Source organism: Agarivorans sp. Alg241-V36 (assembly GCF_900537085.1).
Lineage (GTDB): Bacteria > Pseudomonadota > Gammaproteobacteria > Enterobacterales > Celerinatantimonadaceae > Agarivorans.
In genome coordinates this window covers 1-57,671 of sequence record NZ_UNRE01000010.1, presented here as the reverse complement: position 1 = coordinate 57,671, position 57,671 = coordinate 1, and the positions used below count along the sequence as shown (strand labels likewise).

The window sequence follows — 57,671 nt, the reverse complement described above, 5'->3', positions numbered from 1 at the left end:
TTAGGCTTAGACGGACAAAAGATCACGCCTCTACTTGCCTCTCGCTTAAAGCTTAACGAAACCCGCGGGGTAATTGTGAGTGGCTTAGATCCAAGCGGCCCTGCTGGTGAAGCTGGAATTCAAGCAAATGACATATTGGTGAGCATTGCCGGAACAGATATTGAGTCCATCAAGCAGGCCATGGACATAGTTGCAGAGACCCGACCCGGTTCAGAAATTATGGTGCGTTTATATAGAAACGGGGAACTACTTGAGCTCCCCGTTAAGATTACTGAACTAAAACTACCGAATAGACCTACGAGCGGTCATTAAAGCGGGTAATCTTTGCGCCAAGTTGAGCAAACTTGGTTTCAATGTTCTGATATCCACGGTCGATATGGTAAATACGGTCGACCACGGTTTCGCCTTCCGCCACCAAGGCCGCAATAACTAAGCTTGCAGAGGCGCGTAAATCGGTCGCCATTACCTGCGCGCCAGTTAAGTGCTCTGAATGCTTACATATCGCAGTATTGCCTTCCAGCTCGATCTCAGCTCCCATACGCATCAACTCAGGTACATGCATAAAGCGGTTCTCGAAGATGGTCTCGGTTACATGCCCAGTGCCTTCTGCAACGATGTTTAACACGGTAAACTGTGCTTGCATGTCGGTTGGGAATGCTGGGTGAGGAGCGGTTTTCACATTAACGGCTTTAAGCTGACAACCTTGCATATCAACTTCAATCCAATCCTTGCCACTAGCAACTTTAGCGCCCGCCTCTTCCAACTTCGAAAGTACAGATTCCATCAAGGTAGGGTCGGTATGAGTACAACGTACTTTACCGCCGGTGACCGCTGCACCCACTAGGTAAGTACCGGTTTCAATGCGATCCGGCAATACGCTGTATTCACCGCTGTGCAAGCTTTCTACACCATTAATAACTATGGTATCGCTACCCGCACCTTTAATATCGGCACCTAAAGTATTCAAGAAATCTGCTAAATCAACTACTTCTGGTTCGCGAGCGGCGTTTTCAATAATGGTTTCGCCTTCAGCAAGCGCTGCAGCCATCATTAGGTTTTCGGTGCCGGTAACACTGACCATGTCCATAAAGATACGAGCACCTTGCAGGCGACCGTTAACACGGGCTTTTACATAACCGTCTTCCACACTCATGTTGGCTTGCATAAGCTCCAAACCATGAATATGTAGGTTAACCGGACGCGCACCAATGGCGCAGCCACCTGGTAGCGACACATCGGCTTCGCCATATCGCGCCACTAAAGGACCAAGAGCCATGATAGAAGCACGCATGGTTTTTACCAGTTCGTAAGGCGCAACAAAGTCATTTGCTTTGCCCGCTTTAACGATTACGGTTTCGCCCTTTACTTCTAATTCTCGGCCAAGATGCTCAAGCATCTTGCAGGTAGTGCCAATGTCTCTCAACTGAGGCACATTGTGCAGGGTAACTTGCTCTTCACATAAAAGGGTGGCAAATAGGATCGGCAATGCCGCATTTTTTGCCCCTGAGATAGCCACTTCACCCTCTAGGCGGCAGCCACCTTCAATTCTAAACTTATCCACTAAAACTCCTAAGGACTACAATTGGCCAAACTTCTGTTGCTTTTGCCATTCATCAGGAGTGAACGCTTTGATTCCTAAAGCGTGAATTTCATTACTCGCAATGTACTCTTTCAGTGGTGCATAAACCGCTTGTTGCTTTTTAACTCGCGATAAATCCGTAAACATTGCACCAACAGCAACAACTTGAAAGTGATTACCTTCACCACTCACTTGCACATGCTCTAACTCAAGCGCTTGCGATAAGATTTCTTCGATTTGTTCTGGTTGCATAATTCGCTCCGCGTTAAGTGCGTTAATCTTCAAAGTGCAGCAAGCTGTCTAACTCGTAGAGTTTAAATAACAGCTTGGCTTGATCAGGACAGTGCTTAATTAATAAGCGCTTACTGGGTTCCGGTTTTAAGGCGGTGATAATAGCGGCTATTCCTGCAGAGTCAATCCGCTTAAGCTTGGCGAGATCTAATTCTTGAGCTTGGCAAGTCAGCAATTCGTTCCACCTAAGGGCTACTTGTTGACTGTCCCAATCTCCAGAGAGTGATAAGCACTGCTGCTCGACATTAAGTTCAGCTTGCATCACTTAGACTCATTTGCTGCAAAATTTTTGTCTTGCAGTAGCTTAATCACGCCATCGATACCGTTAGCACGAATTAAGCTATCCATCTCTGATTGCTTAGTCGACAGCAAGCTAACGCCTTCTGCGATAAGGTCATAAGCTAACCAGCGATCGGGGCTGTCGGGTGTTTTATTTTTAAGCTTGCGGAATTTAAACTCCAATTTAATCGGTGGGCGCTCGCCATCAACAAATTGAGCTTTAACCCCTACTTTGCTTTTCCCTTCAACTGAGCGCTCTGGCTCAATGTTCACTTGTTGCTGCTTATATTGGCCTAGAGCTTGGGTGTAAGTACTTACCAAATACTCTTTAAAGGCGGCGGTGAACTCTATGCGCTGTGGCTTGGTGGTTTTTTTTATCTGCTTGCCCAGCACAACAAACGAAGCATAACGGTAATCGATGTGCGGCATTAATTGCTCACGCACAATATCTTCAATTTGCTGGTCTGCATCAGCGGCTTCTCTATCTACTTCAGCCAAGCGACTAAAGGTTTGCTCCGCTACGTAGCTCATTAAACGATAAGGGTTTTCGTTTACCTGTTCAGCCATGATGCTCACACTTAACAACAGTGAACAAGCCAACATCAAGCATCTTATAAACATATTATTTCTCCGTTATCGAAAACAGGAATTGCCCGATTAGTTCTTCTAATACTAACGCCGATTTAGTGTCTTCGATCACATCACCGTCATTCAAGTCTTCAATGTCATCCAGCACAAATCCTGGGGTAAGGCCAATATACTGCTCGCCTAATAGACCCGCAGTGAGAATAGACAAAGAGCTGGTTTCTGGGTAGAAACCATATTGGCGATACATGCTTAAGGTGACTTTGGGCATGTAATCTTCGGTATCGAGATTAATCGCTTCTACTCGCCCCACCACCACGCCGCCCACTTTCACCGGCGAACGGGCTTTAAGCCCTCCAATGTTGTCGAATTTGGCATACAAGGTGTAAGTATCGGTGTTTTTACCCAGTTGGCTATCGGCAATCTTCAGCGCCAGTATGAGTAAGGCTGCAATGCCGAGCAATACAAACAAACCTACTGATAATTCTAATTTATTTACTTTCATGTTATTCCCTAAACCTAGCTGCCAAACATCAAGGCGGTTAGTACAAAATCCAAGGCTAAAACTAATAAAGAGGCATGCACTACGCTGCGAGTTGTCGCTTGGCTAATACCCTGCGCGCTCGGCATCGCATCGTAGCCATTAAACAAGGCCACCCAAACTACCGTAATAGCAAATACCGCACTTTTAATCATGCCGTTTCCAATATCTTGACCAAATTCTATGGAGGCTGCGGTAATCGACCAAAAGCTACCGTTATCAACTCCTAACCACTCTACGCCAACCAAGAACCCGCCCCAAATCCCCACTAAATTAAACATTAGCGTAAGTAGCGGCATGGCGATAAAGCCTGCCCATAAGCGCGGTGCGATAACCCGTTTAAGCGGATCCACAGCCATCATTTCCATACTCGATAGCTGTTCTGTGGTTTTCATTAAGCCAATCTCTGCCGTTAGAGCAGAGCCTGCTCTACCCGCAAACAATAATGCGGTAACCACCGGGCCAAGTTCTCGCAATAGTGACAACGCCACCATGGGACCTAGGCTGGTCTCAGCCCCAAAATCTACCAGTATATGGTAGCCCTGCAGCGCTAACACCATGCCAATAAACAAGCCAGAAACTAGAATAATAGGCAGTGACTGCACGCCTACCACATAAATTTGGCGAACAGTGTCTTTAAGTAGTTGCTTACTGGGCAAGGTTAGTAGCGCATGCCAAAGCATTAAGCTGGCTCGTCCCAGAGCACTTATTCGTAATAAAGTGTTGCGGCCTAAGGCTGCAATAGCGTCAATCATAAACTCGCCTTTAATGCTTGCGCGTAATCTTCAGCAGGATAATGAAATGCAGCTGGGCCATCGGCCTGACCTTGAAGGAACTGAGCCAAACGTGGGTTTGGATTACTAGCAATCTCCGCCACCGTTCCTTGCGCTAATACGCTGTGACCATCAATCACAAACACATAGTCAGCAATGCTCAATACTTCATTCACATCGTGGGAAACAATTACTGAGGTAAGCTGCAAGCTTTGATTCAAACCCTGAATTAGCTTAATCAATACGCCCATAGAGATCGGGTCTTGGCCAACAAAAGGTTCATCATAAAGAATAATCTCTGGCTCTAAGGCAATTGCTCGAGCCAGTGCTACTCGGCGTGCCATGCCGCCAGACAAATCACCCGGCATTAGTTGAGCAGTACCGCGTAGCCCCACCGCTTGTAGCTTCATCAGCACTAAGTTACGTAATACTGGTTCTGGTAATTGAGTATGTTCGCGCAGCGGGAAGGCAACATTCTCAAACACGTTAAGGTCGCTAAACAAAGCCCCGCTTTGGAACAGCATGCCAATTCGCTTACGCAGTTTAAACAATTCGCTACGACTAAGTTGATGAACGTTTTGCTGATCGATAAGCACTTCGCCGCCAGTTGGCTTTAACTGACCGCCAATTAATTTGAGTAAGGTGGTTTTACCAATACCACTAGGCCCCATTATGGCAGTAATTTTGCCTGTGGGAATATGCAGGTCTAAGCCTTCAAAGATGACTTTGTCGCCGCGCTGAAACGCCAGTTGTTTTACTTCAATCAAACTATCTGCCACTCCGTGAGCAATCTTGATTGGCCAAGGCAGACATATTATTGAGATAATTGCTTACACTCAAGGCTAAACTCTTCCCTTTTACTGGGAAAATGCCGACAATGCTTCGATTTTTTTGCATCGCGGATATTTTTAAATTTAAGGACTTACATGCTAGTTGAAATTTTGTTGTTGGTTGTAGGCTTAGCATTGTTGGTATGGAGTGCCGACCGTTTTGTTTATGGCGCAGCGGCCATCGCCAACAATTTTGGTTTATCGCCAATGATTATTGGTTTAACCATTGTGGCCTTAGGCTCCTCGGCGCCAGAGATCATGGTATCCGCCACGGCCGCTTTAGAGGGCAAAATGAATACCGCGGTAGGAAACGTGATTGGTTCCAATATCACCAACATTACTTTGGTGTTGGGTTTAACCGCCCTGCTTAAGCCGCTCATGGTTTCGTCTTCTACTTTATTTAGAGAGCTACCAATGGTACTCGGGGCAACAGCAGTTGCTGGTTGGGTACTTCACGATCAGCAACTCGGTTACCTTGAAGGTGTAATATTGCTCAGCTTATTTGTAGCAATGATGGCCTACTTAATTATCAATTCGCTACGTCAACGCAGCAGCAATAAAGTTGATCCAATGGTTGAGGAAGCAGAATCTGAAGTGCCTAACGATGTGCCAACCAGCAAAGCCTTATTGTGGCTAGTGGTGGGAATTATCGTGCTGCCGCTTAGCGCCGACTTGTTAGTAGGCTCCGCCTCAGAAATTGCGCGCTACTTTGGCATGAGTGACTTGGTGATTGGCTTAACCATTATCGCTATCGGCACTAGCTTGCCGGAGTTAGCAGCGTGTATTGCTGGGGTGATTAAAAAAGAAGACGACTTGGTGCTAGGTAATATTATTGGCTCCAACCTTTTCAATATTCTCGCCGTATTGGCGGTGCCAGCCATGTTGGCTCCGGGAGCGGTTGATGCCAACGCAGCCGGTCGTGACTTTTATGTCATGATGGGTGTTACCGTGCTGTTATTTATCATGGCCATGGGCTTTGGTAGAAGCCGCAAAATCACCCGCTGGGAAGGTGGCTTATTGTTAAGCGGCTTCATAGGCTACCAAATGCTATTATTCTTAGCATAAGTCGCTGTTGTTACTAATTTATAAATACAAGGGGAAGTGAGTGTCATTTGATTACGTCGCGGTTGCTAAGCGTGTATTAGAGATAGAAAGCCTAGGTATTGATAACCTTCATCAGTATATCAACCAAGATTTTACCGCTTCTTGCGAAATGATTTTAGCCTGTAAAGGTAAGGTTATTCTTACTGGCATGGGTAAATCGGGTCATATCGCCAATAAAATTGCTGCTACTTTGGCCTCTACTGGTACCCCTGCCTTTTTTGTTCACCCAGGCGAAGCCTGTCATGGCGACTTAGGTATGATAGCCGCCGACGACATTGTATTAGCCTTGTCTAATTCGGGTGAATCTGAAGAAATTTTATCGCTTTACCCGGTATTTAATCGAATTGGTGTGCGCTCTATTGCCATGACCAGCAACCCTAGCTCGTCAATGGCTAAACTGGCTAATTATCACTTGTGCATCTCGGTTCCTCGCGAAGCTTGCCCGCTAGGTTTAGCACCAACGGCAAGTTCTACCGCCACCTTAGTTATGGGTGATGCACTAGCAGTAGCGCTGTTAGAAGCTCGCGGTTTTACCGCCGATGATTTTGCCCTATCTCACCCTGGCGGTACTTTAGGTAAAAAACTGCTATTGAGTGTGAGCGACTTAATGCTAACTGGGGAACAAATCCCACTGGTAACAGTCGAACAAACTATTCGCGAAGCCTTATTTGAAATTACCGCCAAAGGCTTAGGCATGGTGGGCGTACTTAACGCCGAACAACAATTAGCCGGTATTTTTACCGATGGAGATTTACGCCGTATCCTTGATCAACGCATCGACATTCACGACACCCCAATTGGCCAAGTGATGACCGAGAACCCCAAGGTGATTGAAGATACTTGGCTAGCTTTTGATGCCTTAAAACTGATGAAGGCTAAATCAATCAATGGCTTGTTTGTGCTCAAAGACAATACCGTTGTTGGTGCGTTTAATATGCATACCTTGTTGCAAGCTGGAGTGTATTAGTGAGCATTAACACGCCTTATGGCGAAGTAAGCCAAAGCAACTTTGATGCGGCCTCGAAGATTAAGCTGTTAGTGTGCGATGTCGATGGCGTGTTCTCCGATGGTCGCATTTACATGGGTAACGATGGCGAAGAACTAAAAGCATTTCATACTCACGATGGCTTTGGCATTAAAGCTTTGCTTAATATTGGTATCGAAGTGGCCATTATTACCGGCCGCCAATCTAATATTGTGCAACAGCGTATGCAGGCTTTAGGCATTACTCGTATTTATCAAGGCCAACAAAACAAACTAGTGGCCTACCAACAAATGCTCGAAGAGCTGTCATTAAGCCCTGAAGAAGTCGCTTATATTGGCGATGACGTGGTAGACACTCCAGTGATGCGCGCCTGTGGTTTAGGCGTGGCAGTACAAGACGCTCACCCCTTATGTAAACAAAGTGCCCACTTTATTACCCAAACCCGTGGCGGTTTTGGCGCAGTACGAGAGCTTTGTGATTTACTCTTACAGACCAAAGGCGAGTTGGATAACGCTCAAGGTATGAGCGTATGAATCGCCCAACCTGGTTTTTCGCGGGTTTATTTGTATTGGCCTTAGTGCTCTGGCAACTAAGCCCTTCAGAAACAGAGCAGTTTAGTGCCAAACGTGAAGCGAGCAAACCAAACTTTGTTGCCGAAAAGCTCTACAGCGTAAGCTTTGGCGAAGACGGTAGTCCACGCTATCGAATCTATGCTGAGGAAATGGAGTTTTTTGAACAACTTAAGCACACTACTTTCGCGCAACCTAAGATTTTAGTGTACCCAGATCCTAGCCAACCTGTATGGCAAATTGTAGCCGATCACGCTACAGTACAGCAGCAGCAAAATGTCATTTTAAATGACAATGTAGTAATTAAAAATTTGAGTCGAGGCGAGTACGTTCGCGACTTAATAACCGAAAGATTGGAGATCGATCTGCAAACAGAAACCATGAGCAGCGATCAACCTGTTACCGTTTATGGCCCTTCATACGAACTGTATGGCGTTGGCATGGACGGTGATTTAGCCAACGAAATAGTGACTTTATTAGATGATATCGAAGCGGTTTACCACAACCCACAAGAGTAAGTTAGCCCTTGCTGCTAGCTTGTTTATGCTTTCTTGGGGTTCACAAGCACTAGAAGACGACTTCAACAAACAAATTATTGTTGATGCCGACCGTCAACAGGTCAACATCAAAGAAAACCGAGTAACTTTTTATCATAATGTGGTGGTGACTCAAGGTTCGATAAAAATGCATGCCGAAGAACTTAGCGTTATTGGCAGTGAAGAAAAAGGCAGTGAAGTGATGATCGCCAAAGGCGAGCCTGCTACTTTTTATCAGTTACTTGATAGCGGTAAACCGATTGAAGCCGAGGCTAACGAAGTACGTTACGACTTAAAAAGCCAAACGCTAACGTTAACCACCAACGCTCAACTCAAACAAGAAGAGAGTTTGGTAAAAGGTAAAATGATCAAATACAGCATCAATAAACAAGAAATGGTGGCACAAGGCGACGAAAACAGCCGTGTAACTACAATTTTCCTGCCTCAGCAGATTGAAGACTTAACGCCTAAGGAAGACCAGCAATAATGAGTACCCTAATTGCTGAAAACTTAGCCAAGGCCTACAAAGGCCGCAAGGTAGTCAAAAACGTTAGTTTAAATGTAGAAACAGGAAAAATTGTCGGTCTACTGGGACCAAATGGTGCCGGTAAAACAACCACTTTCTACATGGTTGTTGGCCTAGTGCCACGCGACCAGGGCCGAATACTGATCGACGACGATGATATTTCCAGTACAGCCATGCACACTCGCGCACGCAAAGGCATTGGCTACCTTCCGCAAGAAGCCTCTATTTTCCGCCGTTTATCGGTTGAGAAAAACATTCTTGCAGTATTAGAAACTCGTAAAGACCTCGATAAAGAACAACAAATCGGTGCGTTAGACGATCTGCTGGAAGAATTTCATATTGGTCATATTCGCAAAAACCTCGGCATGAGCTTGTCGGGTGGCGAACGCCGAAGAGTCGAGATTGCCCGAGCGCTTGCGGCCGCCCCTAAGTTTATTTTGCTTGACGAACCCTTTGCAGGGGTAGATCCTATTTCTGTTATCGATATTAAAAAGATTATTGAACACCTGCGTGATCGCGGTCTAGGTGTACTCATTACCGACCACAATGTGAGAGAAACTCTCGATGTTTGTGAGCATGCCTATATCGTTAGCCAAGGCGAATTGATAGCCTCAGGAAAACCAGAAGAAATTCTTGAAAACGAGCATGTGAAACGAGTTTATCTCGGCGAACAATTCAAGCTATAGTTAAAGTGTAAGTTTTCAAAAACACAATAAGAAGAAGGAACAGCGGTAGTTAATGAAAGCATCTTTGCAGTTGCGTCTTGGTCAGCAGTTAACCATGACTCCCCAGTTACAACAGGCCATTCGCTTACTCCAGCTTTCAACACTGGATTTACAGCAAGAGATTCAAGAGGCTCTGGAAAGTAACCCTCTACTTGAGGCGGATGAGTCTCACGCGAGTGATGGTGACACAACTGACGCTAAATCAGCCAATGAGAAATCTACCGAAGCTGAATCCACCGCCGATATAGACAATAGTCAAATTGAAGCTGGCGATGCCATTAACCAAGAAACCGTCTCCGATGACTTACCGGTTGATTCCACTTGGGATGATATCTACAGCGCCAGTTCAGCCCCTGCTAGTTCTTCAAGCGGTGCGGCGAGTGATGACAACGACATGGTGTTTCAAGGCGAAACTGTCGATTCCCTGCAAGATCACTTGTTATGGCAAATGCAACTCACTCCTTTTAGCGAAGTGGACCAAGCCATTGCCTTAGCGATTATTGATGCGGTAGATGAATCCGGTTATCTCACCCAAGATTGCGAGCAACTGCTCGAAGGCCTGCGTTCTAGTGACAATAACGACTTAGACGTAGAATTAGATGAAGTAGAAGCGGTACTAAAACGCATTCAACACTTTGACCCTGTTGGCATTGCTGCCAGATCCTTGCAAGAATGTTTACTCATTCAACTAAGCCGTTTTGTCGAAGACACGCCATGGCTAGCAGAAGCCAAAGATGTAGTGTCCAACCACATTGATGTCTTGGCCAATCGTGATTTTCGTTTACTGGCACGCAAAACCAAACTTAAAGAAGATCAACTGCGCGAAGTTATGCGCTTGATTCACACACTTGAGCCGCGCCCAGGTAATGCCGTAGAGCCAAATCAAGCACAATATGTGATTCCAGACGTCTCGGTCATAAAGCGTCAAGGCCGTTGGGTTGTTGAACTCAACCCAGATGCAATGCCTAAACTACGCGTAAACTCTCACTATGCTTCGTTAAGTAAAACCTCTAATGCCACCGATACCCAGTTTATCCGTAGCCATTTACAAGAAGCTAAGTGGTTTATTAAAAGTATTGAAAGCCGTAACGAAACCCTATTAAAAGTATCCAACTGCATTGTTCATCATCAACAGGCATTTTTTGAATATGGCGAAGAAGCCATGAAGCCAATGGTACTGAACGATGTAGCCGAAGCCGTTGAAATGCATGAATCAACCATTTCCCGGGTTACCACCCAAAAATTCATGCATACACCTCGCGGTATCTTCGAGCTTAAATATTTCTTTTCTAGCCATGTGGCTACCGATGGTGGTGGTGAATGCTCATCAACTGCCATTCGTGCATTAATTAAGAAACTGGTAGCTGCCGAAAATACCAGTAAACCACTCAGCGATAGCAAAATTGCTGATATTTTGGCAGATCAGGGGATCAAGGTGGCAAGACGTACGATTGCTAAATATCGTGAGTCTTTAGCAATTCCACCTTCTAACCAACGTAAGAGCCTTATCTAAGGACAATAAAAGGGGAAGATATCTATGCAAATTAACCTTACTGGACACCACGTAGAAATAACTGAATCTTTGAAAGAATATGTCCACACCAAGTTTGCCAAACTCACCCGACGATTCGATCAGATTAACAATGTTCACGTCATCTTAAACGTAGAAAAACTAAACCAAATAGCTGAAGCGACATTGCACCTTAACGGCGGCGAAGTATTTGCAACCTCTGAGCATTCTGACATGTATGCCGCCATCGACAGTCTGATTGACAAGCTTGATCGCCAAGTCATCAAACATAAAGAAAAACTCAACAAACGTTAGTCACCCCAATGCAACTAAATAAAGTACTTAGCTTGGACTGCACTCAAAGTGCAGTTCAATGCTCTTCCAAAAAGCGCGCCCTAGAAATCGTTAGCGAACTAGCTGCCAAACAGCTTGATACCACTACCCAATGCATTTTCGAGAGCTTATTAAGTCGAGAAAAAATGGGCAGTACAGGTATTGGCCAAGGCATCGCTATTCCTCATGGCCGTATCGACAACCAACATCAAGCCACCGCGGTTTTCTTGCGTTGTGATCCACCCATTTCATTTGATGCTATTGATAATAAACCGGTAGATTTAGTTTTTGCACTATTGGTACCCGAAGATCAATGTAAGCAACATCTTAATACTCTTGCTCAAGTAGCTGAAAAACTTAACGATAAGCAAGTATGTAAACAACTTCGTTGTGCACAAAGTGATGACGAATTGTACGACATCATGGTAGCCTAATACTCTAATCAGCCTTAGGGATAATCATGGAACTGATCATCGTTAGTGGGCGCTCGGGTTCAGGAAAAACCGTCGCCTTAAGAGTATTAGAAGATCTTGGCTACTACTGCGTCGATAATTTGCCAGTAGTACTGTGGCAATCGCTTATCGATAACTTAATAAAGACCTATAGCAAAGTTGCCATCAGTATCGATATTCGTAACCTCCCTGATGAACTTTCTCCGGTTGGCCAACTCATTCGAGATGCCGGCCCCAAGGTAAATTTACTGAGTATCTTTTTAGATGCCAAAGACGAAGCGCTGATTCGCCGCTACAGTGAAACGCGCCGAGTTCACCCACTAAGTCGAAGCGACTTATCCTTGGCTGAAGCTATAGAATCTGAAACCGAGCTATTAGCGCCAATTTCTAGAAATGCTGATTTACGCATCGATACCTCACGTTTATCGGTGCATGAACTAAGCGGCTTGATTCGCTCGCGGGTTACTGGCGATCAACAGCAACAGCTGATTTTAGTATTCGAATCCTTTGGTTTTAAAAATGGCGTACCTAATGATGCAGACTACATGTTTGATGCGCGTTTTTTGCCTAACCCCCATTGGCAAGAGGAGCTGCGTCCACTTACCGGCTTAGACAAAGCCGTGCAAGAGTATTTGTCTGCGCAGCCTTTAGTTAACCAATACGTCGAGCAAATCAGCCAGCTATTAGAATCTTGGTTACCGCATTTGGAAGCCAATAACCGCGCCTACTTAACCATTGCCATTGGTTGTACCGGTGGTCAACATCGCTCGGTGTATGTCGCTGAGCAGCTGGCTAGCCACTTTAGCGCCCAGCGAAAAGTGCAACGACGTCACCGCACCCTGGAGCATCGCCTTGAAGCTCACTAGACAAATGGTTGTTAAAAACAAACTAGGCTTGCATGCACGCCCAGCAACAAAGTTAGTAGAACTAGCGCAACAGTTTGACGCTGAACTCACCATCATTGATGGCGAGAAAACCGCATCTGCCGCCAGTGTCATGGGCTTATTAGTGTTAGCCAGCGCCCAAGGAAGTACCTTAACCATTGAGTCGGAGGGAGCCGACGCAGAAGCCGCGTTGGATGCGGTACAAGCCTTGGTGGAAGCCAACTTCAACGAAGAATAAATCAATACGCAACAAAGCCGAGCTACAATTAGCAAGCGGTACATGCCAACAAAACAATAGGGATCGCTTATGCCTGAAGAGATGGAGTTAAACCCTAATCAGCACAAACGCTTACAGGAGCTAAATCAAGCTCTAGACAGTGGAATGTTCGTGCATGTTAGGCGCATGCTTCATCAAATGCCTCCCTGTGACGTAGCGCTATTGCTTGAATCCAGTCCACCAGCAGGGCGTAAAGTACTTTGGCAACTTACCGATCCAGAGCAACACGGTGAAATCCTCGAAGAGCTCAACGAAGATGTGATGGAAGGGCTACTTCAGTTAATGGCGCCAGAAACCTTGGCGGCAGCAACTGAAGGCATGGACACCGACGACATTGCTTACGTACTACGAAGCCTGCCAGACAGTGTTTACCAAGAAGTACTTGAGCAAATGGATGGCCAAGACCGGCATCGGGTAGAAGCAGCTCTAGCCTACCCTGAAGATACTGCTGGCAGTATTATGAATACCGATACCATTACCTTACGCGCCGACGTAAGCATAGATGTGGTATTACGCTATTTACGCTTGCGTGGCGAACTTCCCGAAGCGACCGACGCCTTGTATGTTGTCGATGAAGATGACTTGCTACTTGGCGATATTCCCTTATCTACCCTGCTTACCGTAAACCCTAACGTAAACGTGCGTGAAGTGATGGACGGCAACGCCGAAACCATTCACGTTGCCATGGATGAGGATGACGTAGCAGCATTATTTGAACGACATGATTGGATCTCTGCGCCGGTAGTAGATGAACAAGGTCGGTTGTTAGGGCGAATAACCATCGATGATGTAGTCGATATCATTAGAGAGAATGCCGAACACAGCATGATGGGTATGGCCGGCATGGACGACGATGAAGATACCTTTGCACCGGTAGTAAAAAGTACCCAACGCCGCACTTTTTGGCTGGCGGTCAATCTGTGTGCGGCACTGGTCGCAGCATCCATCAGCAATATGTTTGAAGCGACTCTTGAGCAATTAGCCACTTTAGCGATTTTAATGACCATTGTACCCAGCATGGGCGGTATTGCCGGCAATCAAACCCTTGCTTTGGTGATTCGAGGCTTAGCGGTAGGCCATATTGGTGAAGGGAACTCGCGCTGGCTAATTGGTAAAGAAGCCGCGATTGGCATGCTCAATGGGGTTATTTGGGCAACGGTAATAGCCTTGGTCGTCACCTTATGGAAAGGTGATTGGACCCTAGGTGTGATAATCGCAGGCGCGATGTTTATTAACATGTCCTTAGCGGGTTTAGCCGGGGTAACCATTCCACTGCTAATGAAGAAGTTTAAAATAGACCCCGCGCTAGCTGGCGGGATGGCTCTGACAACAGTAACCGACGTGATGGGTTTATTTTCGTTCTTAGGCATGGCGACGCTTGTGCTTGCCTAAGAATAGGGTCTCTATTTCAAACTGAGCGAATAAAGCTTAGCCCGAGAACTTGCTCGGGCTATAGGTTGAACAACTAAGTCCTTAGCTGCCGGCAACTTTCATCGATGAAATAAGCACCGAGCCCGATTGAATCGCACTCTCTTTGTCAAAGTCATCGGCAATCGCCACTATATTGCTAAACATCTCTTGCAAGGTACTAGCTACCGTTATCTCGTGCACCGGGAAGGCAATTTCACCATTTTCTACCCAGTAACCCGCAGCACCGCGAGAGTAATCACCAGTAACGGTATTTACCCCTTGTCCCATCATTTCAGTCACTAACAAGCCAGTGCCCATTTGCTTGAGTAGCTCTGCGCGACTTATTCCACTGTGCTTAACCTTCCAATTATGGATACCGCCTGCATGACCGGTACTTTGCATACCTAACTTACGAGCCGAATAGCTGGTCAGCAAATAGGTCTCTAACTTACCATCTGCGATGATATGTTTAGCGGTTGGTGCAACCCCTTCGCTATCAAATGGGGTGCTCGATAGACCCTTTTTAATAAACGGGTCTTCGTAAATCGACAGCCAACTAGGGAACAATTGCTTACCTAAGCTATCTAACAAGAACGATGAACGACGGTACAAGTTGCCACCACTAATCGCCCCGACTAAATGGCCAAACAGTCCACTGGCCACATCTTGGTCAAATACCACCGGTACTTCACAGGTTGATATTTTTTGGCTGTTTAAACGACCTAAAGTCTTTTGCTGAGCCTTGGCTGCAATGGTTTCAATACTATCGAGATCGGCGAAGTCACGTGCCACGCTATAGGCATAGTCACGTTGCATCTCTTTTTCACCGGCAATTAGCATGCAACTAATGCTGTGACGACTGGTAGGATAACCAGCAACAAAACCATGACTATTGCCGTAAACCTTCACACCGTAATGGCTGTTGATATTGGCGCCGTCACTGGCTTTAATTTGTGGATTACGCAAAGCAATATCTTCACACTGCTTGGCCACATCAATAAAGTAGTCAGGCTCTAAAGGATGAGGGTGAAAAAGCTCTAGATCAGGAATATCGCTAGCCAAAAGCGCTTTATCTGCGATGCCCGCCGCAGAGTCCTTAGAAGTATATTGAGAAATATCGTAGGCGGCTTTTACGGCGTTTTTAATTGCTTCTGGGCTTAAATCAGAGGTAGAAGCACTGCCCTTACAATTAGCAGAGTAAACCGCGATGCCTAAGGCGCCATCGTGATTAAACTCCAGAGTCTCCACTTGTTGGTCTCGGGTAGCCACACAAATTCCGGTTTGCTTTGAAATCGACACTTCAGACTCATCAGCACCAAATTGTTTGGCTTGCTCTAAGGCGAATTCCACCGCCTGCTTCAATTGACTTAACTCTTGGCTAACTTGTTTTTCAGGGCTCATTGTTATTCTTCATCTCCATGCATCTCACTAGCATAACAAAACTCATCGAGCGACCATATGCAAGAACTGGTAAGATATGAAAAAAAGTACTACGAGAGTTAAAAATGAAGAATCAACAGCCCCATGAAGATGATGACGATTGGATCAGTAAGTCTGAAATCAAGCGTGAAGCAGATCGGCTGAAAAAGATTGGTGCAGAGTTAGTTGGCTTAACCAACCCACAGTTAGCTACCATTGAGATGAGTCCAACACTGCGCGAAGCCATAGCATTAGCTAAACGCTTAAAAGACAAACGCGAAGCTGCTCGTCGTCATATGAACTATATTGGCAAAGTGATGCGCACCGAAGATGAAGAAGCGATTGCTGCGGGCCTAGATAAGATTCGCAACAAGCATATTTATCAAGCCCAAGCCCAGCTGGCCTTAGAAAAACAGCGTGATTTGTTGGTTGCTGAAGGCGACGATGCAATCAATCAACTACTTGAGCAAAATACTAAATTAGAGCGTCAGAAACTACGTCAATTAGTTCGCCAAGCCAAAAAAGAAGCGGCTCAAGAACAGCCCGCCAAAGCCCACCAAGAGTTGGCTAAGTACCTAAAAGAAAACGCTTAATACTTATAGATCAAAAAAGGGGCCTAGGCCCCTTTTGTTTTTGCGTATGTACCGTCCTACATAAGGTTTACGCAGTACCACCCACCGTTAACTCATCGAGTTTAACACTAGGTTGGCCCACACCAACGGGTACGCTTTGTCCTTCTTTACCACACACTCCAACACCTTGATCAAGTGCTAGGTCGTTACCTACCATCGACACCTGTTGCATTGCTTCAGGGCCACAACCAATCAGAGTTGCACCTTTAATAGGGGCGGTAATTTTTCCGTCTTCAATTAAATAAGCCTCTGAGGCAGAAAACACAAACTTACCCGAAGTAATGTCTACTTGCCCACCACCAAAGTTAGGCGCATAAATACCCTGTTTTACTGAGGCGATAATCTCTTCGGGCTCACTTTCTCCTGGCAACATATAGGTATTGGTCATACGTGGTAAAGGCAAGTGCGCATAAGACTCACGACGACCATTACCGGTTGAGCGAGTATTCATTAGCTGGGCATTATGCTTATCTTGCATGTAACCAGTTAAAATGCCCTTCTCTATCAGTACATTGTATTGGCCAGGAGTACCTTCATCATCGATATTCACAGAGCCGCGACGCTGCCCTAAGGTGCCATCATCAACAATGGTACAAAGGCTAGAAGCAACTTGTTTGCCCATGCAGCCACTAAAGGCCGAAGAGCCCTTACGGTTAAAGTCACCTTCCAAGCCATGGCCAACCGCTTCGTGCAGCAATACGCCTGGCCAACCGGCGCCTAATACTACCGGCATTAAACCTGCGGGAGCATCTACAGCCTCTAAGTTAACTAAGGCTTGGCGAACCGCTTCATCAACAAAACTCATGGCGCGCTCACGGCCATTCACTTCTTCTAAGAAGTAGCTGTAGTTGCGACGTCCACCGCCACCAGCAGAGCCACGCTCTCGGCGTTGGTTACGTTCAACCAATACACTACAGTTAAAACGAATTAAGGGGCGAATATCCGCCGCTAAGGTACCATCACTGGCAGCAACTAATACTTCTTCATAAACGCCACTTAAGCTCACAATCACTTGAGTAACGGCAGGATCTAAGCTGCGCGCATATTTGTCAGCCCGCTCTAATAAGGCAATCTTTTGCTGATTAGACAAGCTAACTAAGGGGTTATCGGCTTGATAAAACTGTTCGGCAGTAACCTTACTAAAAGGCTTTATACGGGCATTTACGCCCTTTGGGCTAATGCCTCGAGCCGCTTGGCAAGTTTGTAACAAGGCGCTGTTGTTAATCACATCGGAATAGGCAAAGCCGGTTTGTTCGCCGCTTATTGCGCGAACCCCCACGCCTTGCTCAATGTTATAGCTGCCTTCTTTTACAATTCCGTCTTCCAGTACCCACGATTCGTGGCGGCTATGCTGGAAGAACAGATCTGCATAATCAATTTGGTGTTTTGCCACTTCGGTCAGCGCCATGCTTAGCTCTTGTTCGCCGATGCCTCCCGGCACCAGTAATGACTGACTGACTTTTTCAAACGACATAGTGTTTATTCTCTCCACCCTAGTTGTAATTGACCATGCAACGGCACGGGCATCCGGTCCCTAACTTGCTGTAATAGCTGCGGATTAAAATCGGCTCTTGCTGGCACTATTCCGCTTGGCTGTAGATCTAAACAACGCCCCCAGGGATCAATAATCATTGAATGCCCCCAAGTTTGGCGTTGATTTTCATGTGTTCCTGTTTGATTGGCGGCCACTAAATAGAGTTGATTTTCTATGGCTCTGGCTTGCAGTAGTGCTTGCCAGTGGGCTTCCCCAGTTAATGCAGTAAATGCAGCAGGAAGTAATACAATATCACAGCCCTGTTGGCGCAGCAGCTGAAATAAGTAAGGAAAACGTAAATCAAAACAAATCGCCATTCCTACTCTAATTCCACCCATATCGAACCAAGCCAGCTGTTCACCAGCAACAAAACTGTCTGATTCTCGATAGCTACCTACGTTGTCGGCCACCTCAACATCAAACAAGTGCAGCTTATGATAATGCTGCAACAGTTCTCCAGTGGGTGAAAACGCCAAGCTCGTGGTGTAGCAGCGGTGCTGCTCTTGAGACTGAGTAGGCACACTGCCTGCCACCAAGTAAATTCCGTATAACTTAGCTTGTTGGCTTAGCCATGTTTGAATAGGCCCCCTGCCCAACTGCTCGGCGATAGAGATATAGGCCTTATCGCCACCACCATAACAAGCAAAGTTCTCCGGTAATAAGACTAAATCACCAGCCGCTGGATCAGCTTGTTGCAGCAAACGTTCGGCTTCCAAAAGATTGTCTTTAACCACACCGTTTGAGGTCATTTGTAGGGCGATTAGTTTCATTGGCGAGACTCGCTGGCTCTAAATTCATCGGGTACTTTGATTTCTTGTTTCACCCGTTCTAGCTCGATAAGTTCTGGCTCTGCGAGATTACCAGTAAGGGCGAAGTCAATTTGAGTAACCACTTCCACCACCGGCTCCAAGAGTTTAGACAGAGCCAACACAGCAACTCCGGTAGCGGGTGTTACCAAAAAGGCTGCTAACACTGGTAAGCTGGAGGTTACTTTAGGCGAGTAACTCACTCGATAATCGATTTGGCCATCACGGAAGTCGACTTCACCTTTACCTCGCATTGCACCGGCTACGCCATCTAGGTAAAAGTCTTGGTTGTTACCTACACCCTTATCAAAATTAATACTGCCGCTCATTGAATCGAAGTGCAGACCCTTTTCAAATACATCACTAAAATCAAGCTGCAGGCGACGACGAATAGTGTCTAGGCTGGCTAAGGTAAGCAAGCGTGTGCCCTTGTCACTCATTTCGGTCACTACGCCTTTATCGGTCTTCACCGATATAGAGCCATCCAAGCTGTTCATCTGTGGCTTAAGTAAACTGTCTTGCCAACTTACATCAAAGGTAAAGCGCGCTGGGGTGCCCTTTAAGGGGCTATCTTTACCTAAGTCTTCGATCAGCTGCTCCATACTAGAACTGTCAAAGCTACCAGCAAATCCAGCTTGTTCTTGCGCGTCGATTTTATTCCAAAACAAGGCAGCAGTTAGTTGGCTGTGGCCCCAATCAACCCACAAACGGCCATTCTCCATGGCCTGATTTTCTATCGGTAAATCCAGTTTAACGTTGCCTATACGATAGTCACCAAACTGACAGTCGTTACAGCTAATAGCTATTGGCGGTAAAACCTCAAGTAAAGAGCCGCTTGGCTGCTCAGCCGCTGACTCACTTTTCTCAGCTTCACTATTTAGTTGGGAAAAGTCCAGCTCGTTTAACTGGGCTTTCTCAATAGTTACTTTCACTGCTTCTTCTATACTTGGCGCCTCAGGCACTGCAACGCTTGCGATCAATTGCTCAGATTCAATTTGCAGCTGAGTTTTACTGCGCGGCAAATAAGCTATATTGAGGTTATTTAGTTTCTGGCCGAGTAACTGTGCTTCGTCAACTGAACCGCGAATAAACATCAGAGGTGGCACAGTTAAACTCACGTTGGTGTAATTGGTCTTTGGCTTTTCTGGAGTAAATTTGATTTGTTGCTTTGACCACTTTAGCCAAGGCTCTAGATCTAGCTGAGCGAAATCAAAAGACATCGCCAGGCCTTCTCCCTGCCACAATAAATCGTTATCAGCCCCTAAATTAAGCAACGCATACTTAAGCTGTTTCTGATCATCGACAAAATCAACTTGAGCAGCTGCAGAAATCAACTGATTAGACTCTAGCTGCAACTTACCACTTAAGCCATCGCCACTAATGCTCAGTGCTGTGGGCCAAGTTTCAGCAGGACGTTTTTGCATAGGTTCGGGGAGTGTTAAGGCTAGCCCTAGCAAATCGCTGCGAAAGTCGCCTTTATAATCGAACTGGCCTTGCGGTAGTAAGCGAATATCTAAGTCACCCTGCCAATTAAGGCTACCAGAGCTATATTCACGAAGCGGAATACCAAAGGCGCGCTGCACATCATTTAACGGCCAACGACCCACCAAATCGAAATCAAGCAGATAATTGTCTTCTGAGGCTTGAGTATTAAACTTAATATCCAGCGGCATACCGCGCCAAAGCGCGCTCAAATTGTTAGTGCGTAGTTTATCGTTTTGAAAATATAGCCGACCGTTTACTTGGCTCAAATCCATCCCGGCTGGTTTTACTTTAATGCTGTTGCCATTAAAGTCGACATGACCATTTACCTCTACTTGACCATCGTAAAGCGGAATATTTAGGTAAATCTCACCGGCAACGTCACCACTCCCCAAAGGTAGCTGAGCTAAGCTATCGCTGAGCGCATCAATTGGCGATTGTAATAAGTAATCCTGCACGCCAGCCGCAGATCCGGCGATTTCACCGGTTATGAACAGCTCCGAGCGGCTTTGAAATTTGGGAATACTGGCACTAATACGTTGGGCAGGCACTTCGCCCAAACGAGCGCGGTTACTTTCCATAAACAAGCCATCGTTTTGGAACAGCAAATCTAGCTGCAACTCTTTCAATGCTGGCCAATCGGGGTCAAATTTAAAGGTAGCATTATCTAAAGGAACAAAGGCTTGGAAGATGCCGTTCTTCGCATCATAGGGATAGTTATTGAGTTGGCCGTACCATAATACTTGGCTATGCTTTGCCTGCCCTTCCACTAAGGCATCTTTTAAGTAAGAGAAGACCTTGCCCGGCATCACTTCTGGGTAATACCAATAAGCCTTACCTGCATCTTTAATTTCGGCGTTTGCCATCAAACTCAATACTGGCCATGCACCATCTTTTGGCCAAGTTAGCGACCACTTGCCAGCAAAATCTAATTCGGGGGTGACTAAGTGAGTATGTTGACTACGTAAACTCAATCCGGGATCAGCAAAACGAATGGCAATATCAGAATCGAGTTTTTCGATTTTCCAAGTCTCTTCAAATTGCACACCTAGGTGAAAACCACCTTGTTGCTGCAACTTCACATTTGCCTGCTGTTTATCGCCAACCACCTGGGCATTTAAACCATTAAGGCTAGGAATAAACGCTTGACCTTGAGTGCTTACATCTAGCAACTCTGCTTGATAAGTTAATTGCTTAGTGGCCTGCTGGTATTCAAGCTCCAGTTGACTGAGTTGGCCGCCTTTTAGCAATTGAGACCAAGCTATGCTCGATTCAGCGTTTTCGAGCACTGCCAACACCGGTGACCAAGTCGCTAAATCAAGCTCGGCCAAACGCCACGCTTGTTGCTCTTTACTCACCAAAGCTTGTAATGAGAAATCGGTGTTTTGCTCGTTAACACTAAGTTGCCAAGGTAGCTTATCAATTCGCCACTTATCGGCCACTTTAAGCCCTTGGATAAGGCCCTTGTCTATACGGAGAACTTGCTTGTTCTGTTCGCCCCACGATAATTGGCTAGGCTGCCACTGACTTAACCAACGTTGCTGCTGCTCTGCGCCAAATTCTGCCCATAGCGAAAGGTTTACATCACTCTCAAAGTGCTTGGCCGAAGCACCTAATAGTCGGCGCATCGCTTTTAAATTTAGATGCTCAACTTTAGCAAACAACTTGCCCGTTAAGCTCTCTACATTAGCCGCATCACCCAATAAGTCGACTCGAAAACTTACTCGCCCATTTTGTAAATCTTGGCCAATTAAAATCTCACCATTACCTTGGTGCAAATCGCCTTTGTTCACCCAGTCCAAACTAGCAATATCAAAATTCATGCTATGTTCTGGAAAACTCAGTTCAATTAAACTGTTGGTTAAACTAAACTGCGTCAGCTGCCCCAAAAACACATTACTAATGGCTTGATAGCTTTGACTAAAATCGCGGGAAGTTCTGCTGTTATTAGGGTCAACTCTCAGCTCTAAATGAAATTCATCAAGCACTAAATCTTTGAAAACTACTTGGCGCTGCTCAAGTGTTTCCCAAAGATCAAGTTCTAGCATTAATGCTCCAACGCTGAAACGCGTATTGCGGTCTTCGCCAATCGCAACCTCGGTATCTTCAAACACCAACATTGGCCTAAAATTACGCAGCCGTGCACTCAGCTGGCCAATCCGTAACTGGGCGTCTTGATCGGCCACTAGCCACTGTGCAAGATCGTCTTTATAGTTGCTAGCAAATGATAAAATGCCGCGTGCAATACTTAAGCACACGGCAATAATCACTAATACTATTGCAAGGCCGTACCAGCACTTTCTGGCGCCACGGCGTAAAGGAGTTGCCATAAACCTACATTAATACCACGTCAAATTGCTCTTGACTGTACATCGGTTCGGTTTGAACTCTAACTTGCTTTCCAATAAATACCTCTAATTCTGCCAGGCTGTGTGACTCTTCTCCCATCAGCATTTCGGCGACTTTGGTCGATGCATACACGATGAAATTGTCGGCATCGTAAGCGCGATTAACTCGAATAATTTCACGCAGCACTTCGTAACATACGGTCTCGACGGTTTTTACCGTGCCGCGACCACGACAGGTTGGACACTCGCCACACAGAATATGTTCAATACTTTCGCGGGTTCGTTTACGAGTCATCTCAACTAAACCCAACTGAGAGAAGCCACTTATATTGGTTTTGGCCCTATCTTTGGCTAAAGCCAGTTCTAAACTATGCAATACACGGCGCTGGTGTTCAGAGTCAGCCATATCGATGAAATCAATAATCACTATGCCACCCAAATTACGCAAGCGTAGCTGGCGAGCAATCGACTGAGTTGCTTCGATATTGGTGTTGAAAATTGTTTCTTCTAGGTTTCGATGACCAACAAAAGCACCGGTATTGATATCGATGGTGGTCATTGCTTCGGTTTGATCGATAATCAGGTAGCCACCAGATTTTAGATCCACGCGTCGTTTTAGAGCGCGCTGAATTTCATTCTCTACGTCAAACAAGTCAAAGATTGGTCTGTCGCCAGCATAGTACTCAAGAATTTCGGTAAACTCGGGGACAAACTCAGCACTAAAAGAAACCAATTGTTCATAAGTTTCCCGTGAATCTACTCGAATGCGATCTAGATGAGTGCCCACAAAATCACGAATAATTCGCAGCGCTAAATTCAGCTCTGCATACAGTTTGCTTTTACTTGGTGAGCTCTCTTTACGCTGCAAAACCTTGCGCCATACCCGTTTTAAAAACGCAGCATCTTGTTCAAGTTCATCAGCGCCAACGCCTTCAGCTGCAGTGCGAATAATGAAACCACCCAGCTCATCAACAAAATCGCCACAAATCTCTTTTAAGCGCTCTCGCTCTTCTTCACTTTCAATTCGTTGCGACACCCCAACATGACTACTGCCAGGCATAAACACCAAGTAGCGTGAAGGCAACGTAATGTCGGTAGTTAAACGGGCTCCTTTGGTACCTAGGGGGTCTTTAACCACCTGCACCATAATGTCTTGGCCTTGCCTAACTAGCTCAGCGATGTTCCCCGCTTGGAAATGTTCTTGCTCGGTAATATCGACACATTCGGTATGCGGAACAATATCGGAGGCGTGCAAAAACGCCGCTTTCTCTAGGCCAATATCCACAAAGGCCGCTTGCATGCCTGGTAATACTCGACTGACACGGCCCTTATACATGTTACCAACAATACCACGTCGCGCATCGCGCTCTACGTGGGTTTCTTGCAAGATCCCGCTATCCACTAATGCAACACGAGTCTCGGTAGGGGTAACGTTGATCAATAATTCTGCTGACATAGTAACCTAGCGAGTTAAATGTAAATGGAGTAAACGATCAGTCTCTACTAATGGCAGACCAACCACCGAACTATAACTACCTTCAATACGTTCGACAAACCTACCGCCAAGCCCTTGAATGGCATAACTACCGGCTTTATCTACCGGTTCACCGCTGGCCCAATACTCTGCTATTTGGCTTTCTGAAACTTGGCAGAAGTAAACCTCTGTAGTCACTAACTGAGTATGAGCTCGACCTTGATAATACAGGCAAATTGCCGTCATTACTTGATGCTGCTTAGCACTTAATAAACTCAACATTGCTTTGCTGTCGGCGGCGTCTTTCGGTTTACCCAATACTTGGCCTTCACAGACAACAATCGTATCCGAGCCCAGCACGGCAAGCGACTCACCCAGATGCAAGCTAGATACCGCCGCTGCTTTCTCTTCAGCTAAGCGACACACTAGATCTGCTGCCGCTTCATTCTGTTTTGGTGATTCGTCAATATCCGCAGCTTGGCAAGTAAAAACCCAGCCTAACTGTCCAAGCAGTTCCTGCCGTCTTGGCGAGGCAGAAGCGAGGATTAAAGGGCTGGATTGCTTCATGATATTTTCCACTGGCGGCGCAGCTTACGCAGCAGTAAAAATATCCACGGCCAAGCAACCGTAGTGGTAATAACCGGATAAAAGTAACCTGAAGGCAACTGAATATCTTGAACCAAGTATTCCGCCCAAAAAACCACAATTTTTGCCAAGCCGGTTAAGCCACCAACAACTAAGGCTTGTTGCCAAACCGAAAAGTTACGCAAGCGGGTAAAGTTGGTGGCGGCAATATACGCCACTATCGACATAGCCAACGCTCGAACGCCTAGGGTTGAACCAAGTAGGAGGTCTAGAATAAAACCCACTACGAAGGCGATGCCCACATTAGTACGATGAGGCAAGGCTATCGTCCAATAGAATACACACACCAACACCCAGTCTGGGCGAAAGGCATCTGCAATCAAAGGCAAAGGAATAATTGCCAATATCAGTGCTATGAATAAACTGCCAATAATGGCGCCACGGCCATTAATTTTTTCAATCATGCTGTGCCTTTACCAAGCCAATATCTAAGGCCAAATTAATAATAAATAACGTAAGCGGTCTAACTCCACCACTGGCGTGGCCATTACGTCGGCATAGGGTTTACCTTCCTGATAGTCAAAGCGATTAACTACCGCCACTGGGTAGCCTTCAGGAAAAACGCCGCCTAAACCAGAAGTCACTAATACATCACCTTCACCAATATCGGTACTGCGCGGAATATGCGGAAGCTGCAAGCGGTTTAGCTCGCCGGTGCCGGTAGCTACAGCGCGAATATCATTTCGCGCGATACGCACCGGTATGCCATGGCTCGCATCGGTGATAAGCAATACTCGACTAGTGGTAGTGCCTACATGCAAAACTTGACCAATGACACCAATATCGTTGATGACAGGCTGCCCTTCAAACACCCCGTCTAGCTTACCTTTATCGATAACCACTTGATGCGAAAATGGGTCTGAATCCACAGCCATAATTTCAGCCACCAGCTTACGGCTGTCGTTACGAACAGGCGAGCCCAATAGCGCACGTAAACGGGTATTTTCTTTGGCTAAGCTTTCCATTAACAGCTGATCAGCACGGTTAAGCAGAAGCTGTTCTCGCAAGCTACTGTTTTGCTTTTTAAGCTGTTCACGCGTAATCACTTGGTTGGACATCGAGTCCATAACTTGACCCGGCATATTGGCAATGTATTGCAAAGGGCTGACAGCAGAGTGCAAATACACACGCACTTGCTTAAAGGCAATCAGTTTACTGTCGATGAAAATCAAAGAGATGGACAACAAAATAGCGAGCACAAGGCGAAGCTCTAAAGATGGACCTGGGCCGAAGATAGGTTTCATCGGTCGTTACCTAAGTAGTTGTCTGTTTGGAACAAAGTAAAATAAAACGAAGAACACAAGGCGTGTTCTTCGTTAGGTGTAGCTTATTCGTAATGGAACAAGTCACCGCCATGCATGTCGATCATTTCAATGGCTTTACCGCCACCTCGCGCCACACATGTTAGAGGGTCATCAGCAACCACTACAGGTATACCGGTTTCTTCCATCAGTAAGCGATCTAAATCGCGCACCAAGGCGCCACCGCCAGTTAGCACCATGCCGCGCTCTGAAATATCAGACGCTAGCTCTGGAGGACTTTGCTCAAGTGCTACCATAACTGCACTCACAATGCCTGAAAGTGGCTCTTGCAAGGCTTCTAGAATTTCGTTGCTGTTTAAAGTAAAGCTTCTTGGCACACCTTCAGCAAGGTTGCGACCGCGTACTTCAATTTCACGAACTTCATCACCGGGGTAGGCAGAACCAATAACGTGCTTGATGCGCTCGGCAGTTGCTTCACCAATTAAGCTACCGTAGTTGCGGCGCACGTAGTTGATAATCGCGTCGTCAAACTTGTCGCCACCAATACGTACTGAAGAAGAGTAAACAACGCCGTTTAGCGAGATAATCGCTACTTCGGTAGTACCACCACCAATATCTACCACCATTGAACCGGTTGCTTCTGATACTGGTAAACCCGCACCAATTGCCGCAGCCATAGGCTCGTCAATTAGATAGACCTCACGGGCACCCGCTCCCATTGCTGATTCGCGAATAGCGCGGCGCTCAACTTGGGTAGAACCACAAGGAACACAAACCAGTACCCGAGGGCTTGGACGCAAGAAGTTATTGTCGTGCACCTGTTTGATAAAGTGCTGAAGCATTTTTTCGGTTACATAGAAGTCAGCAATTACGCCATCTTTCATTGGGCGAATAGCTAAAATGTTACCAGGAGTACGACCTAGCATTTGCTTAGCGGCATGACCTACCGCGGCGACACTTTTGGGGCTGCCAGCGCGCTCTTGGCGAATCGCCACTACTGAAGGCTCGTTAAGAACGATCCCCTGATCTTTTACGTAAATAAGTGTATTGGCTGTTCCTAAGTCGATAGACAAATCGTTAGAAAACAAGCCTCGGAGCTTTTTAAACATAGCTGGGCGAATCCTGAGAAATAGTGTCGATGATAAGCGATTAAAACTTGGCTCACTTTACCAATGCAGACCGCGACTAGCAAGCATACTCTAGAGAGAAGCCAAGGATAGTGAAGGCTATCACCTGCCTTTCACTCTTTCCTTGCTTTAGATTGCATATTTTTCAATCAACCAGCCTTTAATTAGAGCATTCTACGATCAATAACCCGGTCGCTTTGACGAAATATGCCAAAGGTCACTTGACCACTTCCCGCGGCATCATCCGCGTTCTCAAAACTGCCGTTACCGTTCCAATCCTCACGTAGCCAGTTAAGATTGCTTTCCAAGTCGAACCAATAATCCACTTGGCCGGTATTTCCCTCGCCCGGAGCACTAAAATCTACCCAAATAATGCCTTGATTAGCCACGCCCGGCGAGCGAAGCGATACCGTTGAACTTCCGCCGCCAACTTGTGCGGTGGTAGCGTCAATTTTTGGTACAAACTCCAAGTTAGCGAGATTCAGATTACTGCAAGTATCATCAACGTTTCGAATGTACTGACTACCATCGTAATACTGCAGTTCACCATTCACCGAGATGGCTTGTAGTTCTGAACCAAAACCATTGTTGAGCTTGATACGACCGTGGCGAAGCGATGGAGCTGTGCCTAGTACACAGCTATAGGCTGTATCATCGTCACCCGCACAGACATAGATGCCATTTGTCGATTGGATGCCCGCATCGTCATACTGATAAAATAAACTAATAGCGCCATCCACTACAGGAGCTTGCGCTGTCACTGGTTTTTCGACGCCAGAGAGTAAATCAGTCTCGGTAAACACGCCATCAACCCATGTACTGGTCGATTCTTCGATGTTGAAATCGTCGTCAAAGCCTGCAATGGGAGAACTACTAACAAAGCGCCAATCATTGGCTGGTTCTCTGCCAACTTCGGTAACAGGGAAATTTTTATCTGTAGAGTAATTTTGGGTAGTAACACCGAAGGCATTCTCAGCAATAAGGGTCCAACTAATTAGCTGCTCTTGCTGGCCAATGTAAGTAAAATCTCCCACTAAACAGGCTGCTTGAATGCTCGCCACCGTCAATTCAAAGTGATGGGGATAAAAACTACCGACCACTTCATTGGCCTCGGCCACATCATGGTCTACTAAGGTATAACCTAGATACTCTGCTACTCCCCCAGTGTAATTAATGCTTCCCACTTCTGAATAGTTAGTATCGATGATTAGCACCACGCCGGCTGATTGACTATCTACACTGCCTTTACTAAGTGTCCCCTCCTCTCCATCCGCAGGGCTTTCTAAGCTAGCTTCCTGTAGCAAGTTCTCAGGGTTATTAGCAAAGTCAGCAACAAAATTCAGCGCATGGCACTCTTGACCTTGAGTGCTGATATCACAGTTATCAATAACTGCGACCAAAGAAGAAACAAATGGGTCGCCAGCTTTAGTAAAGTAGGAGCTTGGATTGACTCTGGTTTCATCAGTTTGATTTTTTATATCTTGCCATACAAAGCCAGCAGGAATTAACTCTGCGGTTGTGCTTCCTAGCAAGGTTGTGGTTGAGCCATCGATTACCGAGCCTACCTCATCCCAAAAATTAATGCTTAAGCGCCCAACATCGGGATAACGCAAGTTAAGCTGAGCCTCACCGCCGGAAAATACTGTTTTGATTTTGGTATTGGCACTTTGACTAGCACTTACATCTACAAATACATTGCTAACTTGGTCTTGCACTGCCAGTTGCCGCGATCCCGAAGCTGGTTGGCTATAATCAGTCCAAAAGCTTAAGTCTTTGGTGCCTTCATAATTGGCGATTTGACTACAACCAACTCCACCATCGGGGTCTTTACCTACTGCGGTGAGCTTAAGCGCAAACTCGGTATTGGCTTTATGAGGGTTCTCACCCCATGTTCCAATAAGTTCGTCCTTAAAACCATAAGCATTAAAGGTAACAATGGTTGTCGCACTCACTGTACCATCGGCTACGGTAAGCGTTACTGCGCCTTCTAGGGGATGCAATAAGCCCAAAGTAACCTGGCCCAGGTCATTTGGAACAAAGGTATAGCTGGCCTGGCCGTTATCAGCCCCCGCTTGCAAGCTGCCTTGGCCATTACCTTGTGACCAGGTGCCACGGTTAGTTGAAGTGCTTAATCCAACGGTTCCTTGAAAGTTTTGGTCAATCTCATCGCCAGACTCATCACGTAAAACAGCTTGAATTGTCACCTCATGGATATCACAGGTAAGCCCTGGGCTATCGGCAAAAATATTAAGGCCAGGCACCTGCACCGAAGAATTTGAGGCAAAAGCCATATAGCTATATTCCTCTGCCAAGTGAGTTCGCTCGTTATCTAGGTATTGATCTTCTTCAGTGATCATCGAAAAGTCAGCAGTGTTATGCTGGCATCGCCTTAACCAGCCACCGTTGTTGCCTCGTCGTTCATTTTTGCTACCCACCAAAATAGGAGGCACAGAAAACAGATTAGTTTGATAACTAGTGGTGTAGTTACAGGTAGCCGCTGGAGTAAGGGTGCTGCCGCCACTGCCATGAGTAACAGAGTTGCCAAACTGATAGTTAACCACCTGATTATCCACAGTAATAGCGCCAACGGTTGCTTCTGTAGCTAGGTAGGCGACGGTTTCATCTTGCAAATCTTCATAATAGATTGAATCATTATCCGACACGCAATAACGCGAGAAAAATCTAAAATCATAGGCTTCGCTGCTATCTATCGCTAAGCGAATACCATTGTTGTTATATTCTGAATTTGAGGTTAGCCAGCAATTGTTGCTACGCGATTGCATTTGATGCAATACCACCGAGAGGTTGCTCGGCATAGCTACATTAAAATAGCCTCTATCTGGGAATGGAAACGCTGCATTAGTATCTATGGTGCCTGCTCTTAACTCGGTACCATCTTCCAGAAAATGCTCACCTTCATTCACCGCAATCCAGTCTATCGCTTGAATATTCTTCGAAGGCGTTGAATTTCCCGGTGGCTCTTGCCTAGCCCAAGTAAAACCCGTCCACTCGCCGTTGTTTTGAATAACACTGGTTAAAATCGCCGCCACCGGGCCATCATTATTTGGGTCACTGGCATCCATTGGCGTCATCAAGAAAACTAAAGGTTTAGACTGGTAAGCTTGGTCAAAAGTGACAGTTCCACCGTTTTGGCCAGCGCCTGAATTGCCAAATTGCAGCAACAAGGGTTCGGCAGCAGTGCCGCAATCCGGCACAACGTTTATTTGATCAGCTCTATCTTGAAACAAAACCTCACTTTGCCCGTTTAATAAGACTCCATCGCCTGTAATTGCGCCATTTAACGTAGAGTTACCATCAAGTGATGCGGACTGCTCACTAAAGGCATAGGCATTTAGAGTCGTACCACCGTTTTGAACAAAATCTCCGTAAGAATAAAAAACCAATCTCTCTGGGTTACTAGCATCACCAACCACATTGCCGGTGTGGAGATAATTTTGTTCGATAAAAAATACTACTGAGCCAGAAGATGGCAAAATAATGTTTGTACCATAGTTGAGTGTTAACCTTTCAACCCAGTACTGACCAGCAGCAAATTCAACAGTTCCATTATTAACATTCAAATGTTTAATCCGATACACACCACCATCATCGGCAAACTTAAAGTTACCACTTACATTGATAGTAACGTCGCCATACTCACCTGCAGGCAACGAAACATTTTCATTCCAACCTGGAGCGATATTGTCATTGCTGGTCGTTCTGCACTCCTCGAATAAAGGGATGCCTTCCGGTTTTACAGCCAAAGGAGGGTTGCTATCTCTAGCCCGACAAGTACCTCGGCCATTGTTTGAGTCACACGCTGTAGCTGGGTCATTGACTATATTTGCTGGTAACTTTCTATTTGAAGGGGCATTCGACAAAGTAGAAGAACTAACAAACGTCAACTCTCCGGAAGCAGTATAGGAGTTCACCCCCTCAACAAAGCTATCACTCCAATCTGCTAGAGTTCCCATTGAAAAATAAGCCAGCAAGGAGCAAAGGAGGCGAGGGATAAATTTCATATGCCACTCCTTGCTTGAATGCTTTGGCTACGTTGCACCAATATTTCTCCCGTACCACATTGACCAGTAGCTTGTAGCTCAAAGAAACGCGCACTTAACTCGCTGATGTCTTTTTGCTGGCAGCTCACGGTAACGCTGCATGTTGCTAAGCCTTGGCCATTAAGTGCGGGCTCTTCAATCACATTGTCGCACTGGCCTGGCGTGGTGACAGGAACATCTAAGGGAAACAGGGCTGACAATGCTTGCTCTAAGCCTGAATAGGCTGCCAGTTCGGCGCGAGTGCCGAGAACATCCCATGCCGCATTGCGTGAGGTATCTTGAATCATAAGCGTTAAACCCGCACTAATTAGTGCCATTACTACAATAACAAAAATAGCCACCACTAAGGCACTACCACCTTGGCGGGTAGGAAGCGCTTTACAGGCCTGTTTGTTAGGGCTGATTAAGAACAACGATGTCATGATTAAATTCCACTACTTCTCTATTCTCAATAAAACGCAGACGAAGGTTCACTAAACCATTTCGAGTTAAACTGGCTGGGGTAACTTGAAATGGCTGAATAGCACTATCGGCTTCAAGCTTACTGGCCATTAATACCCCATTGCCACTATCTGCCGGCTGAAAGCGTAGTAAGTTACTGCCTTCCACACAATAACGAATCGGTTCGTCTAATATAAATGCCCGCTGCGAAGGTGAATCAGTACTCACGCTAACCGAACTAGCAAAACTAATAGTGCTCACTCCAGAACTTGCGTCAGCGCTAATATTACTCAAGCAAAACACCTTACCCGCGCTGGCGGTACAAGCGGCATCCAATAATGCACCGTTTGCATCCAACACTTCGTTACTATTAAGTACATATACACCTAACCAAGCATTGCCGGTTCCAGTGACAGCAGGTTGATTGAGTGAAGTTACCACAGAGCCTGAGGCTGCACTGCTGGGAGCCATAGGCAAATTTATATAGGTATGGCTAGAGAAAGTAGGCACAAAGGTTAAGCAATGGTTGGCATCTTCGTTACTGTTTGGACTAAGCATGGCGCTATTTGGCAAGCTATTGTGTAGCTCGCGATTTAAGCGCTCAATGGCAAAGCGCGCTTCACCTAGCAGAACTTGGCGATCTGCGCCTTGGCGATAAATCAAACTGCCGGTGCGCAAAAAATCACTGGTAGCAATCGCCAAAATCGCCAATAACACCATGGTGATAACCAGTTCAATTAGCGTGAATCCCTGCAAGCGGCGCATTAGTAATTCCACCTATAGGCACTAAAGACGTAATCGATGTCATTAGGTGCTCTTATTATTACGTCAATACGTTTGGCTGCACTGATGCCATTTTCGCTGCTGTCTACATTGACTCGGTAAGAAAAGTTGCGATAAATGTCCGACAGATCAACGCCTAAACTATCATCAATACTAATGAAATTGCCATTGGTGTGATAGTCATCTACATCATTATATTGACCACGATCTTCCCCTTCGGGGCCATAATCACTAGCGGCGGTGCAACTTGGCTGCCCAGTTTCGCCACAGCGCCATAACCCTCCTCCAGTGTGATCAGAATTTTCATCAAAGGACTTGGCAAGTATTTCATTCATTAAACTCGAACCCAGTTCGGCCGAGCGCACTTCATAAATAGGGTCAATGCTTTGGCGTGCTTGTGGCACCAAAAAAGAAGTAATCACCACCAGCGATATGGCCAACACCACAATGCCAACAATTAATTCAATAAGGGTGAAACCAGAACTTAGCGGTAACTTATAAGGGCGCATGAATATAGCCCTCTGATTCTATAATAATAGTGTGAGTATCATCGCCTTCGACACTAATCACACAAGGGAATTGACTACACAAGCTTGAGTCAGCAAGTCGCACTCGTCCCAATCCATCAAAACGAATCGTCCCTTGGCTCACTAACAATTCATCAGAATAGGAAACAGCCTCCGAAGGCGGAGAGGAGTTAACACAGTTGCCATTAGTAGATAGCTCACCAGAAAAATAGCTATCAGAATCGATTTGCAGAAAAAAGCAATCTTGATAATGGTTCATGGCTTGAGTTTGCACCAAATGCAAACGGCTTAACAATTGTTCTCGCAGACTAATTTCAGCAAAGCCACCGCGAAAGAATTTAGGAAGAACGGTGATGGCAAGAATGCCAATTAAGATGAGCGTAATCACCAGCTCAATAATAGTAAAGCCGGAGTGTTTAGAATGAGGTATTCGAGGAAGTTCCAATTTAAGTGTTAGCAAATAAAAGGCTAGCCGAAGCTAGCCTTTTTAAACGATTAACAGCCAGTTTTATCAACAACGTAAGTTGGTAGTTGGTTGTTATCTGTACCAGTTGCCTGATTATATGTAACTGTACAGGCCGAGCCTGAAGCAGCAGAGCTTGGGCGGAAAACGATGTTAGAATTTAAAGAAACTGTAGCATCCCAGTCACTAGCGTTGGCATCTACCCAGTTCAAGTAATCAGTATTAGCTTGTGGGTAACCAAAAACGGTTGAAATTGTAGTACCGGCATCTGACACTGAATCAGAAGGTTGGCGCTCAACACCAGCAATAGCAGCTTTGCTATATACTAAGTTTGCACCGCCTTTCAGCGCTGCCTCTAAACCACTTAAGGTTGAAGCACGAGCATCAGTTTGTAAGTTTAAGAACTTAGGTGCTGCCGTTACTGCCAAAATACCTAGGATGATAATCACAATCACCAATTCGATTAGCGTAAAGCCTTGCTGTTTAATTGCCTTCATTTCTATATCCTTAGAAAATTATTGATTTATAAATCGTTAGTTAGGAATGTTAGTAAAAACCCGCCCAGCGGCTGGTTGATACGTGAAATTGTTATAGGAACCTTCATCGTTACCAGGGTCAACGTAGGAACCGTCACTGTTTTTAGCCAAAGAGTTTACTTGATAGAAAATACATCGCGTTTCCTCTGCGGCTCCTGTTACCGTGGTGTAATACTTGAAATAATCACCTTGGTTAGCCACCTCCGAGAAGGTAGCCGTAGCGCGGGCAGGATTTTGTAAAATTGCGTCCCACACTTTCAAGCACTTTTCTCCGGATAGCGTTCCGGGGTCCACGTCCTCATCATCGCTGGTCATTGGATAACCAGGAGCAACACTGCCGTTGCTAATTTGCGCTGCAGTAGGCGTGGTTAAATAGACTTTTTGAGTATCGTAAATTACAGCATTTTTGCCATTTTCACTGGGGCGACCTTCTGCCTCCCACTGTGCTCGAGCTAAAGACACGCCAGTGGCAAAGCCGCCTGCTACGCCCTCTAAGCTCGCGACTTTAGCTTCTTCTGTAACATCTAAAAAACGCGGCAAGGCGGTAGCGGCTAAAATGCCCAAAATAACAATTACAATCACCAACTCAATCAGCGAGAAACCGGCTTGTCTCATTGTAGATCTTGATACCCTAGAAATTGTTGTCACTGTTAGACTACCTCTTAAATCGGCTTTACAGCCATTCCTTTGTCATCAAACCTTGTTGCGGGTCATATATCAGTATGGCCACATCAGCAAATTCATAATGGCACTGCTGGTTTTTATAGGCCGCTATTACTGCATTACCTTGCCCACTTAACTCAGCGCCAACCATGTCACGCCATAAACCTTGGCATTGTTGGGCTGATGCAACCTTTGGCCAACCCGCTTGGCTCATCGCTAAGCGTATTACCTCTAATGGCTTTTGCTCACCCGTTAACGCATCACGCTGGTATAAATTAACCTCCAGCTGTTCAGGGCGAAATCTCGCAATCCATAAGCCGTGAACTTGCGCGAGCTGCCTCACCCAAGTTTGAGTATATTCCTCTACAACTTGCCGCTCCGCCTGAGCAATTGTCCTAATAAAGCTAATTAAAAGCAATAATACAACTAATAGAACTATGCAGAATGTCACAAGCCAACTAAAGCGTGAGCGATTGTTATCCAATAACTCATGCTGGTTCACCTAGCCACCCCTTACCGCGCTCATCATGTCCCACATAGGCGTAAAGATACCAAGCGCAAGGATAAGCACCATACCTGCGACCACCGTAATCAAGATTGGTTCAATACGTGCGGTTAAGCTCTTTAAATCATAGTCTACTTCACGCTCATAAAACTCGGCCGCTTCGGTAAGCAATTCATCAACTTGCCCGGTTTCTTCGCCTACCGAGATCATCTGTAGCACTAAAGGTGTAAATAACTCACTGGAAATCGCATTACGAAGCAAGCTTTCACCCCGCTCAATACCACGGCGCATCTCTACAATCCTCTCAGCCATGAACGCATTATCTACCGCGCTGGCCACCAAAGATAAGGCCTGGTTAAGCGGTACCCCTGCCCCCACCATCATCGCAAAACTGCGTGAAAAACGAGCCAGCAAAGAGCGTTCTATCACCGAGCCTACAACCGGTAGGCGCAATCGCGTTTTGTCCCACAGCATTCGGCCTTTTGGCGTAGACAAATACCAGCGCACCAAAAACACCGAGCCTATACACAACACCAACAACAGCGGCCAATAGTTAACAAAAAAGTTGGAGGTACCAATTAGTATCCGAGTAGCCAACGGGAGCTCCACGTTAAAGCGGCCAAAAATTTCGGCAAACTGTGGGATTACAAAAATATTTAAAATCACCATGGCGATAACAATCGCTAAAATCACAAATGTCGGATAACGCATCGCCGTTTTGATTCGCTTACGGGTATCCATTTCTAGCTCAAGGTACTGAGATAGCTGCAAAAATGCTTGTTCTAGCTGACCTGTGTTTTCACCCACATGAACAATGCTCACAAACAACTGAGAAAATACTTTAGGGTACTCCGCCATCGCAGTAGATAAGGTTCGCCCGCTACTCAAAGCATCTGATACACCCGCCAGAGAGCGGCGCAACAACTTACTGTGAGCAGTTTCAGCTAAGCCATTAATGGCACGCATTATTGGAATACCAGCCTTAGTGAGTGAATACATTTGCCGAGTAAACACCACTAACTCATCAAGCTTTATTCGCCCTTCCCACAAAGTACTTACATCTAAAGAACCTAAGCTTTCGCCTTTGCTTTTACCTTCAGCAATCTTAATGGGAGTAAGACCACGGCGCAGCAAGCTTTCTGCCGCCGCATTTTGATTGGCAGCTTCAATGTCACCATTGATCAGGCGACCAGTGCTATCGCGAACTTGATAGCGAAAAAAAGCCATTATTGAGACTCATCCTGTTCGGCAGTAACACTGCCATAAACGTCAATCTCTTCTACCAATCGCAGTACCTCTTCAATCGCAGTTACCCCTTGCTTGGCATAATCTAAAGCGGCTAAGGACAAAGGCCGATAATTTTTCGAGGCTTTAGCCGCTTTGGAGAACTCATCTGGATCGTCGCGACGTAAACCTTCCATCATTGCGTCATTAAGCTCTAACATCTCAAACACACCAATACGGCCTTTGTAGCCGGTGTAGTTGCAGCTTTGACAACCATGGCCCTTGTAAAAAACTTGCTGGCTTAAATCTTCATTACTGATGTGCTCTAGCCATACCTTTTCTTCGAGCGAGCTACTATGTTCTTGTTTACAGTTTTCGCATAGTCGGCGCACCAATCGCTGGGCGATGACCGCTCTTAAGGAACTTGCAACTAAGTAACCCGCAGCTCCCATGTCTATTAAACGTAAGGCGCTGGTAATAGCATCGTTAGTGTGCAAAGTGGTTAAAACTAAGTGACCCGTTAATGCGCCTCGCAAACCAATTTCCACAGTTTCTTGGTCACGCATCTCCCCCACCAGCAAAATGTCGGGGTCTTGACGCAAAGTAGTACGTAAAATATTGGAGAAATCGAGGCCAATTTTGGTATTTACTTGTACTTGGTTGATACGTGGCAGTCGATATTCAACCGGATCTTCCACGGTAATAATTTTTGACTCTGGCTGATTCAACTCACTTAATGAGCCATACAAGGTAGTGGTTTTACCGCTACCGGTTGGGCCGGTAACTACAATCATTCCATGCGGGCGATGCAGTTGGCGGCGAAAGCGCTCCATAATGTCAGCAGGCATACCGGTTTGCTCTAGCGACAATATGCCTGCCGATTGGTCTAACAAACGCATTACTACCGACTCACCCGCTTGAATAGGCATGGTAGATAAACGCACGTCGATGGAGTGTCCACGGACTTTAATGTTGAAACGGCCATCTTGGGGTAAGCGCTTTTCAGAGATGTCTAAGCCAGACATTAGTTTTAAGCGCAGCACCATGGCAGAGGCAATCTGCACCTCATTAAGCACGCTTTCTTGCAACACGCCGTCTACCCGTTGGCGTATACGCAGTACATTTTCGTCGGGTTCAATATGAATATCAGACGCGCCTACTTGCACTGCATCTTCAAACAGCGACTGAAGCAGCTTAACAACGGTGGTTTCATTACTCTCATCGTCAGCGGTGGCTAGGCCAATGTCGAATTCATCGCTACTGGCGTATTCTTCTTTCAGTTCTTGAGCAAAACCTTCAATCTCTCGGGTTCTGCGGTAAAAACGGTCGAAGGCTTCGACAACCTGCGACTCTCTAGCCACCACATATTTAAGCTGATGTGGGGCTAACAGCGATGCCAAGGTATCAATTGCCGATAGATCAGCTGGGTCAGAAATGGCTACGGTTAGCACGTCGCCATCTTTATGAATAACGATAGCGCGCAAGCGGCGAGCGTGTACTTCGCCCAACAATACCACTGCATTTGCATCTACTGAGATTTGCGCTAAATCGACAAAAGGAATGCCAAGCTGGCGAGCCAAAAACTCTAGCAATTGAACTTCGGCAATTACCCCTAACTCAATTAAGGTTGCACCTAGCTTTCGCCCGGATTGCTTTTGCTGCGCTAAGGCGCTCATCAAATCGGCTTCACTGATCACCTGCTCACTAACCAGCAAGTCACCCAAGCGCATTCGTAGTTTTGGCTGTGCCATTGTTTATTGCTCCAACTGTCGAATGCGATTAACAACAAAATCGCGAGAATTACTAGAAAGCTGCCCCATGAGTTCGGCTTGCTGATACGCAGCTAAGGCTTCTTGATAACTACCAAGCTTATCGTTGGCAATGGCGTAACCCAGCCACCAGCGAGCTCGAGAAGGTTCATGTTGCACTAATTTTTGATAGCTAGTTAAGGCCAGTTCTTGTTTGTCTAAGCGCTGGGCTAAACCCGCTAACATCGCGTAATAATCTACATTGCCGGTTATGCTAGGTTCGGCACTTTCTAAATAGTAAATAGCCTGAGGCAGGTTGTCTTGTTGCACAAAAATTCGCGCTAGCATCACCCTAAACGAGCCGCGCGTTGGGCTTAGTTGTAAGCCTTCTTCAAGCAAGTCAACGGCAGCGCGCAATTCGCCACGACCAAACATAAGCGCGGCAAGTTGTTCTCGAACTTCATGTGCTTGATGATCAAGCTGCAAGGCTTTTTGGAACTCCTTGCGAGCTTCATCCGGTAGGTTTTTATCTAAAGCCTCAAAACCACGGCGAGTATATAAGGCCACTTGCTGCTCGCGGGTAAGCTTTAAAGGTTTAATCTCTAGTGTTGAGTCTTGCTCGGCTTGGGGCTTTTCTTGTTTTTTGGCAGATGGCTGTTTAGCCTTAGCCTGCTCGACTTTTTTTGGTTCTGGAGTTGTGGCCTTTACAGGCTCTTTTACTTCAGGCTCGGTAGTAACTTGAGTTGTCGTTTCTGCCGCTACTGGTTCTGCTTTAGGCTTCGTTACAGCTATTGCAGGCTGAACGGCCTGCTTATTCGGGTCGACTTCAAGGATAGTTTGTTCAGATACACTGGCATCTTCACTAGGCAAAGTTTGCGGGGTAGCTGCCTGGCTAATTGGCTCGGCCAGCTCAACATCAATGGCTTCTGCCACTGCTTGCAGCTGTTCTGTTTCCGGTGAAATGGCCAATGGATTAGCATTTTGAGTGGTTTCGGCAACCACTTCTACATCGCTGCCTACTTCAATATTTTTAAAATAGCGCAGTGCTAACCAAGCCGAAATGGCTAAAGCAATTAATACCAAGGCCATCAGAACATAGGCTCTAGCACTTTTGCCGCTATCTTCAACTAGGGGAGACATGCTTTGCGGATTACTATTTTGCCGCTTGTCCAAATCTTTAAGCATCTGGTTGATTACGCTCATAGTGACAAGCTCCACCATGCGGCTGCGGCCACTGCAACACAAGCGCTAGCGGCAAGCACTAACCAGCTTGTTTGGCTTTGTGGCCTTACTGCATCTTCTGTATCAGCCACTGCTTGCTTGACCATCTTCACACTAACCTGTTGAGCGCCCTGACCATAACAAAGCATTAATACTTTATGGGCGAGTATATTAATTAAACGAGGGATCCCGCGGCTAGCGCGAGTGAGCATTTTTAAGGAAGCAGCAGTAAACAATGGGCCACCTCTGTAACCGCTTAAGTGCAAACGATGCTGAATGTAGCTGGCTACTTCATCCTTTTCTAAAGCGCGTAAGCGATAGGAAAAAGTAATACGCTGGCGTAGTTGTCTAAGCTGCTGAGTAGCTAATCGCTCATCCAGTTCAGGTTGGCCAAATAACACCACGTGCAATAACTTGCGTTGCTCGGTTTCTAAATTTCCTAACAGGCGAATCACTTCTAGGGCTTCATCACTTAAAGCTTGGGCTTCATCAATCAGCAGCACTACCGGGCGCTGCTGGGTGGCGAGTTCAATTAAGTGGTGATGAATGCTTTCTAATAAACTATGAGAAGAAGCACTGGCTTCAACTTGCAGACCGAGCTCGCTAGCTAAAGCTGCATGAATTTGCTCTGCCGATAAGCAGGGATTTGGCAAATACGCAAACTGGTAATCGTCGGCCATTTCGTTAAGTAACTTGCGACATAGCAAGGTTTTACCGGTGCCCACCTCACCACTCACTTTTATGAAGCCTTCACCTGACTTAAGTGCCGTTTGCAATACTTGAATCGCTTCATCATGAGGCAACAAGGCTTGGTACAAGCCAGTATTTGGCGTTAAACCAAATGGAGCTTGTGAAAGGCCAAAATGTTCGAGATATACCGCCACCAATGTCCGCCTAGTTATCTTCTGGATACCAAGTGTTTAACAACTCTTGTGATTTTTGCAGCTCGTTTTGCCAAGTGTCCTGGGTAACCACTGTTGGTTGAATCAAAATCACTAACTCGGTTTTTTGATTAGATACGGCGCGGTTGGTGAACAACTCACCCAAACCCGGAATAGAACCGATGAACGGCACTTTAGAGACGATTTCTTCCTGCTTAGAGCTCATCAGGCCGCCAATCACCACCACATCACCAGAGCTGGCTTTAATCACTGTGTCGGTTTCACGAATGTCACTTTGCGCCAATGGCAAATCTAAACTGTCGGCATCACTACCAAAGCTAATAACTTTTCGCTGCTCTTTCACATCGGTAACCGAAGGGTGCACGTGCAATAAAACTTCACCTTGGTCATTAATTTGCGGGGTAACATCTAAGGCAACCCCAGAGAAGAACGGCGTAAGCTCTACACTTGGGTTGGTAACTGGGTTAGTACCGGTGATCGTGGTATTGGATACGTCGGTAACAAAATACTCGTCGGTACCTACTTTTATCACCGCTTTTTGGTTGTTAGATGCGGTAATTCGCGGACTAGACAGTACGTTCACATCACCCTGTGTTTGTAACAGTTTAACCACCGCTTGAAAATTCCCGTCGGTAACGGTTAACGCACCGCCGCCGCCCAATACACTGCTAATTGCATCGCCTGGAATTTGCGACACACTGTTAAACAATACTTCGGTTGAACCAAATACGTCACCTGCGTTGGTCCAATCAATACCTTGTTGATAGCCATCACTCAAGGTTACTTCAATAATTTTGGCCTCTAACACCACTTGGCGTTGCAGGTTCTTCTCAGATTTACTTAAGAAGGTTTTAATTGTACGAATTTCGTCTGGGAAGGCGCGCACGGTCACTAAGCCGGCTTGCGGGCTAACCACCACCATACGCCCGTCGTTAGCATAAGAAGTATCATTGCCGCGATCACGACGCATGTTAATGCCAATCATGCCGCGCAGGGTTTCTTCTAATTCATACCAAAAGCGAGTTTCTGTGGCAGACTCAATTTTAGTGCCGTTAAAGCTATCACTACGATTAGAGCTACGGTTATTATTGTTGTTATTCGAATAATTGTTAGACGAGTTATTGTTTGATGAGTTATTCGAATTATTGTTGCTCGAGCTATTGTTGTCGCTATCACTGCCAGTGATACCGCCAGAGTTAATCCGCGTACGGGTGTAACCGTAACGCTCTAACATTAGGTAGTTTAATGGAATGGTTTCGATACGCATGCCAGCCGGGTAAACGTGCAAGATTTTGCCGCGACGTTTAATGTCATAACCATACATATCAGCCACTACATCAATGGCTTCTTTTAGCGTCACTTCTTTAAGCTTTAAGGTGATGTGGCCTTCCACACCTGGGTGTAAAGCAACACTAAGAGGTGAGCCTTTTACAAGGGCAGGGAAAAACGCTTTAGCATCAACGTTGCGAGCATTTACATCAAAACGATGTTCAACTTGTAATAAATTACCGGGCTGCAAAGCCAATTCAGGCATCAGCTCTGCTTCAACTTCTGCAGGAAGCTCAGGAGCGCCAATGGCATTGTCCGTTGGTACTTGCGCCTCGGAAATCGCTTGCTTAGCTTCTACAGGATCGGGGCGATTAGTGCTTTGACAAGCACTCACCAATACCACCATACAACCTATAAAAATCCGTTTGATATACATGTATTACTGCCCCTGCACAGTGATGCGTTTTACCGACACCTTGTCCAATTTGATTTTATATTGCTTACCCGCTCGGGCTAACACCACATAATCTTGGTGAAGCCGGCTTAAAGTAAAGCCGGAAATATTTTGATTTACCGCCACAAAGCGTTGATTAAGAATAGCGCCTGGTTGCTCACCACCTACAATAATGGCCTGTAAACTCGGCAAAGCTGCTCGCTTGGTGGTGTTATTATGCGTTCTGCTGTTTGGTGGCGCAGTAGGATCGCTCAATGAGCTAGCGTAACCATTGCTGGTCATTAGCAAACACCCAAGCAATACCCAAAAAAACGATTTAGCCACTAATAAAATCCTTATTGGTACTTAAGGTATATATATCGATAGTGATATCAGCTTTTGGATACTCGTCTACCTGATAATCAATTAACTGCCACAAGAATCGCTGCGGTAACTCTTCAACAATCTGCAAATACTTTAATAGTGGGAAATAGCCGCCAGTCAGCTTTAAACGAATCCCATGACGATAGAAGTTCAAACTATCGGGGCTACTTTCTTCAACGCTTAGCACTGGCTTTGGCGCTAAGGAATCCATGGAGGCTAATACCAAACCAGGACTTTTTTGTAATAACTGCTCCAGCACTTCAGCCATTTGCTCAACCGGAATCAAACCTGCTTGCTGTTGCTCTAAAGACTCATCAATTTGCGCCAACTGCGTTTTTAATTGTTTTAACTGTCGGCTGATATCCTGATTTGGATCTTCGCGTAACTTGTTTTTACTAAACTCGATAAGACTTATATTTTCGTTGTACTTAGCATTTGCTTGTACCAGCTCTTTTTCTGCTCGCGCTTGCTTTAAGCTTGCAGGCTCTATCCACAGGTAATAGCTAGGGAGCACAACAATCACCAATCCGGTAATCAGAATAAGTACCCGCTCACGCAGGCTTAAAGCAGCAAATCGTAACTGCCATTGTTGCCATTGTTCACTCACTGGCACCTCCCAGCATAAGCTCGTTATGACTAGAACCACTTAAGCTAAAGTGCAATTGTTGTTGCTCATCGCGATAAATTTTTAAACCAGCAAACTGCTGCTGCGACAAATCGGGATAGTGTTTAAATTGCTTCAGCCATTTGGGCACGGCATCGCTGCTGGTAGATTGCCCTGCCAAGGCCATTTTGCCTCGCTGAATACTAATTTGGGTTAGCCAAATCTGCTGGTCTTGAATGGATGCCAAGGCAGATAATGATGAAGAGAAGCCGGTATTCGCATAGCCTTGACCTTGCAAGCGTTGCTCAAGCAAGCGTTTTAGTTTCAACTCTTGTTCAGCTAAGCCCAGTTGTTGTTGCAGTTTAGGGTCTACCGCGCGTTGCTCTATCGCAGCTTTTAGCTGAGTAAGCTGCTGTTCTTGCGAGTTAACTAGTTTACGTTGGGCGGCCGCCTTAACCACCGCTGAACTGGTTTGTTGCTGCTGCCAAAAGCCCCACGCTAAGGCAATCACACCAAGCACTAACCATAGACCTACAGCTTGCCTTAAGGAGCCACGCTCTGGTTTGGGCCTGAATTCTTCGGTATAGAGGTTAATCCGTGTTTTCACGACAGCACCCCGTCTTGTAAGCCAGCAAGTGCAGGGATTTTATAATACTGGTCGCTAGACTCGATTGTCGACATATCCAAAAGCGCAACGTTAGGCGTCAGGTTTTGCTGTAATTGCTGGGCTATTTCATCGCAAAAACGGCTAGGAATAGCCAATTGAATATGACTTACATCGGGCAATTTTAAAGTGGCACTAATGTAGTCGATAGAACGCTGTAGTTCTAAACTTAAGCTGTCGAAGAAGGTTTGGGTAAACTCAATCTCCTGCATTTGACCTAAGCCAGAAAATGCCCGCAGTTGTCGAGAAAAGCAAACTTGCCCTTGGCGCACAACTATTAGCTCTAAGTCTCCACCTTTAGGCTGCCAAAGTAACATTTGGCAGCGGTCATTAATTTCCAACAGATTAACCGCAGCCAATGTTTCGATGGTAATGCCTTCAAGCTGAATATCTTGCTGCTGCGCTATTTGCACTAACTGTTGGATAATTTGTTTACGTACACAAACAACATTTAGCTTTTCGCTGGCCATGGGTGTGGTAGGAGCTTGGTAATAATCAATAGCTAAATCGGGGATTTGTTCTGCGACCATATCTTTGATGGTCCAAGGTACTGCACCTGCGAGTTCTTCATCTGGAACACTGGGCTTTTCTACCTGAAATTGCTGGTAATGTTGGCTACCCAATACAAATACAATTTGATGGTCACTAGATAGTTGGGCTTCCTTACACAAACTAGCAAAAGCAGCAGGCCATTGTTCAATAGAATCAATAGCTTGCTCAAAGGTTTGCTCATTTTGATTAGCCAAAACCAAAAAATCAGGGCGCAAATAAGCACTACAACGAGTTTTTGCGGTATTCCTACGCCAAAACGCTAAGCCCATCCAATCATTATCCTTTGATGATATCCATCTCATACACTAGTCGACCAGTGTAAACTTTTCTTTTATTTTTTAAAGCATTGGCCGACAAATATGTGCTAATTCTCAAGATTAAAAGCGGTATATCTAGTAACTGTAGAATAGCCATACAAATACCACACTTAATCATCAAATAAATATAAGCGAAGTGTGAGTTAAATGGGCTCTGGTTTACTGAATAAAAAGCCTTGTGCGTGATGCACCCCTAAACGCTGTAAAACTCGCCATTCTTCATTACGCTCAACGCCTACCGCCATTACTTGCACCCGACCAGCGCAACTGGCCACCAGGGAACTCACAGCTAGCTGGTTAACCTGGCGCACTTGAATATCTCTCACCAAGCTGGTGTGCAGCTTCAAATATTCCAACTTAAGTTCGCTAATGTACTGAGTACTCACAACACGTTGGCCAGCGCGTTCCACCGCCAGCTTAATGCCTTTTTTATTTAACGCTTTTAAGCGCAACATCTCGGTATCGTTAAGTTGCGATAGCTGTGTTTCTGGAAACTCTAATACCAGCTTTTGGCATTCTTTAAATGGAACAGAGAATACCCATTGTAATAGGTCACGCATTACCGACTGCTTAATCACTGTCGCTATGTTTAAGTTAATACTAATTGGCTGGCGCGAGTACTTAACCTGTTGCATCGCAAATTTTAAAGCGTGTTTGTCAAAATCGGCCTGCAGACCACTTTTCTCAGCCCAAGGCAAAAAGACCCCGGCGTTAATCACTTCACCTTGGTAATCAGTGATACGGGCCAGTAGTTCCTTGTAACAAACTCGGCCGTCTTCATCGAAAACTTCCTGTTGGTAGTAGTGCAGAGCATCATTGCTAAGAACATGCTGCAATAAAGTTCGCCAGCGCACCGAACCTTTACCGGTTTGGCTTGAACTTAGCTCGCGAGGGATCGCATACCAACCATTATGGCGCTGCATTTGCGCGACTCTCAAAGCATCTTCAGCCTGTTCGATAACCAGTTGAGCATTGTCACCATATTCGTAGCCAGCAATACCGATGTAGAAGAAGTCGTCGGCCTCGGCCACTTCCGGCAAGGGAATCCGCTCAAGTAATTTAAGGAGGCCTGCTGCGGTATCCTCTGCTTCATCCAAGGTTGATAGTGGCAGTAGCAAGGCAAACGCATCGCCACTATAGCGCGCTAAATTCACATCAATATTACGGCGGGTATACTGCTTTAAAGCTTCTGAGCTTTGCTGCAAAATGGCATCGCCTTCGTTACGTGCATATTGGTAGTTAACATCGTCCATGCCACGCAGGTAAACCAATAGAACAGCACCGGTATGCGCATCCGCATCACCAATTTCGGCTTCCAGCTGGTTTAAAAAGTGAGTCCGATTAGAAAGCTGGGTAAGCTCATCCACAAAAGCATTGTTGCGGATAATACAGTCAAATCGGCTGCGCTCTTGGCGAGCTTCAATAAGTTGGGTGATCAACTGCTCAATGGCTTTGCTGGCGGCATTGGGCCACTCTTTGGGGCTGCCTTGCTGCACATCTCGTAGTCGACCAGCCAGAATTTGATTGCCGCGAGTTTGCAATAACTCTGCACCATGCATAATGCTTTTCATCCAGCGAAATACGGCAATTAGCCCCAGTGCCACGATCAATACACCACCACCGATACCAAGCATTGCTTCAGGTTCATAGGTGAGCTGTTTAAAGGGTCGTTCTACCCAAATTTGAATGAAAAAATCAGGATGAGCCGCTAATGGGTAGCGATAAGGAATAAGATTTTTACTGCTGCCGGTGTAATTGAGCTCACGAAAGGTATAAATAACCCCACCGCGATTAGAGACTTCTAACACTTGAATATTGTGCGCGCGTAACCAGCTAGGTAGCCATTGGGCGAACTCGGGCGTTTCCGGTTGAACACTTAACTGGCCATCGATTACTTCAACTACTGAACGCAACTGATGTTGTTGCTGATTAAATGCCAACTGACGGAAGGTAAGCGCGCCCCCAAGCAATACCAATAGCACGGCACCCACTACGCAGCTAATGGTAAATACTATGATCCGACTGGAAAATTTCATTAAGGGTGTTCCTCACCTTCAAGCACTTAGTCGCACCATCCTTTGGTATGACCATCGCTTGAGTATATCAGTAAATTGCAAATAGCTTGGTAATCACAAACAAAAAGACCAGCCGAGGCTGGTCTTTAACTCATAAGTGACCAGATATTATGGTCGCAGCATTCTCTCGCCACGGCTCATGCCACACACACCACTGCGCACAACTTCTAAAATCTCAGTTGACTGAGATAGCGTCTTTAAGCAGGCATCTAGCTTGGCGCTGTCACCACTTAACTGCATCACGTACATGCTTGGTGTAACGTCGACGATTTGACCGCGAAAAATGTCACAAGTTCGCATCACTTCTTCACGGGTAGCACCCGCTGCACGCACTTTAACCAACATAATTTCACGCTCTACGTGCTCAGCTTCGGTGAGTTCCGACACTTTTAGCACATCGACTAGCTTATTCAGCTGCTTAGTGATTTGCTCGATGGTGTTTTCATCACCAAAAGTACAAATCGTCATACGTGACAAAGTTGGGTCTTCAGTGGTTGATACAGTTAGTGAATCAATGTTGAAACCACGCTGCGAAAACAATCCGGTAACGCGAGACAAAGCGCCGGCTTCGTTTTCTAATAATACTGAAATAATTCGGCGCATTATGTTCTCTCCGTTTTGCTTAACCACATATCTTTCATCGACTCGGTTTTAATCTGCATTGGGTAAACATGCTCTTCAGGATCAACCATGATATCCATAAATACCACGCGATCTTTCATCGAGAAGGCTTTCTCCATGGCTTCGTCTAACTCATCAGGATGATTAACCTGCATACCAACATGGCCATAAGCCTCTGCTAGTTTGACAAAGTCAGGCACCGAATCCATGTAAGAGTGTGATTGACGGCCATCGTAGAACATTTTCTGCCACTGCTTAACCATGCCCAGCGAGCGGTTGTTTAGCGACACTATCACTACCGGCACGTTGTATTGCAAACATGTGGAAAGCTCTTGAATGTTCATTTGAATCGAGCCATCGCCGGTTACACAAGCAACGGTTGCGTCTGGGTAGGCAAATTTCACCCCCATAGCTGCTGGGAAACCAAAGCCCATGGTGCCTAGGCCACCAGAGTTAATCCAGCGACGCGGCTTATCAAAGGGGTAATACAAGGCCGCAAACATTTGGTGCTGACCTACATCAGAGGTTACGTAAGCATCACCTTTGGTAGCGCGATACATAGATTCAATCACCTGCTGAGGTTTAATTAAGGTATCGCTTTTGGCGTAGTTTAAGCACTCACGGCTGCGCCATTCTTCAACTTGTGCCCACCAATCTTTAAGACTATCGGCATTGCTTTTAGCGCCAGTTTCTTTAATGCATTCGAGCATTTGATCGAGAACCGAATCAACCGAACCAACAATAGGAATGTCTGCGCGAATCGTTTTCGAAATAGACGTTGGGTCGATGTCGATATGCAAAATAGTGGCATTAGGACAGAACTTTTTCACGTTGTTGGTTACGCGATCATCAAAGCGCGCACCTACTGCAAATATAACGTCTGCACTGTGCATCGACATATTAGCTTCGTAGGTACCATGCATACCCAACATGCCCACAAAGCGTGAGTCTGTAGAGGGAAACGCCCCTAAACCCATTAAGGTTGAAGTAACCGGCATGTTGAATAATTCAACTAGCTTGCTAATTTGCTCGCCAGCTTCAGCCATAATTGCGCCGCCACCAATGTATAACACCGGCTTTTCCGCTTCGGCTAGGGCTTTAACGGCTTTCTTAATCTGCCCTTTGTGGCCCGTTAGCGTTGGGTTGTAAGAACGCATGCTAACTGACTTTGGATACTCATAAGGGAACTTAAGCAGAGGATTTTGAACATCTTTAGGCAAGTCGATAACTACCGGACCAGGACGACCTGTAGATGCTATGTAATAGGCTTTTTTGATGGCCGCAGGGATTTCTTCGGCCTTTTTAACTAAAAAGCTATGTTTTACTACGGGGCGCGAAACGCCGATCATGTCGGTTTCTTGGAAGGCATCTTGACCAATCAAGCCAGTGGGTACCTGACCCGATAGCACTACCAAGGGAACTGAGTCCATGTAAGCTGTAGCAATACCAGTAATGGTATTTGTAGCGCCAGGTCCTGAGGTAACAAGTACTGTACCTACTTCGCCAGTTGCTCGTGCATAACCATCGGCCATGTGCACAGCAGCTTGCTCGTGCCTAACCAAGACATGCTCGATATCGCTACTATCAAACAATGCATCGTATACATCTAATACTGAGCCACCAGGGTAGCCAAAAATGTGTTTAACACCCTGATCTTGCAAACAGCGGACGACCATTTCGGCGCCGGATAACTTCTCCATGTTCAAGCCTCCAGGCTTAATTTATTGTAATTGTGGGGATAACTCTATTATGTTGCGGGAAATGGGACTTAATATCCTGTCTTCCAAGGCTAGCACTTTAACGTTTCTTGCCCCCCAGCGTCTACGCTTTTGTCTTCTCTTTCTATTCTTTTCAGCAGCTAATCATATAAAACTGCTCAAGCTTCTGGCAGCCACTTAAGGTTTATCTTCTAAGCAAGGCACAAAAAACCGGATGATAAACAAGTTAACACCCGGTGATTCAGCACTACCATAAAGCACTTAACTACTTAATAGTATCATGCTCTTCTGTTAGCCAAATTTGCTGTTCAGGATCCGAATCTTCACTCAAGGAGATACTTACTCCCATGTCGTATAGTTCTGCTATGGTCATGTTGTTTGCTAACTCCATCACCTCACCGTCTTCATTAGTAAAACGCATGTTCCCTCCTAATCGTTTACCCAGACACTTTTATTTTAGTCAAGGATTCAGCACTTACCGTGCTATCGCTCATGATATTGGCCATCAACAATTGGCTAGCTGCGGGGTAACTCACCTGTTGCCACATACTTCGCGCCATGGCATCTAAATCTTGCCAAGTATTGTTGCGAATATGCCCGGCCAGCAATTCGGCTACATCTGGATAATACACCGGCTCGCTCTGATCTAACTGTAGCCACGAATCTAAGATGTAAGGCTCTAAGCTTTCGGCAATATGCGCCAGCCCTAGGCTTTGCAAGGTATAGGCATTGGTGACTTGCTCAAACTGGCCAAACAGTGGCTTCACCAATAACTTTTTACCGGCAGCCATGGCTTCTGAAGGTAATTCAAAACCGGCGTTACAAAACACTCCCGCACAGCTACGCAGGATCTCCAGAAAATTTTCTCGATGAATAGGCTGTAGTTCCAAGTTTTCATCAATGGCAGCTTGCTTAATCTCTGGATGAAAACAAACAAACTGATGGCCAGTAAAGCGGGTTAGCAAGGGGCGAATTTGCTCTAGAGACTCAAAAGGCAAATACACCAAAATTTTGCCGTTGTTGCTTAGCTCATCCAGCTTTTCAACTAAAGGGGGCACAATAGTTTGTTTAAAGTCGCACCAGTGAACCCCTAGGTTATGTTCACATGGTGCAAAATTGCGCACTAATAATCGATTCCATAAACCCATCTCTTTAGTGGGAATGTCATGGAGAAACGCTGCTTGGTGAGAGATAGAGATACTAGTTAACCCCTGCTTTTTAGCCGCCCAAGCGCTCACTGGTTCAAAGTCATTAATCAGTAGGTCGTAGCCAGACAAATCGAGTTCGGCAATATCTTTACGAAACTGTTTTAAAGAAAGATCCTTGAAAGTCGCCCATTTATCTACTTTACCGCCCTGGTGATGAAAACTAATTCCCTTAAGGCTTTTATATTCACCAAACTCTTCAACTTTGGGCGCTTGACCAACTCGCCCAGACATTAATACATCTACGTCGATGCCTTGCTTTTTTAAGGCACTACATAGCAAACGAGCCCGTGTAATGTGGCCGTTTCCTGTTCCTTGTACACCATAAAGAATTCGCATTATTGGGCTTACCTAATTTATACCGTAAACAATTAACAAACCTAAGCTTGCACCCGCGATAACGTCGCTAATAAAGTGCACCCCAAGCAATACTCGAGAGCAGGCCACTAGGCTGGCCCAAGTAAAGGCAACGCCCGCCCAAGAAGGAAAAATTTGAGCAATGCTGCCAGCCATAACAAAGGCACCAGCACTATGGCCGGAGGGGAAACTAAATCGGTCGGAAGGGCGAATAAACACCGGCAAAGCTTGTGGCCGGTCGCGTCGGAATATTTGCTTAAGCAGCAAATAACACATCAGCTCGATAACAAATGCAGGTAAGGCTAGGCTCCAAAACGCACCTGCGAACGGGGTAAAGGCAATAATTCCACCAAACAATGCATAGTAGTAACCATCGCCTGAGTGCGATACCACTCTGGCTAGGCGGGCCACCTGCGCATTAAAGCGGTGTCCCAAACAAGTTGCTGAAATTGCATAATCCCACTGGCTCAATCGTTGTAACATACCAAGCTCCTTCTCGTGCTTTTCCACAGACTGGATAAAATGCTTTACCGAGAAATGAAACTAATTTTACAAATCCATGACAAAGACCAGCTTGGTGACAAATAACACAAGTAGAACTGGGTGTTTTCACTGCAGAAATAAAATAGGGCGAAGCCTTTTAATAAGGCTAGCTGGAGAGTTTTTTTTTGACTTAGCCAGCTTTAAAAAGCGCTTCTCCTCGAATAACTAGACTCGCTTCAGTCGGCGGTTTGTTAGCGTAGCGGAGCATGGTTGCAGCTAATTGGGCTGCCTCAATACCGCGCCAGCGCTGCAAAGGTGACCAGCTAGCGGCGAATATAGGTTGCATCGCTGCCACCACTTGCTCGGAGAAGCGCGCCTGTTTGCGCCCTCCTAATAATGGTCCTGGGCGAAACATCATTAGATGTTTAAAACCAAGACAAGCTAGCTGGTTTTCTAACTGCCCTTTTATGCGCAAGTAATGGGAAGGAGACTTGGCATTAGCGAACAAAGAGGAGATAAGTAAACAATCTTCAACTTGATTGCGTCTAGCATAATTGGCAAAACCTAGCGGCAGATCTAAATCAATCGCCCGCATAGCAGCTTTACTTCCAGCCTGGCTGAGCGTGGTACCAATGCAGATAAATAAGCTGGCACCTTGAATAAGCTGCTGCCAGTCTTCTATGTTGGCAAAATCAACAATATGTTCTTCCAGTTTAGCGGCCTGCAAGCCAGTGCGTTTACGGCCAAACACCCGCACTTTAAGCCAACTTTCATCTGCTAAAAGTTGCTCTAACAAGGCGCTTCCTACTAAGCCAGTAGCACCAATGACAACGGCCGTTTTACTCAATATTTTTCTCCTCATTTATGGTTTATTTTTAGCACTGCATTTGCTGTTAGCCAGTTTGCCGAGAGCTTGTTAAACTAGCCGAAAACTTGTGCACAGTATGGCCTAAAATAATAATAAGCCTAATCGTAAACTTGTGCAGTGAAGCAAACACAAATAACAATAGACAAGGATTAATGAATGTCTGACCTAGTCAAGATTTTTGATACCACCCTACGCGACGGTGAACAAGCGCTGGCGGCCAGTTTAACAGTAAAAGAAAAGCTGCAAATTGCCTTTGCCTTAGAGCGTTTAGGTGTAGACATTATGGAAGTGGGTTTCCCTATTTCGTCTCCAGGTGATTTTGACTCGGTGCAAACCATCGCTCGAGAAATCAAGGACTCAACGGTTTGTGCACTATCACGCGCCTTGCCCAAAGATATTGACGTAGCAGCCGAAGCCTTAAAAGTGGCTGATGCTTTTCGTATTCATACCTTTATTTCCACCTCAACCGTGCACGTTGAAAGCAAACTAAAGCGTAGTTTTGATGACGTGCTTGAGATGGCGGTAAATGCGGTAAAACACGCGCGCAATTACACCAATGACGTTGAATTTTCTTGTGAAGATGCCGGTCGAACTCCAATTGATAATTTATGCCGTATGGTTGAGGCCGCGATTAAAGCCGGTGCAACTACCGTAAACATTCCAGATACCGTGGGCTATACCGTACCTAGCGAGTTTGGCGGCATTATCTCAACCCTATTCAACCGCGTACCTAATATTGACCAAGCAGTAATATCAGTTCACTGCCACGACGACCTAGGTTTATCGGTAGCCAACTCTATTTCTGCGGTGCAACAGGGCGCACGCCAAATTGAATGTACCTTGAACGGGATTGGTGAGCGCGCGGGCAACTGCTCGCTAGAAGAAGTGGCGATGATCATCAATACCCGCAAAGACCAGCTTGGCGGCTTAACAACTAATGTTAAATCGCAGGAAATTTACCGTGCTAGCCAGTTAGTAAGCCACTTGTGCAATATGCCAGTGCAAGCTAACAAAGCCATTGTGGGCAGCAACGCCTTTTCTCATTCTTCAGGTATTCACCAAGATGGCATGCTGAAGAACGAAAATACCTACGAGATCATGACGCCCGAGAGCATAGGTTTAAACAAAAACAGCTTAAACCTTACCTCACGCTCAGGTCGCCACGTGATCAAGCATCGTATGCAAGAGCTAGGCTATAGCGAAGATGACTACAAGTTAGATGAGTTATACGCAAGCTTCCTAGAGTTGGCCGACCGCAAAGGGCAGGTTTTTGACTACGACCTGGAAGCACTGGTGTTCTTCAACAACTTGCAGGATGAGTCAGAACATTACCGCTTGGAATACTTAAGCGCACAAAGCGGCTCAGATGTTGTTTCCACCGCCACTGTTAAGCTAATTGCTGGCGAGCAAACCATACTAGAAGCATCTACCGGCAACGGACCTATTGATGCAGCCTACCGCTGTTTGCGCAAAATTACCGGTTACGATATCAAGATTGATGATTACACCATCGAGGCAGCCGGTGGCGGCACCGCTACCGCCGAGAAAACTGATATTAAAGACGCTCTAGGTAAAGCCGATATTGTGGCGAATTATCAGGGCCGTAAATACCACGGTATGGGTTTGGCAACCGACATTGTTGAAGCATCAGCCAAAGCTTTTGTTCACGTGCTTAATCATATTCATCGCGCCGAGCAAGTGGCCAAACAAAAGCAATCTAAATTAGGCTAGCGTGTAAACAACCGGAGTCATCATGAAAAGATTATTACTGTGCTTTATCATGATCTCCGGTTGCCTTTCATTGTCCGCCCAAGCGGAACAGCTTCGCTTTGAAAGAAATGGCGGGAATTACAATTACCTTTGGAAAGACTCGAAAAACAATACTCAGGCGCTTAGTTTTAGCCTATTAAACTACCCCCATAAACTCACCAAATTTACTCAATATCGCCCCGAGCAAGCTCAGCAATATGTTCTAACTAAGCTCAAGCCTAGCCTGAGAAAAATAGACCCTAAGCAAGCTAAAGTGAGCTTCAATACTCAACATGGGCAGCTAAGTTACCAACTGCAAGGAAATGACCAAGCGTTTATTCAAGAGCTATCAGAAAAGCTCAGTAAAGAAGTTGAACAGCATTATCAAGACTACTTAACTAAACACTATTTTATAGAAAAACAAGCGGCCGATGGCGCGATGGGAATAATGCCAGACCATAACAGGCTAGCCCAAGAAAGCGCCGAGTACTTGTTTAGCTGGCTTAATAACAGTTTGAATCAACTCGATGAGCAAGCTAAGCAACGGCAAGTAAGCAACTACCTGCTAAATTTTGTTCAATCCATCCCTTACAGTGAATTACGTTCGAGGGATCGTTTGCGGGGAGCAGGCTTTCTCACGCCTATTCAGGTCATTAGAAATAACGTCGGTGATTGTGACAGCAAAACCACCTTGCTAGCCAGTGCCTTGAAGACTCTTTATCCGCGCTTAGATGTGGCCATTGTATATGTGCCTAATCATGCTCTACTTGCAGTAAGCATGGCACCAAAAGCGGGCGATGAAACGGTTACGATAAAGGGGAAGCAGTATGTGTTGTTAGAGCCTACAGGACCAGCCTTGTTCGAGCTTGGAAAAGTGGCAAAAGAAAGCGCCCAGTACATTCATTCAGGTTTATATACCTATCAACAAATGGACTGGGTTCCACCAGAATTTAAGAGAGAGAAGTAAACTCTACTGCGTAGTCAATGTCGCCGTCTCCGGCACAACGAACAACTTTACCTTTAGCGCTAAAAGGCGCAACACCTTCACCACTCAAGGCCACTTCAACTTCATCGCCAATCGCGAGCTTTACGTCTTTAACACTAATGCCCATACCAGTTGCACTTAAGTCTTTGCATAAACCAGCATAACGCTGTTGACCCACAACAATTCGCAACTCTGCATTAATTAGCATACGGTGAAATGCACGCTTGTTTGCTTCTCCAATCATGTTCTACCTTCTATAATTTTTCTTCTGCAAATGAGGCTAAACGGCTCCTTACCACCCCATTTAAATACACATTTGCACTGCCATCAAAATCTTTAAAACGCTCTACTATATAAGTTAAGCCAGAGGTAACGGCCGACAAGTAATTACTGTCAATTTGCGCTAAGTTACCACAGCATACCAATTTGGTTCCTTCACCGCAGCGAGTAATAATGGTTTTAAGCTGGGAAGCTGTTAAATTTTGACATTCATCTAAAAACACAAATGCGTTCTGAATACTGCGCCCACGCATAAAGTTTACCGATTTAAACTGAATATTGGCTTTCTCCATAATGTAATTCATAGAGCCAGACATCGATTCATCGTGTTTGTGTAACACTTCTAAAGTATCGGTAATAGCGGCCAACCAAGGGGCCATTTTTTCTTCTTCGGTTCCTGGTAAAAAGCCAATAGATTCAGCGATTTCAGGGGTATTTCTAGTAACAATAATTTTGTCGTAAATACCTTTTTCCACCACCATCTCCAGTGCTGCAGCCATAGCAAGTAAAGTTTTACCACAACCTGCTGGGCCGGTAAGAATCACCAAGTCAATATTAGGATCGAGCAGTGCATCAAAGGCCATACCTTGATAGATGTTTTTTGGATGAACTCCCCAAGCATGTTTCGCCATCAAGCGCTCATAACCTAAGTCGAGCAACTCTACATTTTGTTCGTCCTTTTTTACCACTCGCGCCGCAAAGCTTTCGGTATCATCGATGATGTATTGGTTCACATAACAAGGGCCGAGGATTTCTGCATCAATAACATGGTGGGTATCGCGACCTTCAGAGCTACTCTCACACTCTTTTACTCTTCCCCAAAAGCTACCTTCTAACTCAGTAAAGCCTTTTGCTAACAAACGAATATCGTCTATTAATTGGTCGGTGCGGTAATCTTCAACACGCTCTAGCCCAGCTCCTTTTGCTTTTAAGCGCATATTAATGTCTTTAGTCACCAGCACTACCTGACGAGACGCATGTTTTTCTTGCAGATGAATTGCTGCGTTGATAATCCGATTATCAGGTTCATCTGCGGTGAAGTTTTGCTGGTTCTTTTCTAGTGTATGATCCGCGAAGATGGATAACTTACCACTTACTTGATTATCAGCATCATTCTTCAGCTCTACACCATTAACAATCTGCTCAGGTGAAGCTGAAGCAAACACGTCTTCTAAGGAACGGATCGCGACTCTTGCATCCCTACTTACATCTTTTTGCCTGTCCTTAATTCTGTCTAATTCTTCTAGGACGGTCATTGGAATAACGACGTCATGTTCTTGAAAAGAGTATATTGCGAGGGGTTCGTGCAGCAGCACGTTAGTGTCGAGTATGAACAGTTTACTTGGAGCGTTATTTTCCATATTTGCCCTCCATAGGCCAACAGGCGATGTGAGAAGTATTGCAAACGTTCAATCTCAGGCTAATTCATCCAGATCGGCATTACAAACTTTTCATCTAATAGAGATGTTGACTGCTCAGATTTCAAACAACTGAGTCTTTTGTCACGATTTGGTAATAACGACTAATCTTCATTTAATCAGCGATGGTATATTTAAAGCACGTTAACTCATGGACAATCTAATTTGGATCAGGCTCAACAAGCACAATACGACTCCTTAACTACGGGAAAAATGCTATCAGCTCTATTTTGTATCATCATAGGCATAGTAATGCTTATGTCTAAAGATGAAGCAATAAGCTATTTAGCGATAGAATCTAATCTTGAAAGCACAACAGGAAAGATAGACCACTTAGATAGCCATAAGCACGGTGTCGATATCAGAGTAAGTTATATTTTCGCAACAACTAGCGGCGATGAAATTAAAGGAGAAAGCAAAATCCTAAAAACCGGCGCCATTTCATACATCCAAGGTGATGAGGTGAATATCGTATACTCTACGTGGTTTCCAACATTTAACGAAGCAGTCACCGCTCATGGTCAAAATCAGGGAAATGTTTACATTTTTCTATTTAGTCTTCTAGGGATAGTTACCAGTGGTTTCCACTTCTTCAAATGTTCACTCATCCAATTAAAAATCACACGGGAATCTGATCTCCAGCGGTACCAAAAAAGTTAGCTTTTTGTCTTCAAAGCGATTTTGATTTAATGCTTTTCTAAGTATCAAAAGGCTAATTTGCGTTCAACTAGTGTACCTGTATTGCTTAACCCTAGCTGTAACGTCTTACACTTTATGGTGCCAAGCGTCCTACAGCTAAATCCGCATTTTAACAATGCTAAATAAACATTGGAGAGTACAAAACCGCAGGCAATAAAAAAGCCCTCGTCATAAGACGAGGGCTTAGTATGAGAGCCTGGCAGTGACCTACTTTCACATGGGGAAACCCCACACTATCATCGGCGCAGTTGCGTTTCACTTCTGAGTTCGGCATGGAATCAGGTGGGTCCACAACGCTATTGCCACCAGGCAAAAACTGTTGTCTTTAACATTCGAAAAAGCTGAAACATCTCATGAGTACTAACAAGTATTCATGGTTTCTAAATAAGGTATCTATAAGCAACACCCTTTAGGTGTTGTATGGTTAAGCCTCACGGGTAATTAGTACAAGTTAGCTCAATGCCTCACAGCACTTACACACCTTGCCTATCAACGTTGTAGTCTCCAACGGCCCTTCAGAGGACTTAAAGTCCTAGTGAGAATTAATCTCGAGGCCTGCTTCCCGCTTAGATGCTTTCAGCGGTTATCAGTTCCGAACGTAGCTACTGGGCAATGCTATTGGCATAACAACCCAAACACCAGCGGTTCGTCCACTCCGGTCCTCTCGTACTAGGAGCAGCTCCCCTCAATTCTCAAACGCCCACGGCAGATAGGGACCGAACTGTCTCACGACGTTCTAAACCCAGCTCGCGTACCACTTTAAATGGCGAACAGCCATACCCTTGGGACCGACTTCAGCCCCAGGATGTGATGAGCCGACATCGAGGTGCCAAACACCGCCGTCGATATGAACTCTTGGGCGGTATCAGCCTGTTATCCCCGGAGTACCTTTTATCCGTTGAGCGATGGCCCTTCCATACAGAACCACCGGATCACTATGACCTACTTTCGTACCTGCTCGACGTGTCTGTCTCGCAGTTAAGCTGGCTTATGCCATTG

The 57,671-nt window shown here is 45.7% G+C and carries 59 protein-coding genes and 2 rRNA genes (1 of these 61 running past the window's edge); 17 read left to right on the top strand and 44 right to left on the bottom strand.

The window, feature by feature from the left end:
- On the top strand, window positions 1-312 hold the final stretch of the coding sequence (gene degS, locus G6R11_RS19600; protein ID WP_163134728.1) for an outer membrane-stress sensor serine endopeptidase DegS. The gene continues 783 nt to the left of window position 1, outside the view; 312 of the gene's 1,095 nt are visible here — the last part of the coding sequence; its start codon lies off the left edge, out of view; the stop codon is at window positions 310-312.
- Here the strand turns inward: degS and murA are convergent.
- Genes murA through G6R11_RS19565 form a run of 7 tightly spaced genes read right to left on the bottom strand, consistent with a single transcriptional unit; the run spans window position 296 to window position 4,827 of the window.
- Entirely contained in the window at window positions 296-1,561 is a 1,266-nt protein-coding gene (murA, locus tag G6R11_RS19595) for a UDP-N-acetylglucosamine 1-carboxyvinyltransferase (protein WP_163134727.1), read from the bottom strand. The genes degS and murA overlap by 17 nt on opposite strands.
- A 15-nt stretch (window positions 1,562-1,576) precedes the next feature.
- Window positions 1,577-1,831 carry a BolA family protein gene (locus G6R11_RS19590; protein WP_016400755.1) on the bottom strand — a complete coding sequence of 85 codons (255 nt, stop codon included), beginning with the start codon at window positions 1,829-1,831 and terminating at the stop codon, window positions 1,577-1,579.
- Window positions 1,832-1,853: 22 nt separating this feature from the next.
- Window positions 1,854-2,132: a lipid asymmetry maintenance protein MlaB gene (locus G6R11_RS19585; protein WP_240352511.1), complete on the bottom strand. Its 279-nt coding sequence runs from the start codon at window positions 2,130-2,132 to the stop codon at window positions 1,854-1,856.
- Window positions 2,132-2,770: a phospholipid-binding protein MlaC gene (locus tag G6R11_RS19580; RefSeq protein ID WP_163134725.1), complete on the bottom strand. Its 639-nt coding sequence runs from the start codon at window positions 2,768-2,770 to the stop codon at window positions 2,132-2,134. Before G6R11_RS19580 ends, G6R11_RS19585 begins: the two co-directional genes overlap by 1 nt.
- 1 nt (window position 2,771) lies before the next feature.
- Entirely contained in the window at window positions 2,772-3,239 is a 468-nt protein-coding gene (mlaD, locus tag G6R11_RS19575) for an outer membrane lipid asymmetry maintenance protein MlaD (RefSeq protein ID WP_163134724.1), read from the bottom strand.
- 14 nt (window positions 3,240-3,253) lie between these two features.
- Complete coding sequence (gene mlaE, locus G6R11_RS19570; protein WP_163134723.1) at window positions 3,254-4,030, bottom strand: lipid asymmetry maintenance ABC transporter permease subunit MlaE; 777 nt, start codon at window positions 4,028-4,030, stop codon at window positions 3,254-3,256.
- On the bottom strand, window positions 4,027-4,827 hold the full coding sequence (locus G6R11_RS19565; protein ID WP_163134722.1) for an ATP-binding cassette domain-containing protein: 801 nt from the start codon (window positions 4,825-4,827) through the stop codon (window positions 4,027-4,029). The genes mlaE and G6R11_RS19565 overlap by 4 nt, the downstream gene beginning before the upstream one ends.
- Window positions 4,828-4,974: 147 nt before the next feature.
- Here G6R11_RS19565 and G6R11_RS19560 point away from each other — a divergent pair, with 147 nt between their 5' ends.
- The 12 genes from G6R11_RS19560 (at window position 4,975) to mgtE (ending at window position 14,171) form a co-directional block, all read left to right on the top strand.
- Window positions 4,975-5,943 carry a calcium/sodium antiporter gene (locus G6R11_RS19560; protein ID WP_163134721.1) on the top strand — a complete coding sequence of 323 codons (969 nt, stop codon included), beginning with the start codon at window positions 4,975-4,977 and terminating at the stop codon, window positions 5,941-5,943.
- Between the two features lie 40 nt (window positions 5,944-5,983).
- Complete coding sequence (locus tag G6R11_RS19555) at window positions 5,984-6,949, top strand: KpsF/GutQ family sugar-phosphate isomerase (protein ID WP_163134720.1); 966 nt, start codon at window positions 5,984-5,986, stop codon at window positions 6,947-6,949.
- Window positions 6,949-7,500 carry a 3-deoxy-manno-octulosonate-8-phosphatase KdsC gene (kdsC, locus tag G6R11_RS19550; protein ID WP_163134719.1) on the top strand — a complete coding sequence of 184 codons (552 nt, stop codon included), beginning with the start codon at window positions 6,949-6,951 and terminating at the stop codon, window positions 7,498-7,500. The genes G6R11_RS19555 and kdsC overlap by 1 nt, the downstream gene beginning before the upstream one ends.
- A complete protein-coding gene (gene lptC / locus G6R11_RS19545; RefSeq protein WP_163134718.1) occupies window positions 7,497-8,054 on the top strand; it encodes an LPS export ABC transporter periplasmic protein LptC in 558 nt (185 codons plus the stop codon). Before kdsC ends, lptC begins: the two co-directional genes overlap by 4 nt.
- 25 nt (window positions 8,055-8,079) lie before the next feature.
- Entirely contained in the window at window positions 8,080-8,559 is a 480-nt protein-coding gene (lptA, locus tag G6R11_RS19540; protein ID WP_163134717.1) for a lipopolysaccharide transport periplasmic protein LptA, read from the top strand.
- A complete protein-coding gene (gene lptB / locus G6R11_RS19535) occupies window positions 8,559-9,284 on the top strand; it encodes an LPS export ABC transporter ATP-binding protein (protein WP_016400744.1) in 726 nt (241 codons plus the stop codon). The genes lptA and lptB overlap by 1 nt, the downstream gene beginning before the upstream one ends.
- A gap of 52 nt (window positions 9,285-9,336) precedes the next feature.
- A complete protein-coding gene (locus G6R11_RS19530; protein ID WP_163134716.1) occupies window positions 9,337-10,836 on the top strand; it encodes an RNA polymerase factor sigma-54 in 1,500 nt (499 codons plus the stop codon).
- Window positions 10,837-10,860: 24 nt separating this feature from the next.
- A complete protein-coding gene (gene hpf / locus G6R11_RS19525; RefSeq protein ID WP_016400742.1) occupies window positions 10,861-11,148 on the top strand; it encodes a ribosome hibernation promoting factor in 288 nt (95 codons plus the stop codon).
- An 8-nt stretch (window positions 11,149-11,156) separates the two neighbouring features.
- Window positions 11,157-11,600 (top strand): PTS IIA-like nitrogen regulatory protein PtsN, encoded by a 444-nt coding sequence (gene ptsN, locus G6R11_RS19520; RefSeq protein WP_163134715.1) that lies wholly within the window; start codon window positions 11,157-11,159, stop codon window positions 11,598-11,600.
- Between the two features lie 26 nt (window positions 11,601-11,626).
- Window positions 11,627-12,484: an RNase adapter RapZ gene (gene rapZ, locus G6R11_RS19515; RefSeq protein WP_163134714.1), complete on the top strand. Its 858-nt coding sequence runs from the start codon at window positions 11,627-11,629 to the stop codon at window positions 12,482-12,484.
- Window positions 12,485-12,488: 4 nt separating this feature from the next.
- Window positions 12,489-12,740 (top strand): HPr family phosphocarrier protein, encoded by a 252-nt coding sequence (locus G6R11_RS19510; protein ID WP_163134863.1) that lies wholly within the window; start codon window positions 12,489-12,491, stop codon window positions 12,738-12,740.
- Window positions 12,741-12,809: 69 nt separating this feature from the next.
- Window positions 12,810-14,171, top strand: a complete 1,362-nt coding sequence (gene mgtE, locus G6R11_RS19505; protein ID WP_163134713.1) for a magnesium transporter — start codon at window positions 12,810-12,812, stop codon at window positions 14,169-14,171.
- 81 nt (window positions 14,172-14,252) lie between these two features.
- On the opposite strand, the gene pmbA is transcribed toward mgtE, so the two are convergent.
- Window positions 14,253-15,590 (bottom strand): metalloprotease PmbA, encoded by a 1,338-nt coding sequence (pmbA, locus tag G6R11_RS19500; RefSeq protein WP_163134712.1) that lies wholly within the window; start codon window positions 15,588-15,590, stop codon window positions 14,253-14,255.
- Between the two features lie 104 nt (window positions 15,591-15,694).
- On the opposite strand from pmbA, the gene yjgA reads away from it, so the two are divergent.
- Window positions 15,695-16,201, top strand: coding sequence for a ribosome biogenesis factor YjgA (gene yjgA / locus G6R11_RS19495; protein ID WP_163134711.1), 507 nt, complete (start codon window positions 15,695-15,697; stop codon window positions 16,199-16,201).
- Window positions 16,202-16,268: 67 nt separating this feature from the next.
- On the opposite strand, the gene tldD is transcribed toward yjgA, so the two are convergent.
- The 32 genes from tldD to G6R11_RS19340 form a co-directional block, all read right to left on the bottom strand.
- Window positions 16,269-17,714 carry a metalloprotease TldD gene (gene tldD, locus G6R11_RS19490; protein WP_163134710.1) on the bottom strand — a complete coding sequence of 482 codons (1,446 nt, stop codon included), beginning with the start codon at window positions 17,712-17,714 and terminating at the stop codon, window positions 16,269-16,271.
- Window positions 17,715-17,719: 5 nt separating this feature from the next.
- Window positions 17,720-18,544 carry a carbon-nitrogen hydrolase family protein gene (locus G6R11_RS19485; protein WP_240352508.1) on the bottom strand — a complete coding sequence of 275 codons (825 nt, stop codon included), beginning with the start codon at window positions 18,542-18,544 and terminating at the stop codon, window positions 17,720-17,722.
- Window positions 18,541-22,392 carry a YhdP family protein gene (locus G6R11_RS19480; protein WP_163134709.1) on the bottom strand — a complete coding sequence of 1,284 codons (3,852 nt, stop codon included), beginning with the start codon at window positions 22,390-22,392 and terminating at the stop codon, window positions 18,541-18,543. The genes G6R11_RS19485 and G6R11_RS19480 overlap by 4 nt, the downstream gene beginning before the upstream one ends.
- 4 nt (window positions 22,393-22,396) lie before the next feature.
- Window positions 22,397-23,866, bottom strand: a complete 1,470-nt coding sequence (gene rng / locus G6R11_RS19475) for a ribonuclease G (protein ID WP_163134708.1) — start codon at window positions 23,864-23,866, stop codon at window positions 22,397-22,399.
- A 6-nt stretch (window positions 23,867-23,872) separates the two neighbouring features.
- Window positions 23,873-24,451, bottom strand: coding sequence for a nucleoside triphosphate pyrophosphatase (locus G6R11_RS19470; protein WP_163134707.1), 579 nt, complete (start codon window positions 24,449-24,451; stop codon window positions 23,873-23,875).
- Entirely contained in the window at window positions 24,448-24,933 is a 486-nt protein-coding gene (gene mreD, locus G6R11_RS19465; protein WP_163134706.1) for a rod shape-determining protein MreD, read from the bottom strand. The genes G6R11_RS19470 and mreD overlap by 4 nt, the downstream gene beginning before the upstream one ends.
- Before the next feature lie 24 nt (window positions 24,934-24,957).
- Window positions 24,958-25,773, bottom strand: coding sequence for a rod shape-determining protein MreC (gene mreC, locus G6R11_RS19460; RefSeq protein ID WP_163134705.1), 816 nt, complete (start codon window positions 25,771-25,773; stop codon window positions 24,958-24,960).
- Between the two features lie 83 nt (window positions 25,774-25,856).
- Window positions 25,857-26,900: a rod shape-determining protein gene (locus G6R11_RS19455; protein ID WP_016400728.1), complete on the bottom strand. Its 1,044-nt coding sequence runs from the start codon at window positions 26,898-26,900 to the stop codon at window positions 25,857-25,859.
- A 182-nt stretch (window positions 26,901-27,082) separates the two neighbouring features.
- The gene (locus tag G6R11_RS19450) at window positions 27,083-30,940 is read right to left on the bottom strand and encodes a DUF6701 domain-containing protein (protein WP_163134704.1); all 3,858 of its coding nucleotides are present in this window, start codon (window positions 30,938-30,940) and stop codon (window positions 27,083-27,085) included.
- Window positions 30,937-31,401, bottom strand: a complete 465-nt coding sequence (locus G6R11_RS19445) for an MSHA biogenesis protein MshP (RefSeq protein ID WP_163134703.1) — start codon at window positions 31,399-31,401, stop codon at window positions 30,937-30,939. The genes G6R11_RS19450 and G6R11_RS19445 overlap by 4 nt, the downstream gene beginning before the upstream one ends.
- Entirely contained in the window at window positions 31,373-32,185 is an 813-nt protein-coding gene (locus G6R11_RS19440; protein ID WP_163134702.1) for a PilW family protein, read from the bottom strand. Before G6R11_RS19440 ends, G6R11_RS19445 begins: the two co-directional genes overlap by 29 nt.
- Window positions 32,185-32,712, bottom strand: a complete 528-nt coding sequence (locus tag G6R11_RS19435) for a prepilin-type N-terminal cleavage/methylation domain-containing protein (RefSeq protein ID WP_163134701.1) — start codon at window positions 32,710-32,712, stop codon at window positions 32,185-32,187. The genes G6R11_RS19440 and G6R11_RS19435 overlap by 1 nt, the downstream gene beginning before the upstream one ends.
- On the bottom strand, window positions 32,699-33,190 hold the full coding sequence (locus G6R11_RS19430) for a type II secretion system protein (protein WP_163134700.1): 492 nt from the start codon (window positions 33,188-33,190) through the stop codon (window positions 32,699-32,701). Before G6R11_RS19430 ends, G6R11_RS19435 begins: the two co-directional genes overlap by 14 nt.
- A gap of 35 nt (window positions 33,191-33,225) precedes the next feature.
- Window positions 33,226-33,690 (bottom strand): prepilin-type N-terminal cleavage/methylation domain-containing protein, encoded by a 465-nt coding sequence (locus G6R11_RS21950; RefSeq protein WP_163134699.1) that lies wholly within the window; start codon window positions 33,688-33,690, stop codon window positions 33,226-33,228.
- 36 nt (window positions 33,691-33,726) lie between these two features.
- Entirely contained in the window at window positions 33,727-34,344 is a 618-nt protein-coding gene (locus G6R11_RS19420) for a Tfp pilus assembly protein FimT/FimU (protein ID WP_163134698.1), read from the bottom strand.
- Window positions 34,345-34,402: 58 nt separating this feature from the next.
- Window positions 34,403-34,894: a hypothetical protein gene (locus G6R11_RS19415; protein ID WP_163134697.1), complete on the bottom strand. Its 492-nt coding sequence runs from the start codon at window positions 34,892-34,894 to the stop codon at window positions 34,403-34,405.
- A complete protein-coding gene (locus G6R11_RS19410; protein ID WP_163134696.1) occupies window positions 34,895-36,124 on the bottom strand; it encodes a type II secretion system F family protein in 1,230 nt (409 codons plus the stop codon).
- Window positions 36,124-37,872 (bottom strand): GspE/PulE family protein, encoded by a 1,749-nt coding sequence (locus tag G6R11_RS19405; RefSeq protein ID WP_163134695.1) that lies wholly within the window; start codon window positions 37,870-37,872, stop codon window positions 36,124-36,126. The genes G6R11_RS19410 and G6R11_RS19405 overlap by 1 nt, the downstream gene beginning before the upstream one ends.
- 3 nt (window positions 37,873-37,875) lie before the next feature.
- Window positions 37,876-39,072 (bottom strand): lipopolysaccharide assembly protein LapB, encoded by a 1,197-nt coding sequence (locus tag G6R11_RS19400; RefSeq protein WP_163134694.1) that lies wholly within the window; start codon window positions 39,070-39,072, stop codon window positions 37,876-37,878.
- Window positions 39,069-39,974 (bottom strand): ExeA family protein, encoded by a 906-nt coding sequence (locus G6R11_RS19395; protein ID WP_163134693.1) that lies wholly within the window; start codon window positions 39,972-39,974, stop codon window positions 39,069-39,071. The genes G6R11_RS19400 and G6R11_RS19395 overlap by 4 nt, the downstream gene beginning before the upstream one ends.
- Before the next feature lie 10 nt (window positions 39,975-39,984).
- The gene (gene mshL / locus G6R11_RS19390) at window positions 39,985-41,697 is read right to left on the bottom strand and encodes a pilus (MSHA type) biogenesis protein MshL (protein ID WP_240352507.1); all 1,713 of its coding nucleotides are present in this window, start codon (window positions 41,695-41,697) and stop codon (window positions 39,985-39,987) included.
- 3 nt (window positions 41,698-41,700) lie between these two features.
- Window positions 41,701-42,039, bottom strand: a complete 339-nt coding sequence (locus G6R11_RS19385) for a hypothetical protein (protein WP_163134692.1) — start codon at window positions 42,037-42,039, stop codon at window positions 41,701-41,703.
- Window positions 42,032-42,685: a type II secretion system protein M gene (locus G6R11_RS19380; protein WP_163134691.1), complete on the bottom strand. Its 654-nt coding sequence runs from the start codon at window positions 42,683-42,685 to the stop codon at window positions 42,032-42,034. The genes G6R11_RS19385 and G6R11_RS19380 overlap by 8 nt, the downstream gene beginning before the upstream one ends.
- On the bottom strand, window positions 42,678-43,289 hold the full coding sequence (locus tag G6R11_RS19375; RefSeq protein ID WP_163134690.1) for a PilN domain-containing protein: 612 nt from the start codon (window positions 43,287-43,289) through the stop codon (window positions 42,678-42,680). The genes G6R11_RS19380 and G6R11_RS19375 overlap by 8 nt, the downstream gene beginning before the upstream one ends.
- Complete coding sequence (locus tag G6R11_RS19370; RefSeq protein ID WP_163134689.1) at window positions 43,286-44,167, bottom strand: MSHA biogenesis protein MshI; 882 nt, start codon at window positions 44,165-44,167, stop codon at window positions 43,286-43,288. Before G6R11_RS19370 ends, G6R11_RS19375 begins: the two co-directional genes overlap by 4 nt.
- 191 nt (window positions 44,168-44,358) lie before the next feature.
- On the bottom strand, window positions 44,359-46,251 hold the full coding sequence (locus tag G6R11_RS19365) for an EAL domain-containing protein (protein ID WP_163134688.1): 1,893 nt from the start codon (window positions 46,249-46,251) through the stop codon (window positions 44,359-44,361).
- Window positions 46,252-46,398: 147 nt separating this feature from the next.
- Window positions 46,399-46,893, bottom strand: a complete 495-nt coding sequence (gene ilvN / locus G6R11_RS19360) for an acetolactate synthase small subunit (protein ID WP_163134687.1) — start codon at window positions 46,891-46,893, stop codon at window positions 46,399-46,401.
- Entirely contained in the window at window positions 46,893-48,611 is a 1,719-nt protein-coding gene (locus G6R11_RS19355; protein ID WP_163134686.1) for an acetolactate synthase 3 large subunit, read from the bottom strand. The genes ilvN and G6R11_RS19355 overlap by 1 nt, the downstream gene beginning before the upstream one ends.
- Window positions 48,612-48,894: 283 nt before the next feature.
- Window positions 48,895-49,050: a hypothetical protein gene (locus tag G6R11_RS21735; RefSeq protein ID WP_205472948.1), complete on the bottom strand. Its 156-nt coding sequence runs from the start codon at window positions 49,048-49,050 to the stop codon at window positions 48,895-48,897.
- Window positions 49,051-49,066: 16 nt separating this feature from the next.
- Window positions 49,067-50,173 carry an MJ1255/VC2487 family glycosyltransferase gene (locus tag G6R11_RS19350; RefSeq protein WP_163134685.1) on the bottom strand — a complete coding sequence of 369 codons (1,107 nt, stop codon included), beginning with the start codon at window positions 50,171-50,173 and terminating at the stop codon, window positions 49,067-49,069.
- A 12-nt stretch (window positions 50,174-50,185) separates the two neighbouring features.
- A complete protein-coding gene (locus tag G6R11_RS21915; RefSeq protein ID WP_163134684.1) occupies window positions 50,186-50,674 on the bottom strand; it encodes a phosphatase PAP2 family protein in 489 nt (162 codons plus the stop codon).
- A gap of 190 nt (window positions 50,675-50,864) precedes the next feature.
- Entirely contained in the window at window positions 50,865-51,521 is a 657-nt protein-coding gene (locus G6R11_RS19340) for an NAD(P)H-binding protein (protein ID WP_163134683.1), read from the bottom strand.
- 177 nt (window positions 51,522-51,698) lie between these two features.
- Between G6R11_RS19340 and leuA the strand changes: the two genes are divergently transcribed.
- Complete coding sequence (leuA, locus tag G6R11_RS19335; RefSeq protein WP_163134682.1) at window positions 51,699-53,273, top strand: 2-isopropylmalate synthase; 1,575 nt, start codon at window positions 51,699-51,701, stop codon at window positions 53,271-53,273.
- Window positions 53,274-53,295: 22 nt separating this feature from the next.
- Window positions 53,296-54,258, top strand: a complete 963-nt coding sequence (locus G6R11_RS19330; RefSeq protein ID WP_163134681.1) for a hypothetical protein — start codon at window positions 53,296-53,298, stop codon at window positions 54,256-54,258.
- On the opposite strand, the gene G6R11_RS19325 is transcribed toward G6R11_RS19330, so the two are convergent.
- Together G6R11_RS19325 and G6R11_RS19320 are read right to left on the bottom strand one after the other, a co-directional pair.
- On the bottom strand, window positions 54,242-54,520 hold the full coding sequence (locus G6R11_RS19325; protein WP_152780694.1) for a PilZ domain-containing protein: 279 nt from the start codon (window positions 54,518-54,520) through the stop codon (window positions 54,242-54,244). The two genes, G6R11_RS19330 and G6R11_RS19325, sit on opposite strands and share 17 nt — an antisense overlap.
- A 10-nt stretch (window positions 54,521-54,530) precedes the next feature.
- Entirely contained in the window at window positions 54,531-55,916 is a 1,386-nt protein-coding gene (locus G6R11_RS19320; protein WP_163134680.1) for a PhoH family protein, read from the bottom strand.
- Between the two features lie 222 nt (window positions 55,917-56,138).
- Between G6R11_RS19320 and G6R11_RS19315 the strand changes: the two genes are divergently transcribed.
- Window positions 56,139-56,633: a hypothetical protein gene (locus G6R11_RS19315; protein ID WP_163134679.1), complete on the top strand. Its 495-nt coding sequence runs from the start codon at window positions 56,139-56,141 to the stop codon at window positions 56,631-56,633.
- Between the two features lie 233 nt (window positions 56,634-56,866).
- Here G6R11_RS19315 and rrf read toward each other — a convergent pair.
- Together rrf and G6R11_RS19305 are read right to left on the bottom strand one after the other, a co-directional pair.
- Window positions 56,867-56,982: ribosomal RNA gene (rrf, locus tag G6R11_RS19310) — 5S ribosomal RNA — on the bottom strand.
- Window positions 56,983-57,092: 110 nt separating this feature from the next.
- A 23S ribosomal RNA gene (locus tag G6R11_RS19305) occupies window positions 57,093-57,671 on the bottom strand; the annotation flags it as partial.

Coding starts and splice junctions, on each gene's coding strand:
- G6R11_RS19590 (WP_016400755.1), bottom strand. CDS start 1,831: ATGCAACCAGAACAAATCGAAGAAATCTTATCGCAAGCGCTTGAGTTA.
- G6R11_RS19585 (WP_240352511.1), bottom strand. CDS start 2,132: ATGCAAGCTGAACTTAATGTCGAGCAGCAGTGCTTATCACTCTCTGGA.
- G6R11_RS19580 (WP_163134725.1), bottom strand. CDS start 2,770: ATGTTTATAAGATGCTTGATGTTGGCTTGTTCACTGTTGTTAAGTGTG.
- mlaD (WP_163134724.1), bottom strand. CDS start 3,239: ATGAAAGTAAATAAATTAGAATTATCAGTAGGTTTGTTTGTATTGCTC.
- mlaE (WP_163134723.1), bottom strand. CDS start 4,030: ATGATTGACGCTATTGCAGCCTTAGGCCGCAACACTTTATTACGAATA.
- G6R11_RS19560 (WP_163134721.1), top strand. CDS start 4,975: ATGCTAGTTGAAATTTTGTTGTTGGTTGTAGGCTTAGCATTGTTGGTA.
- lptC (WP_163134718.1), top strand. CDS start 7,497: ATGAATCGCCCAACCTGGTTTTTCGCGGGTTTATTTGTATTGGCCTTA.
- lptA (WP_163134717.1), top strand. CDS start 8,080: ATGCTTTCTTGGGGTTCACAAGCACTAGAAGACGACTTCAACAAACAA.
- lptB (WP_016400744.1), top strand. CDS start 8,559: ATGAGTACCCTAATTGCTGAAAACTTAGCCAAGGCCTACAAAGGCCGC.
- G6R11_RS19530 (WP_163134716.1), top strand. CDS start 9,337: ATGAAAGCATCTTTGCAGTTGCGTCTTGGTCAGCAGTTAACCATGACT.
- hpf (WP_016400742.1), top strand. CDS start 10,861: ATGCAAATTAACCTTACTGGACACCACGTAGAAATAACTGAATCTTTG.
- ptsN (WP_163134715.1), top strand. CDS start 11,157: ATGCAACTAAATAAAGTACTTAGCTTGGACTGCACTCAAAGTGCAGTT.
- rapZ (WP_163134714.1), top strand. CDS start 11,627: ATGGAACTGATCATCGTTAGTGGGCGCTCGGGTTCAGGAAAAACCGTC.
- G6R11_RS19510 (WP_163134863.1), top strand. CDS start 12,489: ATGGTTGTTAAAAACAAACTAGGCTTGCATGCACGCCCAGCAACAAAG.
- mgtE (WP_163134713.1), top strand. CDS start 12,810: ATGCCTGAAGAGATGGAGTTAAACCCTAATCAGCACAAACGCTTACAG.
- pmbA (WP_163134712.1), bottom strand. CDS start 15,590: ATGAGCCCTGAAAAACAAGTTAGCCAAGAGTTAAGTCAATTGAAGCAG.
- yjgA (WP_163134711.1), top strand. CDS start 15,695: ATGAAGAATCAACAGCCCCATGAAGATGATGACGATTGGATCAGTAAG.
- tldD (WP_163134710.1), bottom strand. CDS start 17,714: ATGTCGTTTGAAAAAGTCAGTCAGTCATTACTGGTGCCGGGAGGCATC.
- G6R11_RS19485 (WP_240352508.1), bottom strand. CDS start 18,544: ATGAAACTAATCGCCCTACAAATGACCTCAAACGGTGTGGTTAAAGAC.
- G6R11_RS19480 (WP_163134709.1), bottom strand. CDS start 22,392: ATGGCAACTCCTTTACGCCGTGGCGCCAGAAAGTGCTGGTACGGCCTT.
- rng (WP_163134708.1), bottom strand. CDS start 23,866: ATGTCAGCAGAATTATTGATCAACGTTACCCCTACCGAGACTCGTGTT.
- G6R11_RS19470 (WP_163134707.1), bottom strand. CDS start 24,451: ATGAAGCAATCCAGCCCTTTAATCCTCGCTTCTGCCTCGCCAAGACGG.
- mreD (WP_163134706.1), bottom strand. CDS start 24,933: ATGATTGAAAAAATTAATGGCCGTGGCGCCATTATTGGCAGTTTATTC.
- mreC (WP_163134705.1), bottom strand. CDS start 25,773: ATGAAACCTATCTTCGGCCCAGGTCCATCTTTAGAGCTTCGCCTTGTG.
- G6R11_RS19455 (WP_016400728.1), bottom strand. CDS start 26,900: ATGTTTAAAAAGCTCCGAGGCTTGTTTTCTAACGATTTGTCTATCGAC.
- G6R11_RS19450 (WP_163134704.1), bottom strand. CDS start 30,940: ATGAAATTTATCCCTCGCCTCCTTTGCTCCTTGCTGGCTTATTTTTCA.
- G6R11_RS19445 (WP_163134703.1), bottom strand. CDS start 31,401: ATGACATCGTTGTTCTTAATCAGCCCTAACAAACAGGCCTGTAAAGCG.
- G6R11_RS19440 (WP_163134702.1), bottom strand. CDS start 32,185: ATGCGCCGCTTGCAGGGATTCACGCTAATTGAACTGGTTATCACCATG.
- G6R11_RS19435 (WP_163134701.1), bottom strand. CDS start 32,712: ATGCGCCCTTATAAGTTACCGCTAAGTTCTGGTTTCACCCTTATTGAA.
- G6R11_RS21950 (WP_163134699.1), bottom strand. CDS start 33,690: ATGAAGGCAATTAAACAGCAAGGCTTTACGCTAATCGAATTGGTGATT.
- G6R11_RS19420 (WP_163134698.1), bottom strand. CDS start 34,344: ATGAGACAAGCCGGTTTCTCGCTGATTGAGTTGGTGATTGTAATTGTT.
- G6R11_RS19410 (WP_163134696.1), bottom strand. CDS start 36,124: ATGGCTTTTTTTCGCTATCAAGTTCGCGATAGCACTGGTCGCCTGATC.
- G6R11_RS19405 (WP_163134695.1), bottom strand. CDS start 37,872: ATGGCACAGCCAAAACTACGAATGCGCTTGGGTGACTTGCTGGTTAGT.
- G6R11_RS19400 (WP_163134694.1), bottom strand. CDS start 39,072: ATGAGCGTAATCAACCAGATGCTTAAAGATTTGGACAAGCGGCAAAAT.
- mshL (WP_240352507.1), bottom strand. CDS start 41,697: ATGTATATCAAACGGATTTTTATAGGTTGTATGGTGGTATTGGTGAGT.
- G6R11_RS19370 (WP_163134689.1), bottom strand. CDS start 44,167: ATGGGCTTAGCGTTTTGGCGTAGGAATACCGCAAAAACTCGTTGTAGT.
- G6R11_RS19365 (WP_163134688.1), bottom strand. CDS start 46,251: ATGAAATTTTCCAGTCGGATCATAGTATTTACCATTAGCTGCGTAGTG.
- ilvN (WP_163134687.1), bottom strand. CDS start 46,893: ATGCGCCGAATTATTTCAGTATTATTAGAAAACGAAGCCGGCGCTTTG.
- G6R11_RS19355 (WP_163134686.1), bottom strand. CDS start 48,611: ATGGAGAAGTTATCCGGCGCCGAAATGGTCGTCCGCTGTTTGCAAGAT.
- G6R11_RS21735 (WP_205472948.1), bottom strand. CDS start 49,050: ATGCGTTTTACTAATGAAGACGGTGAGGTGATGGAGTTAGCAAACAAC.
- G6R11_RS19350 (WP_163134685.1), bottom strand. CDS start 50,173: ATGCGAATTCTTTATGGTGTACAAGGAACAGGAAACGGCCACATTACA.
- G6R11_RS21915 (WP_163134684.1), bottom strand. CDS start 50,674: ATGTTACAACGATTGAGCCAGTGGGATTATGCAATTTCAGCAACTTGT.
- leuA (WP_163134682.1), top strand. CDS start 51,699: ATGTCTGACCTAGTCAAGATTTTTGATACCACCCTACGCGACGGTGAA.
- G6R11_RS19330 (WP_163134681.1), top strand. CDS start 53,296: ATGAAAAGATTATTACTGTGCTTTATCATGATCTCCGGTTGCCTTTCA.
- G6R11_RS19325 (WP_152780694.1), bottom strand. CDS start 54,520: ATGATTGGAGAAGCAAACAAGCGTGCATTTCACCGTATGCTAATTAAT.
- G6R11_RS19320 (WP_163134680.1), bottom strand. CDS start 55,916: ATGGAAAATAACGCTCCAAGTAAACTGTTCATACTCGACACTAACGTG.